Genomic DNA, 43,747 nt, shown 5'->3' with positions numbered 1-43,747 from the left:
TATTCATCAACGAGTGCCCACACAGATTGATAGGTTTAAATTGTTAAAGAGCTTTGCTTGTCGAAACTTTCTTTTTACAAAGAAACCCTTGAAAGCGGACGTGAATTCTAGCGATTTAATTTTAAGTGTCAAACACTTTTTAAAATTAATTCCTTTCGAACTTTCCGTCTTACTGATTACCGCTGAAGCCTTGTAGCGACTGCTGTGTCAGTGAGGCGGCATTATAGAGATCATCGAAAACATGGCAACCCCTTTTTTGATAAAAATTCAAAAAAATTGCTTAAGCGTCTACTTTTACGTCAAAACCCTCTTTCATAGGCCAAAGCTCATACAATCAAGAGCATATAACTTAGAATTTCGCGACTAGATCTTTCGAGAATGTCTCTATATCCAGTTCTATACTCCACTTTTCACTTAGCTCCACTATGTTATCTAGCGATTGCTGAACCGTTTTTATCGTCAATGTATTGTTATCTAGGTCGTATACCTGTTTTTGCGTAGTGTAATAGAAGTAAAGGATCGTTAATGCTTCTCGATCACCATGCTCAGCTTTTGGTTGAATACGCTTAAGCTTACGATAGATTTGATTGTGAACTTGTTTCACGTTCCACACATAAAGTGCTTCTTTAAAGTAATCATGCCCTTTCACACGGCTCGCGATAAAGGCATTCAGTGCGACTGATAAAATCACGCCAAGTACATTCAAATGGAAATTACCTGTCGCTTCCCCAGTAACGGATCCAACTGAACCAAAAAGTTCAATCAGAATGCTACCGAATACGATGGCAAACAAGGCGAGCGACCCAACCAATGAAACCAACAGTAGGTTCATCTTCTTTCTATATTCTTCTTTATTAATCTTCTGTAACTTCATCGACTACTTCCTTATGTAAGTCACCTAATAATTTGCGCATACTATCTATGTAAACCTTGGTTAGCTTCAACCTTTACCATCTTGTAATGTGGTCACTCTCTATTTAATACGTAGAGTTCTTGTGGTCAGTACTATACATAACTCCATTTGACTTCATTAATAGAAAAGAGTTACATACCGCCATAATTTTGGTTATTCATCAATTCATGTTGATAAAGTCTGTTTCGTTTTATCACATACTGACAAGGTACATCCCATGCGTTCATTTGTATTACGCGCTCGCGCAGCCCCTACAGAGAGCAAACTTATCTTAGAAGGTGTTGGGCAAGACGCTCATACTGAGATTCTGGCTCATACTCTGATGAACACGATCTTCGTTGCTCAATCTCACCGTGAGAATGTCACCGTGCACCTTGTGCTAGAGAGTACTAAAGACTTTTCTCGTACCATTACATTCGATTCAAATGAAATCACCAACATTGGTGGCTTTCATGAATCTGCACTGTTATCTGCGGTAGTAAGAGCGGTTGACGCTTCTCAAGGCATGACAAAAGAACAGACACGTCAGGTAGAACCGGGCATCACTGTTCGCACTATGAGCTTTGAAAAGTTGGTCAAAGAACTGGCCGAAGACCACCAGCTGTACATGATGGATAAGAAGGGTGACTTTATCCGTGATGCAGAGATTGCTGAAAACCCATGTTTCCTTCTTACTGATCACATCCCTATGCCGAAGAAAAGCTACAACAGCTTGAAGCGTTTAGGCACAGAGAAAATCAGCTTAGGTCCAAACATGCTGTTTGCTTCTCAGTGTGTTGTGTTGATCAACAATGAACTGGATGTACGTGGTTTTTGATATCCACAGCTCTCTCTACGATAGTTCACTCTAAAACAACAGTTCGCTATAAAAATAGCTAGCCCTAAAACAATAAATGGAGCGATATACGCTCCATTTATGGTCAAGTTAGCGTGCTAATTAAAAACGCACTTCGACGGTCATCCCTTCAATCCAATATTCTCTAGGCAAATCAGCCGTAAAGTTCAATGCTACTTTGAGATATGCTGGCTGCCCTTCAAAAGGGCTTGCTAATTGAGTCGGCAACTTACTGACGATTTCTACCGAATCTGCAATCTCAGCCTCAAAAGTACTACCATTTGGAAACCTTACCTTGGTATGAGCTCCTATTATCGCATTCTCTAAATATTTAGGGTCTAAATACGCGACCACTTGCGGGATGGTATTCTTCGCTATCGTTACAAGCTCGTCACCTTCGAACACTCTCTGCCCTTCAACGACATGGATATCGACAACGCGACCTGCATAGGGAGACTTAATCGCCAACCCTTGCTCAACAACACGTTTAAGTGCTAGATCTTTCATTAAAGCACGTCGAGCCTGACTAACCGGACCCGCTAATTCTCTTTCTTGTTCAGCTAATTTCGCATTTTGATAATCAAGTTTTTGTCCATTAAGCTGATTGTTAAGTGAGTTACTCATTCCCACTATACTTGCGTAGTCCACATCGGATACCTGACCTTTCTTCCTGTATTCTTCATAGCGCGTTTGAATTTGCTGTACCGTGTTTAAATTACTGCGCGTTTCTTCAATACCTTTCAAGTGCAGTAAGCCAATATCATCAGGAAACCTGATTTCTAAATCTAATAACTCAGCATGAAGAAATTCGATTTGCGCTTCCACTTCCATATTAGTCAACTGAATCGCTGTCTCTGATTTTAGGATTTGACTTCCATCGTCTACTGGAATTGGGCCGACTACTCCTGCAACTTTAGAGGTTAAGGTTACAGGATGCGAGGTAATGATTGCCGGAGCAATAACCAGAAAATTTGTCTTTAAGAAAAAATACGCTACGAATAATAGAGGGCTAACCACTAAGCTTAAGATTAAATACCAACGAAAGCGGTAGCCTCCTCTTTTCGCTTGTCCGTAAGCAACTTTGACACCATCATCCGATTGAGGGTTATTCTTTTTATCAAGATGAAATTTCACTTTCATTGTTAAAACCTTTTGCCTTTTTTCAATACCCACCAAGGAGCCATACTGGATTCTTCATGACTTCTTCTAAATAACTCATTCACCATAGAGAACGCCGTAATCAACCGCATAAAGAACTGATAAAACGGATACAAGATTAGCCATTTTGCCATCTTAAGATCTTCTTTCGCTCTTTCGGAAACCAACCCAATATAGACAGTAAAAAACAACAACACTGTCGACAAATAGACGCAATAGATAAGGATCAGAAGTGCAGCAACAAAATCGAAGGGGTAAGCCCAAAATATGTAAAACATGAATAGCGAAACTAGAATGGGCAGCAATACGTTTTGTAGAACGCCATAAACTAAAGTAAATATAAAGTTTCCCCAACCGAGTAATCTAGGGGTTAGACCTTCATTGTGTTTCCTTAAAAACAGAAATAATAAGTCTCCATCCCATCTTAGCCTTTGTTGTACCAACCCTTTCAGTGTATCGGGTACATCAGTATGGCCCACAGCTTTAGGTGTAAAAGCGAGTTTATTGTTTGGATGTCTTTTCTTGTACTGTTTGAGCCTCATCGTTAAGTCGAGATCTTCAGCAGTATGGGTATCCCACCCTCCAACTTGCTTCAGAGTGTTCTTTCGAAAGGCACCAAATGCTCCTGATATATTATTGAGAACACCCCAGTTGGATAGCCCCGTCTTACCAGCTTGCATTGATAACATATATTCAAGAGACTGCATTCGCGTAAGCAAATTTTCTTGCCAGTTTCTAACGCGTAAAGCACCTCCAGAAGCAATCACATTCTTATCAGTAAATTGCTTCATCATTTGTAACGCCATGTCGTTATCAAAAGAAGTATCACCATCAACATTAATAACAAAATCACCAGTAGCGTTATCTAAACCAGCATTCAACGTTGATACGCGACCTCCTCTTTGCCACTTAGGAATGACACGAACATCTCTGTTTCTTACCGTTTTATGTCTTTGCTCCCCTCGCATTGCAGCTAAGTAGGTATCTTCATTTTGAGTTGCTCCATCGACTACGGCTAAAATCTCAATCTTTCCGGGATAAAGCTGTTCAACAAGCGTGTCGATCGTTATCTCAATTGCATCTCCTTCTCCATAACAAGTAATTACAAACGAGATGCTTGGGTATTCTTTTATCTCTATGTCACTGGCCGAATAAGACCAGCGAAAGATTCCACTTAACACAAGCAGAAAGAGTGGGAGCTCCACCATAATCATCATGGGGAAAAGCATTAGCCAAAGCTCAGAGTTCTCTAAAAGCATCCCCCAGAAGTACTGTTGGAGATCAAGGCTAACTGACAGCATAGATTTCACTGACTTTACTTTCTAACCAATAACCAACATCTTCTTTCATTGTTGGATCGGGTATACCCCATGCAAAGACATTCAGCGTGAAATCGTCATCTTCGATTAGAGAACAAAGTGCTTCTATTTTCCCGCGTAATACTTCTATATGTTCCATCTTAGCTTTAGGCATAAACACAAGAAGAACATCGCTTTTAAACTGACAACAAATATCAGAATCTCTAAATAATCCGTTTAAACGCTCTGTAATTTGCTCGATCAAAGCAAACATTTTTGCGTCTCCATTTTTAGACACATACTGCGCTAAATCAGGCAGGTGTAACCCCAATAATAAGTGCTCTTCTTCGTGGCGAAGTGCAATCCTATTAACCCAGCTAAGAAGATTAGAAAAATACCCGCCGTCTACTTTCCCGCTTAAGGTCAGTTCAGGCGCCGATAGCTTCACTCCATGACGGAATATATACTCTCCCTGAACTCCAAGTTTCAGCGAATAAATCTTCCTAACAACCAACTTTGAAATATCGTTTTTTGTACCACACTCGAAACAAGAAGCTAATGTCTCCGCTTCAGAAAAAGAGTGAGAGCATGAGTTACATGTATGAGTTTCTAAAGGGCGATCATAATCCACTCCAATATGTCGAAGCTGAGTCAAACATTTCGGGCATTCTAATTTTTGGTTGCGTTTGAACAGCCCTTGTTCAGCAACATGGCCACACGTGAAACAATGGAGAGAGGTACGCTCAGTAATATCAATGTCTTTGCAAGAAGGACACGCTTCGATGTAGTTTAAGTGGGCACTGGCACATTCATGACACACTCTGACTCGATCGATTAAATCCTCAATTTCAAAAGTGTCTCGCTTAGTCTCTGATAATACAAAACGATAAGTTGAACTTAACTCCGGATAGTAAAGCTCCACTAACGGATAGGAATATATCGATTTATGAGACAAATATTTGTGAGGTGATAATCGACGTCTTTGATCCGAGCCTAACCACCCAACAAGAGGGTCTAATGTATCCGATGAGTCGATAATACTTTCTAACGTTCTGCGGTGTTGAATCACCTCTTCTTCAACACTTTCTGGATTTAAAGTGCCGTCTGATAAACACTCTGATAATGCACTATCTTCTAAAATATAAATCTTCCAAGACCAAAATTTCCTGCTACGGTGGAGTTGGCTCATCAAGTCGTCTTGCGAACTAAGATCGCCATTTAGAACTATGACGCCGCCCAATAAATCAGGGAGTTGATTAATGTCACTGACTGGCACGAGCTCAAATGATTCTCTGGTTTCAAGTGTAGGGGTTCCAAGGCAGTAAATTTTCAACTTATCTTTCATTCATTAACTCCAAGTCTTTTGACGCTGTCATCGTTGAATCAAAGCTAAAAAACGTTAATTTTGAACGATGCTATTTCATTATCCACCCTTACATAAATACTAGATATCGATATGAAAACCGTCCAATAATTAGCCGAAAAGATTAAATAGGATCACCAATTAATTAACACCTACGAAACATGAATATCGTTAATACTTGGCATCAAAGCGGTTACATTCAAGTCTAAAAGTAGGGGTTGATGAGTGTTATTTTCGATAGCAGCACTTCCGGAATAATAGCGTTCTCAAACAAATTAAGCCTAATGCCCATGATTTTTTGACCTCCTAAACACAAAAAGAGCTCAACTAAGTGAGCTCTTTTTTATTATCTATATCTTGCTATCAATGGAGTTATCTAGGAATCAGACCCGATTAACCAAAGATGAAGCTGTATAGGAAGCCTGCACCCATCGCCATGCTTAGGATAACGAATAGGAATGCCGCAATCATTTGGTTCTTGAAGATTGATTTAAGCAGGATAACTTCCGTTAAACTTGCACCTGCACTACCAATAATCAATGCCATTACCGACCCCAACGCCATGCCTTTCTGAACTAGAGCAGCACTTAATGGGATTACCGCTTCAGCACGAATGTACAGTGGAATACCAATCACGGCTGCTACTGGAATCGCATACCACATACCTTCACCAGCGTACTGTGCAATTAGGTCTGTAGGAATGAAGCCGTAGATGAATGAACCAATCGCAATACCCATCATTAGGTAAGGGAAAACTTGTTTGAAGTCTTTCCAAGTTGAGAACCAAATTCTCATCCAACGGCTAGGTTCTTTCTTCTCTACGATTTCAGCCGTTGCGCTTCCATCTGCTGAACAGCATGAAACGGTCACTTGTGGCTCTTCTTTTTTCGAATCACAGCAAGATGTTTCTTTTGCCATTACTGGTGCAGGTTCACCACATGCACTTGTACCACATGAAGATTCCGCTTTAGCCGTTGCTGCTTTCTTAGGAGTAGAGTCACCACAACTAGTGCCACAGCTTGAAGCAGAACCTGTCGATTCATACGCTTCAGGTTTGACGTAGCGTTCAAAACCTAACTTCTCAAGTGCGTAACCAGCCACTACAGATACCGTCATTGCTACAAGGAAGTAGAACACAGCGACTTGCCAGCCGAACGTAATCACGAACAAACCAATGATCACTGGGTTCAATAGTGGGCTACCGAATAGGAATACCATCATTGGACCGAAACCCGCTCTTGCACGCAGCAATCCTTTTAGGAAAGGAATGGTCGAACATGAACAGAAAGGTGTAATTGCACCCAATAGTGCAGCAACCACATACCCCTTACCATTACGTGAGCTCAGGATAGATTGAATCTTTTCTGGTGTAAGGAACTCTTGAAGAATCCCAACAATGTAGCTGATCGCTAAGAAAAGGATAATTAACTCTACTGCTAAGAAAGCGAACATATCAAGTGCGTCTTTTAGCATTGTTAACATTTCATTGCTCATAATTAACTCCAAACTGGATTGAAGGTCGGGCTCTATGAGAAAAGTAACCAACCCTTAATTTCGAATATTCTCGAATTATAGAAATAAACAGCTCCAGATCAAGCTTTATTTCGATAAAAATCGAAATGATTTTCGAAAACACGGTTTTTCAATGACTTATACAGACACCGTTTTTAAATTTGAATTCGACATACATTTCGACTAACATCGAAATTAAATCTTGAGGAGTTAATATGAACTTAGAAGTCGTAGCGAAAGCACTTAAAGAGTTGGGACACCCTATTCGCCTAACTATTTATAAGAGTGTCGTTAAAGCTGGCTACCAAGGCATTGCAGTTGGCGGCCTACAAGAAGAGCTAGGTATCCCTGGTTCCACCTTGTCTCACCACATATCAAGCTTGGCGTCTGCGGGCCTAATCAGCCAAAGACGAGAAGGGAGAACTCTATTCTGCGTGGCGGAGTATGAATGCCTAGAAGGTGTGATTGATTTCTTACAAGACGAGTGTTGCGTAAATGATCAGTGCAACTGATGCACCTTTGAACGGGGCACCTTTGAATAAGGCACCTTTAAAGCTCGAACAAGTCTGGGCCGAGTATCAGCAAGCATTAAAGTCATTCTTGCATTCAAAGGTCAACAATTCTGCGGATGTAGACGACTTGATCCAAGATATCTTGATTAAGACCTATCAGAACTTAGACAAGGTACAAGATGCGAGCAGTGTTAAGGCTTGGCTGTTCCAGTTAGCCAACAACACCATTATCGACTTCTACCGTAAGCACGCTCGACAACAACGTGATAGCCAAATTAATGCTGAAGATCTTTGGTTTACCGATTTAGACCACAATTCTGAGTTCAAGCAAAAGCTTTCATTATGTATTGAACCCTTTATTCAGGCGTTACCAGAACAAAGTTCATCATTACTGCTTGCTGTCGACATCAAAGGCCAAAGCCAGAAAGAGATCGCAGAGGCTCAAAACATCAGCTACTCAACCGTTAAGTCTCGTGTTCAGAAAAGTCGCGGGGATCTTAAGAACTTGTTTGAAGAGTGCTGTAACTTGTCACTTGATCAACAAGGCAATGTGATTGATTGTGAGCTCAAGTCGGACGCTGATTGCGGTAAGTGCCAATAGAAGTACTTATAGTAACTAGCTCAAACCCATTATTTGAATAGAACAAAGCCAGCAATTGATGCTGGCTTTGTTGTTTTCATAATCTGAAAATCACGCTTTGTTTATGCGAATCGAGTGCTTAAGCGAACCTAGTGCTTGATCGTACCGAACTACGCCGCTTCCGCTTTTACGACCGGTTGATAGCGTCCCGGTTTATGATTCATCGCCAAAATCAAGTTGGTTACTATCGCACCCAGTACAGACAGAAGAACCAGCGACACATCAACGATAAACAGTGAAAGCACAACAATCGTACAATCTAGTGCCATCTGAACCTTACCCGCACGAATCCCAAAACGTTCTTGTAAGAACAGCGCCAGAATGTTGAAGCCACCTAAGCTCATTTTATGACGGAAGATCACCAACATGCCGGTACCAATCAAGCCACCACCAAGTAAAGCTGCATACAATGCATGAATTTCGGCAATTTGAATCACGTGATACAAGTGATCCACGGCGAACGAAACAATCGAAACCGCGATAAACGTATTGATGGTGAAGCGCCAGCCCATACGAGCAACCGACAAAATATAGAAAGGTAAGTTAAGTGCGAAGAACACTTGGCCAAAGCTCAAATCTGTCACTTTGGTAATGAAGATCGCTAGACCAGCCGTGCCTCCGGTGAGCAAACCGACTTGATTGAAAAAGATAACGCCGAGTGACACTAGCGCGCTACCTAAGATCAGCGCCAGTAAGTTTTCGCGAAGGTTATGATCTTTATCCATGTGAATGACTCTCCCTGAATCTTTTAACATCGCGTTTCAGTCCCGTTGAAACGATTGAAGTACAAATTTACGATGTTTAACAGATAAGTCGAGTAATTGCGCAGTGTTACTGAGTGATTAATTTGTATACTAGTTTTTACAGGCTTTAAAATACTTCAATAAAGCAAGCAGTTATATCTAAAAAATTTAATATCCATCCTAAATTCTCCGCTTCTACCACATAATCAGCGAGCTTCGTGTTTTCCTATTTATTAACTACGTTTCATTCCAATTCCAGCGATGCTTAAATCTATGCATAAATCTATGCATAAAACGCATAGACTAAATCACAAAAGGTCATTTGATACATACCCTACTCGTCATTAGTTTGGTTATTGTGCATCACAGTCAGCCATTGATTGATCTCTTGGCTCAGCATGCCGTGAGCAGTGGATGCCACCAGCAGTCAGCGCATGAGCATTCCGGGCACGAACACCACAATAAGATGACTGACCAACACATGTCAGCGCAAGACCACTCACATCACCACCATTAATTTAAGAGTATTAGAATGAGCATTTTCCGTTTTCCTTTACTGGTATGGCTTGGGATCGGCACACTTATTATCAGTCTAGGGATCAGACAATCATTCGGCATTTTCATGATGCCAATTTCAGAGCATTTCGGCACCGGCCGTGAATTTTTCAGCTTCGCCATTGCTCTACAAAACCTGCTGTTTGGTGTGTTCCAGCCTTTTGTAGGCATGGCCGCTGACAAATGGGGAGCAAGACGCATCATTATTGCAGGTGCATGTGCTTACGGTTTGGGTTTATTTCTTACGTCAATGTCTACCGAATCAAGCATGCTTTACGTTTCACTAGGCGCATTGGTTGGCCTTGGGTTAAGTGCAACAAGCTATGTGATCGTGCTAGGCGCGGTAGCAAAAGTAGTACCTGCAAAGCACGCGGCTAAAGCATTCGGTCTAACCACAGCTGCAGGTTCATTTGGTATGTTCGCGGTAATTCCGGGTGCGCAATACATGTTGAACGAGTTTGATTGGCAAAATGCGATGCAAGTATTTGGCGTGCTTTGTTGTTTGATGATCTCATTTGCACTGTTTATGCGAGCACCGAAGTTAGCAACCAATAAACAAGTAGAAGACACCCAGACACTGAAAGAAGCACTGTCTGAAGCGTTTTCGAACAAAAGTTATTGGTTGATTCACGCGGGCTTCTTCGTGTGTGGTTTCCACGTGATGTTCATTGCGACGCACTTACCAAGTTACTTAGCAGACAAAAACTTACCTGCGAGTAGTGCAGCAATGGCACTGGCTTATGTGGGTATCTTCAACATCTTCGGATCTTACTTCTGGGGTGTGATGGGCGATAAGTTCAGCAAGCGTCATGTGATGTCTGCACTGTACTTAGTACGTACTGTGGTTATCGGTGCGTTTGTGACTCTGCCAGTGACTGAATCAACCGCGGCAATCTTCGGTGCGGCGATTGGTTTCTGTTGGTTGGGTACGGTTCCGCTAACGTCTGGTTTAGTTCGTCAGATCTTTGGTGCCCGTTACCTGTCGACGCTGTACGGCTTGGTGTTCTTTACTCACCAGGTAGGTAGTTTCTTAGGTGCTTGGGTCGGTGGTCGTATTTACGATTACTACGGATCTTATGAGTCGATCTGGTGGTCAACGGTGGTACTGGCATTTGCAGCAGCGCTTATCCATTTACCTATCAATGACAAGCCGATTGAGCGACTGAAATTGGCAATGGCTTAGCGTTTAACGCTGACTCCCCCAACAGCAAAAATCGATAAGCAATCCAATAAGAGAGTGGATATTGAAAGGAGCACATCCTGAGATATTCGCTCTCTTTTTTATTGGCCGTTGTAATCGAAATTATAACTAGCGAAACTTGCATAAACCTCACTGAATAATAAGACTATTCTTTTCGTTTTAATTTATAGTATTCACTTGCTCCTTTAAAACTAATCCGCAGGCTTATGGAATACCTAGATCAGACCGCCCTTATCGCAATGGCACTCATTTTTGCAGGCTCATTTGTGCAAACCGCAATCGGCTTTGGTTTGGCCATTGTGGCTGCCCCACTGCTGTTTTTGGTTTCACCAGACTATGTACCTGCGCCTATCTGTTTAGTTGGCCTGTTCATCTCTTTATTCAACGCCTTTAAACACCGTGCAAACATTTCTATTGGCGGATTAAAAATCGCATTACTAGGACGCATTCCAGGCTCACTAGCAGGCGGTGCCTTGTTGGTGATGGTTTCAACGAGCGTGTTGTCACTTTGGTTAGGTTTATTAGTGGTATTTGCAGTGATTGTCAGCTTGCTTCCGTTTAGGTTAGAGCCGACGCCTGCCAAAATGGGCATCGCGGGATTCTTCTCAGGATTCTTTGGCACCAGTTCAGGTATTGGTGGCCCGCCGATGGCACTGCTACTCCAACACCAAGATGCCAATCAGCTGCGTGGCAACTTGTCTGCCTTTTTTGTCTTTAGTTCAATCATTTCGTTGATTGTTCAGATCCCAATTGGCTTCTTCACTATGCACCATTTGATCATCACCATACCTTTGCTGCCTGCTGCTTGGTTGGGTTACAAAGTGGCGTTAATGACCACGCAAAGCATTCCTAAAGAGAAGATACGTATTGGTTCTTTACTGTTATGTTCTATCAGTGGCTTTACTGCCATTTGGCAAGGCTTAGCTGGTTAGTATAGAGATAACGTAAGTGCTGAAGGTTGCTTACGTTTTGTAACTATTTTAATGACAGCTCACTCATCTCGATAAGCAAGCTCATATGACTGACTAGTGACGTTATCCATTATGCTCAAATACTCTAATGCGGCGCCTTATTTAAGCTTTAAAGTCAGTACCACACTGTCGTAAACATCTCTATCTGGCGGTCACGATTCCCTCTCATTCACCATCAATAAACCATTACTGCATAAACCATTTTTTCATAAGCTTTTTGTATACAGAGCTGAGACTGTTCAAATCAGGCTGAATGTTCAATTGGTAGCGTAGTCCTATTCATAATACGTCTATATACTGCATATTCATTAAGCAGGAAAATGAACACATTCAGTATTAAGGACTTTCAAATGAAACAACTTGGGTTTAAGCAAGTTCTTTTAGTCGCCGTATCAGCAATAATTGCAATAAGTGTAGGCTCAGCCAACTATTTTTCATATCAGAGCAATAAGGAAGCACTGACTGAGAATATTTACCAGAGCACACAAGACCGTATTCGCATTGAAGGGAACAAGGTTGAGACTTACCTGGATGCTAAAACACAAGCAGTAGCAAAAGTAGCTGCTGATTATCGTCAACATAATTATCAAGATAGACACGCCGAGCGAATGCGCGTGGGCTCATTAGGTGCTGATGTCGCGAACTTAATGATAGGTTTTGACAATGGCGATGCTTATGCCTCATTCGATTACCCGGGCTGGGATAATCACAAAAGCCCATCAAGCTACGACCCTCGCAGTAAAGCTTGGTACAAAGAAGGTAAGCGTTCAGGAAGCCTTGTATATACAGACCCATATACAGACTCCACAACAGGTACCTTAATGGTGAGCATTGGTAAAGATGTTGGTAACGGTGTGGTATTGGCAGACATTCCACTCGATGTTCTAAGTGACACTGTCTCTGAAATCGACCTCAACGGTGCTATTTCGATGATGATGACCAATGACATGACGGTGCTGGCTAGCACATCCAATGTGGTTAAGGTGGGCACTAAATTAACGGATTACGCTTCTTTGAAAGACGTTGCAAAAAAAGCACAAAATTCAGAAAGCACAATCGTTAATTATAGTATCAACGGCGTTGAGAAAGTGATGTTCAGCCATGCGGTTAGCTATGGTGATAAAGAGTGGTACCTACTTGTTGGATTAGACAAAAGCGTCGTATTCGCAGCGCTAGAAGTCGCTCAGCAGCAAGCAATTATGATCACGATTGTCTACCTATTGATCAGCGTAGTTGCCACGTTATTCATTCTCAATATTCTTTACAAACCCATCCTAGCGTTGAAAGAAACCATTACAGGGCTATCAAATGGTGATGGTGATTTAACTCAGAGACTCGAAGTAAAGAAACACGATGATTTAGGGCAAATCGCATCTGGTGTAAACCAATTCATCGAGCATATACAAGACTTGATGCTAAAGATTGACGCAGCATCGTCTGAACTGAAAGAAAATGTGCAGCAACTTGAACATAAATCAGATGAAAATAACCACATTTTGAATCAGCACGTGCAAGAAACTGAACAAATTGTCACTGCCATTGAAGAAATGAGTTCAACAGCTGACGCCGTTGCCCAAAATGCAGGTGAAACGGCGCAATCAACTAAAGTCGCGTCCGATATCGGGGAGCAATCACTCAATGCTGTCGGTGATGCACAAATGAAGGTTAATGCACTAGTTTCTGAGATAGAGAACACATCATCGAACCTAGAAAGCATGAGCCAAGAAACTAAAGGGATCAGTGATATTTTGACAGTGATTGGTGAAATCGCTGAACAGACCAATCTCCTTGCGTTAAATGCAGCGATTGAAGCCGCACGAGCGGGCGAGCAAGGTCGTGGGTTTGCAGTAGTAGCTGATGAAGTGAGAGCCTTAGCGAGTCGAACACAAGCGAGTACACAACAGATTGAACAAGCGCTGACTCGTTTGCTTTCAGTGAACAAGAATGTTGAAGAGTCTATGAATAAGACGAAAGGGACTTGTGACGAAACATTTAATAACACCGAGAAAGTGGGCAGCAGCTTAAATGAGCTAACGTCACAAGTAACGGGTATCAATGACCTAAGCATTCAAATTGCAACGGCCGCAGAAGAGCAAAGCAGCGTCACTCAGGAAATTAGTCGTAACATGGTGGCTCTGAGTGACATTGTAAATGAACTCAACAAAAATGGAGATCAAGCTTTGGTGCAAACCAACAATATCTCCCAAGTAAACGAACGACTGGCATCAATGGTTGGTATGTTTAAACTGCGTTAATTCATACTAAAACAGTTATTTAAAATGAAACTTGTAGTGTGTAGCGGTTATGATTTCAAATATCGTCTATAGTTTTTCAATAGCAGTCATCGTTTAAAATAGCCGCCTTCTCCGAAGGCGGTTTTTTATTCCTCTCTCTCAAAAGCCCCACTATTGCTCTTCTAGGCAAGTTTATTACTCATTTGCTACCTCTTAGAAACATCGGTAACAAAGGTTCTATTCTTTGCGTCGGAATCAGTGGCACCAATAGGTAGATCAAACCGGCAAAGGCGATAGACGCAGCTAAGTCTTCAGGGCGGTGCATACCAAGCCAAACACGACTATAAGCAACGCCACCAGCCCAAACTAGCAAACCGCCAACTAAGTAAAAACGTTTCGCTTCTAGGAACAAGCCGCCAAAGAACGCCAGACACACGCCAACGAAAATCATGTGCCCAGATGGGAAAGAATAGTCAGTCTCACCCAACCAGTGACGCGTTCGCCACTCACTCACCTTATCTTTCACAGATGCAATCGCTGCGTTCTTTTCTACCAATGGCAGTTCGTAAAACAGCTCTGGCATGTCAACGACTTCTTGCGTCACCAAATACTCAGAATAAGGACGCGGGCTTTCTGTAGAGTGCTTTAAGAAAGTTTTTGCTGCAAAGCTGAGAACCAACAACAAGCCGAGCTGCAGACAAAGGCTGACGAGCTTAGCTTTGGAAAATTTCATCGTGAGCAATACCAAAGACAAAACAGCTAGCGTTACCAAGAATCCTTGATTACCCGCCGAGTAAGTCACAAACGTTATGAAGGCGCCTTGGAAAGGCGAAACCGCAGCCCCAAGGTCAAAATTAGATCCAAAGATCAAAAACGGTACGAGAGAAGACAAACTTAAAACGAGCAGTAATAAGCCTTTGGATTTGTTAGAGAACGGAGATGTCATGACTAAGATCTTTTGGATAAAGTGGATGGATGCTAGCGCAGCTTAGCACTGCCAATATCAATTTTATGTCAAAACGGTCATTAAGCCGTCATGGTCTAACAATGTTCGATTGATGAACCTCTTGAGTATTGATTCAGTGAACGGCCAGGCCAGCACCAATAATGTTCGACATACACTGATGTTCATAGAGCAACAAAGACCACTCAAACCAGCTGAGACAAAGGCATTATCCCACTAAAGACTGCCGGACACGTTCTGCTGATAAAGTGAACACTTACCCGATTATAAGGCTGGAATCTGAAAAACTTTGCTGTCAGTCCTTTAAATCCACTATTGAAAGGATTACCATCTGGTCTGCTTTCAAAGCAAAACAGATTATTAATTTTTATTCTCAGGGCGGGGCGAAATTCCCCACCGGCGGTATGTTTTTAGCAAAATCTAAAGATAAGCCCGCGAGCGCTCGATCCGTCGAGGTCAGCAGATCTGGTGAGATGCCAGAGCCGACGGTCATAGTCCGGATGAGAGAGAATGAAAACACACTCGTTTAAGTTGGAAAGGTGTACCTATTTATTAGGTTCATGCCTCCAACTTAGACGGGTGCATTTCGTTTTGGATAAAACCATAATGAGCTAATACCAATCACAGTAAATAAATGATCAGAGATAGCGCAGGAAAAACGCTTGAGAACAAGGCAAAATTTTTCGATAAGTAGTTATTCTACAGTCAAAAATTTTAACGCCGTTATCAAGGGTTTTAACCAGCTAGAATGACCAGTTGTTTACTACGATTGGTACAAGTCGACTTGTAATGAGTCTGCTTTGTTGTGCTCGGTTGAGATCCCTCATACAGCCCTGATTCTGGTGATATTTTAGGAGTTTAACCATGAATCAGTCTTCACTACTTGCCGAATTTGGCGAACCAATCACTCGCGTTGAAAACGCACTGCAAGCTCTACGCGAAGGTCGTGGCGTACTTTTACTTGACGATGAAGATCGCGAGAACGAAGGCGACATCATCTACTCAGTAGAACACCTAACTAATGCGCAAATGGCGCTTATGATCCGAGAATGCAGCGGTATTGTGTGCTTATGCTTAACAGACGAGCAAGCGAACCAACTTGAACTTCCACCTATGGTTGTTGATAACAACAGCGCAAACCAAACTGCGTTTACCGTCACTATCGAAGCAAAAGTCGGCGTAACAACAGGTGTTTCTGCCGCTGACCGTGTAACAACGATCAAGACAGCAGCAAACCCAACGGCTAAGCCTAGTGACCTAGCTCGCCCTGGCCACGTATTCCCACTGCGTGCGCGTAAAGGTGGTGTACTAGCTCGCCGCGGTCACACAGAAGGTACTGTGGATCTAATGCAAATGGCAGGTCTTCAATCGGCAGGTGTACTGTGTGAAGTTACCAACCCAGACGGCACGATGGCAAAAGCGCCAGAGATCGTTGCTTTCGGTAAAATGCACAACATGCCTGTACTGACCATTGAAGATATGGTGATGTACCGCACTGAGTTCGACCTAAAACTGGCTTAATGTTTAATATTTAATGCTTAGTGCTTAGTGCTTAGTGCTTAGTGCTTAGTATCCCGATATTAACTCAAGCGCATTGACCTAAACAGATCTAGGCTCACCAATGGAGCCAAGCTTATTTTAAACAGGGCATAGTGACTGTCACTCAAACAGCTTTTACAGCTGACTGATACCGTCCAATAAACCCTGTTAGAATCAGAACCGCATACAAAAATTAGAGCCTCACTGATTTCAGTGGGGCTTTTTTCATACTCACGTCCGATAAAAAACCGAGCCAATTAGCAGCTATTATCATTAACAATACGCAACTGTTATGTTATAACATAGCAAATAATTACTCATAACTAGGACAAAAGCATGAAAAAGCTTGCCGCACTGGCGCTACTTTCCATCAGTGCACTACTCATATGGATATTTTTACCATCAAACGAAACACAACCAACACAGCTAAACATTTCTGGCCCCTTCGAATTTACCGACCAAGATTTATCTAAAAACGGCTATTTATTTACACGGTTACAAGTCGTTGAAGCGCTTACTGCTATCGATAAGTCAGGCAACATCACACCTTTATTAGCGAAAGAATGGACAACTAGCGCAAACAATCTACGCTGGGAATTCACATTGCGCCCAGACGTTGTTTTCCACGATGGTTCACCGCTTACCGCGCAAGCTGTTCAAACTTCTCTTTCTCACGCTTTAAATAAACCAGGCGTATTAAAGCGAGTACCCATCAAAGAAATATCAGCTTCAGACAACCTTCTAGTCATCGAGCTATCTCAACCTTATCGACCATTGCTGGCCGTGTTAGCGCATTACACAGCAGCGATTGCAGCACCAAGTTCGTTTGATCAACAAGGGAGCGTGGCACAGCTGAGTGGTACAGGTCCTTATAAAATCCAAGAATTACAAGCTCCTCATAAAGCGCATGTTGTCAAAAATGCGGACTACTGGGGCACAAAAGCCTCGATTGAACATGTTCACTACCTTGCAGGTCATCGCTCTGAAAGCCGTGCTTTGTTAGCACAAACCGGTCAAGCCGATCTGGTTTACACACTCGATCCAGCCAGTATCGACCTACTTGAGTCTGCAAAAAATGTTGAATTAGTGATGGAGTCAATCCCAAGAACGATCCTAATTAAGTTGAATAATGAACACCCACTTTTGAATCATTCAGATGTGCGTCAAGCTATCAGTTTAGCTTTGGACCGAACGGGTATTTCAAAACAAATCGTCCGCGTTCCAGGCTCTGAAGCCTATCAACTGTTTGCCCCTTCTCTTGGCGCATGGCACATCAATAACCTTGAGCAAACTCAGCGCAATATCGACCAAGCGAAAACATTACTCGCAGGGCAAGGTTGGCAGGAAAATGAGGAAGGTCTCCTTTCGCGAGAAGGCAAACCATTCGATATTACTTTAACTACCTACTCAGATAGACCAGAACTGCCTATCGTAGCTACCGCGATTCAAGCTCAGCTTAAAGAAGTCGGCATTCAAGTGAATGTTTCTATCGATAACTCAAGTGCAATTCCATCAAAGCACAAAGACGGCACCTTAGAAATGGCGCTCGTGGCGCGTAATTTTGGCACTACGGCGGATCCCCTAGCCTTACTAATGCGCGACTTTGCTAGCCATAAAGGCAGTGACTGGGGACCAATGAACTGGTCTTCTGATGAGTTCAGCAGCTTACTTCAACGTCTATCGGTTGAACCAAACCAAGAACAATATAATCTAATGACTCAAGAAGCTTCATCCATATTAGCGGAAGAAATGCCGCTGATTCCTGTGACTTTCTACACTCAATTAGTCGCGGTGAATGAACGTGTTAACCACTTCTCATTTGACCCATTTGAAATCAACTATCGTATCTCAGAGATGACGATTAATGATTAATATCTTAATCCGAAGAGTACTCCAAGCCGGCTTTGTGGCTTGGAGTATCGGAACACTCACTTTCATTTTAATGCGCTTGTTACCCGGCGACTTTGCTTTTCGAATTGCAGCGGGTCGTTATGGGTACGATTATGTGGATGCAGATGCGGCACAAGCGGTTTACCAAGAGCTAGGGCTTGATCGTTCGGGCTTGCAGCTATACCTCGAATGGCTATGGGATCTTCTTCATTTTGATTTGGGAACATCATTGATCAGCGGTGCACCTGTGATTAATGAAATCAGCCACCAGCTCGGTCACTCGCTTTTATTGGCCGTCGTCGCGACTGTCATTTCTCTTTTCATTGCCATCCCAATCGGTATTTATTGTGGAAAACGGACCGACTCTTTTGCAGACAACTTCTCACTATTAGGTTCTATCATCCTAAGAGCTCAGCCAGTCTTTCTTATTGGTTTGGCCTTGGTGATTATCTTTGCGTTACAGCTGAATTGGCTTCCTGTGGCAGGCTTTGGTCGAGTCGAGTTTATCGTTCTGCCCGCCCTCGCCTTAGCACTATCGCTGGCTGCAATGTCTAGTCGCCTTATAAGAAATGCCACTCATGATGCCATCACAGCACCGCACTTTTTATTCGCTCGTTTAAAAGGACTCAGTGAGGCGCAAGCTTTTCAGCATCACGCTCATAAACACATCGCTTTACCTGTTATTACTTTTGTTGGTGTTCAAGCAACCGGGTTAATTGAAGGGATCATTATGATCGAGTCATTATTCTCTTGGCCGGGTATTGGTCACGCGTTAGCGCATGCGATTTTCCGTAGAGATATACCAATGATTCAAGGTTCTGCTCTGCTGATGGGGCTTCTATTTGTGGTCATCAATACCTTAGTCGATCTTGTTAACTACCAATTGGATCCAAGGCAACGCGCGAATAAACCCTCTGCTTTATTTTCAAAATTTGCACCTAATAAACAACAAGCAGAACCCGAAAAAAAGAAGGTTAAGATCGTATGAATTTAACAAAGCCGCAATGGTTAGGTCTGATTATCTTAGCCGCCTTATTATGCCTAGTCATGCTAGAACGGACTGTCTATCAAGGTGATATTGCCAAGCAAAATTTAGACCTTGCATTCACAACGCCTTCTGTCGAAGAACCTTTAGGCAGAGACCATTTTGGACGCAGTAATTTGGCAAGATTAAGCCACGCCATCAGCACCTCACTTTCCATGGCATTAATAAGTATTACTACCGCTGCGTTGTTAGGGACGTCAATGGGAGTAATCGCTGGTTGGAAACAAGGATGGTGGGATAAAATCTTTTCATTCAACGTGAACATGATACTCGCCATGCCCGGCTTAATTCTTGTTTTACTTTTTGCGGCAATGGTTCCTGGATCATTCCTCATTCTATATATCGCCATATCGCTCATGCTGTGGGTGGATTTTTTCCGCGTGTCACGCAACCGAACGTTGTCACTCATTCAGTCACCTGCAGTAGAAGCCTCTCGGCTTTATGGGTTCAACCACTGGTATATATTCAAGCGTCACTTATGGCCAGATTGCCGAAATGATTTATTCACCCTGTTCTGTTTTGGTACGGGTAATTCAATACTGGCACTCGCGTCTTTAGGCTTTCTGCATGTTGGGCTCAAGCCGCCAGAAGCTGAACTCGGCTTAATGATGGTTGAACTATTCCGTTACTACCACCAAGCCCCTTGGGTTTTGATTCAACCGGTACTGACCGTTTTTCTTCTGGTATTAAGCTTTCATTTATTAGCTCAAGGAAAACGTCACACGCAATCCTCAAAAAACCATACGCATAATGAACCGGGAGCTAAACAAGAAAAACCCCAACTAGGCAAACAAGCGGATAACGGAGTAGCAGCATGAACGCAATGTTAAAAATTGAAAACCTGTCGATTCAAACTGATACTCAAACCTTAGTCCAGAGCTTAAGTTTAGATTTATATCCGCAGCGTCCGCTCACCATTTTGGGAGAAACAGGCGCGGGGAAAAGCCTAATCGCGGCAGCTATCGCCGGCACATTACCTGATGCCTTAAAACCAGAGGGCGACATTACTTTGTTTGATGAGCTTAACCCTTTAAACCGAGAACGATTTTGGGGAAAAGAAATCGCATTATTACCTCAAGAACCTTGGTTAGCACTCAACCCGCTTCGGACTATAGGATCGCAGATAAGCGAAGTTCATAAGCTGGTTTTAAACGAAGATCGCTCCCAGAGTGACACACTCACCCATCATGCACTTCAACAAATGGATCTGGGCAAAGATGGAGATAAACACCCATTTGAACTCTCGGGCGGAATGGCGCAACGTGCTGCGTACTTATGTGCGACACAAGCTGGAGGCAAACTGTTAATTGCCGATGAACCCACAAAAGGCTTAGACGAAAGCCGACGTGATCACGTTGGGCAACTTCTCCTTTCTCACTGCCAACAACTTGAAAATGGCAAACCCGGTGGCCTGCTCACCATCACTCACGACATTAAACTGGCTAAAATGTTAGGTGGTGACATCATTGTAATGAAAGAAGGGGCAATTGTTGAAAGGGGAGACGCTAAAGCCATTTTAGATCAGCCGCAAGCGGCCTACACAAAAGCGCTAATACAAGCGCAACCTGAGTATTGGTATCTTGATCAGCCAACTTCCTCGCAACCTTCAAATGAATCAAATAGTCACGCTACTCCCTCAGAGGTTGGTATACAAAGCGGGCAGAAGCCATTGCTTGAAGTTGAAAGTTTAGCGATTTACCGCGATCAAAGAACACTCTTTTCAGATCTCACGTTCTCATTATCACAAGGTGAAATACTGGGAGTTTATGGTGACAGCGGATGCGGGAAATCTTCTCTCGCCGATACTTTACTAAGGTTGCATCACGACTTTTCCGGCAATATCGACTGGCTTCAAAAAATCGAAAAAGGACAACGCCTCAAGCTTTACCAAGATCCACCCAGTGCGCACTCCCCTCACACAACACTAAAAACGTTGCTTGATGACTTGTGTGCGCTTCACAAGCTAAATCGCTCCAAGATACCCGTACTTCTAGATAGATTGAGCCTTAACTCTGCTTTGCTTGAACGTCCATCAAGCCAAGTATCCGGAGGAGAATTGCAGAGGTTTGCGATTTTACGAGCGCTACTGATGAGCCCAAAACTGTTAATTGCAGATGAACCCTCATCACGATTAGACCCCATCACAGCAGCCCAAACGCTAAAGCTGATTGTTGAAGTATCGAAAGAAGCTAACTGCGGCCTAATTTTGATCAGCCATGATCAACTGGCTTTGAGTAAGCTATGCAATAAAGTGATCGACTTATCGCGCTATTGATTTATCTAGCTATTGATTTCTGGATCGATAGACTTATTGAGCTATTGGGCTATCGACCTAAACGAGCTTCGCGGTTATCTGTCTTCTCAGTGGTACATTCGCCGTAAATCTTTAGTCATACCTTCACTATCTACTCACTGAATGTACATCTCTGTGTAACCCAATCTGACTAACCTTGCATAAGAGGTTAGCCAGATTGTAGCTATTTATGCTTCAGCCATAGCAAAGTCTAGAAACTATAAAAACCTCTAACCTCTTCTATCGCACTCACTCGAATGGTGAGGTGATGCACCAGTATTGGTCATCCACAAGCGGGCTTAAAATATAAGTCGTTGAAATATAATGTTTATCAATTTTGGCACAAATCGTGAACTACCACTAAGTAGGTATTCAGATATTAGGAGTTGAATATGTTGGTCGTTATTTCAGTGGGTTTATCCCTATTAGTACTTGCAGCGCTGTTTCATTTCTCAAAGAAGAGACAAACAGCGCTATCACACCGGTTTGAAACCTTAGTTCTACTCAGACAGTTATTGTTGCTATCACGCAAACATCGCGCGGCAACGCATTATGCTCTGGCGTATCAATTGACGAGCGACTCAATTCGAAAAGTGAATCAGATTTACGACAACATACTTGAGGTATCTGAACTGCTTCAATCTCATGTGTCGTTTGACAGCCGTCCGATGTATCGCATTTATCACCTCAAACTCATCGCTATGCACAATGACTGGCAAAACCGTAGCTTAGTACGTAATCAATCGATTCATGGAAAAACGATTCGTCACAGCATGTTCTTGATGGATGAAGTGATGATCATCTGGCTGATTCAATCAGAACGAGAAGACATGAGCCGTGAGTACCACATGAACTGGCAACAGATCTTAGATTGTATGGAGATCCTTACCAAGTTGAGAATGGCCATCCCTGGGATAGAAAAGTCGAATACGGAAATACCTGAGGAGTATGCGAGATTCAAATTCTATGCATCTCAGACTCACCGTAAACTCAACCAATTATCAATTATCTGCCCTATTAGCAGTGGATCACCAGTTTGCACTCGAGCGATGCATGCACTCGCAGAAATCGCATCGAGCAACGAATTAACCCAACCGACAGATAGCTTATACGAATTAACCAGTGATATTTCTAGCGTCGTATCGCAAGTTTACGACCAAGTATTATCCGACATTACTAGAAACTTGTATCAGCCTTTACCTGACATCAACGATAAGGCGATAAACACCCGATTATCGGTACACAGATACGTGTAAAGACTTCGTGAGAGGAGAGCGTGTGGAACTCTGAATGATTGAGTTCAAATCCGATATCACCTTTGATATCGGATTTTTGTATTTATGTGTTTATGCCTTGTGTACTTGTGTACTTGTGTACTTAAGATATATAACCTCAAACATCCCCAGACTTGATATCGCTAGCCCAAGTTTCTGCTGCAAAATCAATAAACTGACGAACTATAGGAAGCTGGTAACTGCGAGATAAATACACCGCCCAAAGCACACTACTCGGTGAAACAAAATCATCCAAAATTCGTTTCAACTTCCCTCTTGCAATCAACGGATTGGCTAAATCACAAGGTAAGCGAACAATCCCTTTTCCATGCTGTGCGGCGCGAGTTAATACTCCAACATCATTGGCCTTTATTGTGCCAGAAACCTCAACCGAATAATGCTGGTTATCCTTAACGAAATCCCACTTAGAAACACTCAAATGGCGAAAGCAATTATGCTGTCGAAGTGCTTCGACCGTTTCAGGTTCTCCGTGTTTGTCTAGGTAGTCTTGTGAGGCACACACAACCGAATCAATTTCCATTAGCTTTCGAGCAATCAAGCTATCGTCAGGTTGATCGGTATAGCGCAGCGCAATATCGATTCTGTCGTCCACCAGCTGAGCAAAATGGTCAGAAGCAAAAAGCTCTACTGTGATACTGGGATGAAGCTCTGTGAACTGTTCAACCACATCCAACAACATGTGCTGAGTCAAGCCAATTGGGGCTGCTATTCGAATGGTTCCGGAAAGAGCATCGGTTTGATTAAGTGCAGTGACTTCTAGCTCCGCCGTTTCATGGAGTATTTTTTCGCAACGTTGTAACGCAATCTCCCCTGCTGTCGTCAAACTTACCTTACGAGTCGTTCTGTGTAATAGCCTCTGCTTTAACCACCCTTCGATCTCTTGAACATGCCTTGAAACCTGTAAACGGCTCATGTCCAAATGCTCTGCTGCTTGAGTAAAACTGGCGCAATTTGCAACTTCAACAAAGCTACGCATCGCCGTCAACCTGTCCATCACACTCTCCCTTACCGACTTAACCAAGCCTATTAGATAACTGTATAGATACAATCTACATCATTTTACGATATTTATCGCAACCTAGTGAGCTATTAGACTGCAATGGCTGTCGAGAAACAGACTCAATAAATTAGATAATTGGAGAGACATTATGAAAATTGCAGTATTAGGCGCATCAGGTTGGATTGGTAGTCACATCGCTCAAGAAGCTCAATCTCGCGGACACGAAGTTGTTGCTGTTGTAAGAGATGCAAGCCGCGTAAAAATCAGCGATGTTGAAGTTCGTTCATTTGATTTACAAGATGAAGCGGCAAGTCTAGCGACCGCTTTCTCAGGCGTTGATGCGGTAATTGCTTCGATTGGTGGACGCGCTCTAGGCAATCACGACATCGTAAAAAACACAGCAGCTAAGTTACTTGATACATTGCCAAGCATTGGCATCGAACGTCTACTTTGGGTAGGAGGTGCAGGCTCATTAGAAGTGGCGCCAAACGTACCGTTAGTTACCGTTCCTGACTTCCCTGCGGACTACAAAAACGAAGCGCTAGCACAAGGAGAAGCCCTTGAAATGTTCAAACAATCTAATGAAAAGGTTAACTGGACATTCGTTAGCCCTGCTGCGGAAATCTTCCCGGGCGATAAGCTATCAGCCTACCGCACAGGTGGTGATCAACTGCTCACTGACGAAGATGGCAACAGCAAAATATCCGTCAGCGACTACGCTATCGCGATGATTGATGAACTAGAAGCTGGCAAGTTCCCACGCCAACGTATTGGTGTCGCTTACTAGTCAGCTCATATATAAAAACTAAAAAAGCCGCTTGTTCAAAACAATGCGGCTTTCTCATCTTTATATTGAGCATTCCTTTAATCCAATGGCAGGTGACCCGTTTTCACTAGGATAACCGTCTCTTCTTCCACATAAGGGAAATGCTCGCTCATATGAGGGCTACGCATCCATGTGTGTTTTGGATACTCGCCATGTTCATCTTTAAAAGTGCCTGACAACACAAAGATCTCTTCACCACCAAAGTGACGGTGCGGCTGAAAACGTTCGCCAACAGGCCACTTCACTAAAGCGACATGCTCGTGCTCGAATTCATGCAGTGGCATCACTTGTAAGCCACCGATGCCCGGAAGCCATTCCGTTTCTAGAGTATTGATACGAACTTGAGTTAAGTCTCTCGCATCAAACTGGTTGAGCTTCACCAAGATCGTGCAGCCATCTTTGCTTGATGGAGAATGCGCACTGCCCGGGGGATTACGGATATAAGTGCCTGCAGGGAAGTCTCCAGTTTCATCAGAGAAAACACCCTCTAACACGAATATCTCTTCGCCTTGCGGATGAGGGTGCTCAGAAAACGAAGATTTAGGATCATACTTCACCACGCTAGTCGTGTGACCCGATTCCTTCTCTTCTCTTTCTAGCGGCTTGCGCCATACCCCTTTAGCAGGGCTTGCAATCCAATCTAATGTCTCGGTTTCAATAACCAGTCTCTTTGAAAAGTCCATGTTGAACATAATGGCGACCTTACTCTTGTTATCGTTTTAATTATTCTTATTATCTTTCTAGCTTTTATTCTACGCGAATACTCATCCAGGAGGCCATCTCGCTGCATTTTTCCTGCGCGACAGCCACCTTAACAGAAGCCTAATTAATTGCGGCCAGCTATCACACCGCCATCAACATCCCAGATTGCACCCGTTACCCAATCTGCACTGTCTGACAGTAAGAAAGAGATGCTATTGGCGATGTCTTTCGGCAAACCGACTCGGCCAATCGGATGGAATGCGTTGAAACCTTCTAGCGCTTGATCCACTTCTTCAGGTTTAATGAAAGATTCGTAAATCGGTGTTTTAACCACAGCCGGAGAAACCGCATTCACACGAATATTATGTTCAGCCAGTTCCATTGCCATGTGCTGTGTTAATGCGTGCAGGCCAGCTTTAGCCATTGAATAGGCAGAAGATGGCGTCGCTTTGATTGCCTGCTTACCCCACATAGAGCCAACGTTAACCACACTGCCACCGCCGTTCTTGATCATCAATTTGCTTATCGCTTGAGTGATGAAGAAGGTTGCTTTATTGAGCTGCATGTATTGCTCGTAATCAGATTCTTGATGCTCGATAAACGCTTTAGGGTTGAAGTAGCCAGCCGCATTAACAAGGTAACCAATACCCTCTTCAAGCGACTCTAGATGCGCAATGAGATTAGCTACACTCGCATCATCATAAAGGTTAGCTTGCCAACCTGAAGCGTGACCTAACGATTGCAATTCTGACACCGCTTTATCTAACTTAGTTGGGTTATTGCCGACAACCAACACATGGATGTTTTGAGCGACTAACTGCTTCGCTGTTTCAAAGCCCATACCACTTGTGCCACCGATTACTACTGCAATACCATTTTTAGTGAAGTTCATTTTGTTATCTCCTAAGTCATGTGAACGTGGTAATCTTAGGCTTTGAACTAACACTATGAATAGTAAGTACAAATCGGTTAGGTAGGTACTTATTGGTACATCTTTATGAAAAATCAGGAAAACTTTTTTTCAAGAAAATCAGCACCAGAGCGTTCCGCTCGCATGGTAGAAACCATCTACGGCTGTAAATGGTCGCTAACGGTTTACCAATTACTGGCAAATGGCATTAATCGCCCCGGTGAAATGGTGCGCTCAGTAGAAGGGCTATCTACAAAGGTATTGAATGAATGTTTGAAGCGAAATGTAGAATTCGGAATTTTAGATAAGCAAATGTTCAACGAACTGCCACCAAGAGTGGAGTACCAAGTGACACCGTTCGGTGAGAAGTTCTTGTTGATTCTAGACCAGCTGGAAAACCTTCAAAACGAAATCGACGAGATGTAAGCCCAAGCAAATCCGCTCAATACCAAATAATGGATAACACGCACTATTTAGCTCACTGGCATTTGCTCAAAGCGACCTTTGACAAAATCAATAAAGGTTCGGATTCGGCTTGGTTGATAGCGGTCTCGATGGTAGATCGCTGAAAAGTCGACCTTAGGCACTACCCATTCTTCAAACACTTGCAGTAATTGCCCGTCGTTGAGTTCTTGTAAGCAATAGATCGTTGGTACACGAATAATTCCGTTGCCCGACTTCGCGCCCTGCACCAACACTCGCCCATTTTTACATTGCAGTCTGCCCGTCACATGCACATCGACCGTTTTCTTGGTGTCGTCCAGTGCTTGAAAACTCCACTTACGCACCGATCCCGTTAAGCAGTCATGGTGGATCAGATCCTTAGGATGGCTTGGCTTTCCTTTACGAGCAAAATAATCAGGGCTCGCGAGTGTTCCCATCTCAATGTCTAAAAGCTTTCTTGCGATAAAGCCCGCGTCTTCTAAGCTTCCCATGCGAAAAGCGATATCAAACGCGTCTTCAATCAAGTCGACTCGGTTACTACTGAAATCAAGGCTAATGCTGATGTCTGGGTAGAGTTGCATGAACTCATTGACCAAATCCGCGATGATCACTTCACCAAGATAACCACCGACACAGTTTACTTTTATGTCGCCACGTACTTCTTCGACATCGTCCACAGCAGCAATCAGAGCTTGGTCTATGTTATCGAGGGCTTGCTCACATCTCGCGTACAGATCTTGCCCTGCGTGCGTCAGCCTCAAGGTTCGAGTGGTGCGGATAAACAGTGTTACACCCATCTGCTTTTCTAGGCTACTCACTTGGCGTGATACGTGGGAACGAGACACATCCAACTCCTCTGCCGCTTTGGTGAAATTACCTAAACGAGCGATAAGCACGAAGGAGCGAATATCAGACAGGTTAATTTGATTGAGCATAGTCACCAGCTTACTAATGAAGTTATGAGATAGACGCCTTTATTGTTGCACCACAGCAACAGTGTTTCAAGTAAAGCGCTATATATCAACAATGCTATTTTCCTTAATATACTTCCATCGCAACGAAGCAAGGCAACAAGCACTTGATTCGAATGCACTTAAACAACACGTCGTAGCCAACCGACGCAATTAAAGTACAGAGGAAATAAAATGAAAAAACTAATCGTAATTACAGGAGCAAGCTCTGGTATTGGTGAAGCAATCGCTCGTCGTCTAAGCGATGAAGGTCACCCTCTGCTACTTTTAGCTCGTCGTGTTGACCGCCTTGAAGCGCTGAACCTACCAAACTCACTGTCAGTAAAAGTAGACGTAACAGACAAAGCGTCTTTTGATGCAGCAATCGCACAAGGTGAAGCGAAATTTGGCCCTGTAGACGCGCTTATCAACAACGCTGGTGCAATGCTTCTTGGTCAAATCGATACTCAAGACGCTCAAGAGTGGAAGACAATGTTCGACGTGAACGTGATTGGCCTTCTAAACGGCATGCAATCTGTACTTGCTCCTATGATGGAACGCAATACAGGTACTATCATCAACATCAGCTCAATCGCGGGTAAGAAAACATTCCCAAGCCACGCTGCTTACTGTGGTACTAAATTCGCGGTACACGCTATTTCTGAGAACGTTCGTGAAGAAGTAGCAGCTTCAAATGTTCGTGTTACCACTATCGCACCGGGTGCTGTAGAAACTGAACTTCTGTCTCACACTACATCTCAAGAAATCAAAGACGGTTACGATTCTTGGAAAGAAGACATGGGCGGCGTACTGGCTGCTGACGATATTGCTCGCGCGGTATCGTACGCTTACCAACAACCACAGAATGTATGTATCCGTGAGATTGCTCTAGCACCAACTAAGCAACAGCCATAGGCCTTTGCTATCGCTACTAAATAAGCGATGAACTAAAAAACGCCACTACTTAACAAGTAGTGGCGCTTTCGTTTTGGTGGTAACGATGATTGCAATCGCCACATCAATTTTTACTCATGCATGATTTGCTTGCGTTGTTTGTGACGTTGTTGATCAAAAGAAAAAAGCGCCCAAGCTGGCTGGTGCTTGAGCGCTTTTAACAAACTAAAGATGTTGATTAGAAGTTGTAACCACCACCAATCATGAATACCCATGGATCAATATCAACGTCTGTTGAGTACTGTTTCCCACCAGCCTTGTACTTGGCTGTAGTATCGATGTCTGCGTACCAGACGGATGCGTTTAAAAACCAGTCGTCGTTGATCATGTAATCCATGCCAACATTCGCAGCCAGTCCCCACGAATCATCAAGGGACAAGTCACTTAAACCAGCATCTTTAGCCGCACCATTAAGCTCTTCGTCAAAGAATACGGTGTAGTTAATACCAGCACCTACGTAAGGACGGAACTTGCTGTTTGCTTCGCCGAAGTAGTACTGAACCATCAACGTTGGTGGTAAATGTTTTGTCTCGGCGATATCACCTAAACCACCATGGTTTGTAGAAATTGTATGGGAGAACGGCGTCGCTGCAAGAATCTCGAGACTGATGTTATCTGTAAACATGTAGCCAAATGTCAATCCAAGTTGGGTGTTTGAATCCACACCAAATTTTGAACCCGATGTCTCCAAAACATCTCCACTGCTATCGTTAGGAGACACTATTGCGGCACCAGCACGGATGATGAAATCACCTTCTTTATGAGCAAAAGCACTAGTTGACATAAGAGCCGCAACAACCGCAATACCACATACTGTTTTTTTCATTATAATTTCCTTTTGAGGGCTTAATCGTTATTGGTGAATGAGTAATCATTTCTTATTTTGCGTGCAAGGTAGCATATAATAACCCTACTTTATTGATGGAAATCAATTTGTGAAAACTTGTGAGAACTTATGTGAATTTGCATCGACTTGATCACTTTATTGCTTCATTTTATTGACAGTTCTGTAATGCAACTTTCCCGTGCGTCATTTTGTTAATTTAACCCATTCACCTTGCCCGGGTCTGTTTGGATCAAAATAGAGCAAGCCAACACCTCGTACGCATCAACTTGGTGCAATCTCGCAGAATTCATTCTCATCTCGTTTAATATTCAATGAGTTACATTTGGCTCAGCGCTTGCAAGTCTATGTTCATAATCATAAATACATTGAGGTTCTGACCATGCAAGACACTCTAACAATCGTTCTGGCCGGCGGTGTTGGCTCTCGGCTTTCTCCCCTTACCGATAACCGTGCAAAACCTGCGGTACCTTTTGGCGGTAAATATCGAATCATCGATTTCACGCTCGCGAACTGCTTACACTCTGGGCTGCGCCAAATTTTGGTGCTGACTCAGTACAAGTCTCACTCTTTACAAAAACATTTAAGAGATGGTTGGTCGGTGCTTAACCCCGAGCTCGGCGAATACATCACCAATGTCCCCCCACAAATGCGTACAGGTGATAGTTGGTATAGCGGTACTGCCGATGCGATTTATCAAAACTTGTATCTGCTTTCTCGTAGCGAAGCTAAGCATGTAGTGGTGTTATCAGGCGACCATATCTATCGCATGGATTACGCGCCAATGCTCAAGCAACATAAAAAGAACGAGGCCGATCTAACCGTAGCGTGCATGGAGGTTTCGATTGATGAAGCCAAAGAATTTGGTGTGATGGAGATAGATGAATCTCTAGAGATCAATAACTTTACCGAAAAGCCACATTACCCTGCATGTGTCCCCGGTAGGCCGACTCGAAGCATGGCTTCAATGGGTATTTACGTCTTTGATAAAGAGGTGTTAACACAAGCGCTACTGGCGGATGCCGAAGATCCGAATTCAAGCCATGATTTCGGTAAAGACATTATTCCTAAATTGGTCGGCAACAACAGTGTTTACGCGTATAAGTTTGGCGACGAAGAAGGCCGAGTGACCCAAGATGCGTACTGGAGAGATGTGGGTACCATCGACTCTTACTACCAGTCTAATATGGATCTGTTAAAGCCAGCCTCACCTATCGATTTATACCAACCAGATTGGGCGATTCGCACCTACGAGCCGCAACTGCCACCTGCACGCACCATTGCTTCTGTAGAAGGAAACCAAGGAATATTCATCAACTCAATGATCGCGAATGGGGTGGTGATCGAAGGCGGCTCTGCGCAAAACTCTATATTCTTTCCTAAAGTGAAAGTCAGTAATGCCGCGATTGTGATTGATAGTATTCTGTTTGAAGATGTTGAGATTGGGAAAAATTGCCACATACAAAACTGCATCATAGATAAGAACGTCAAAGTGCCAGATGGCACCCAAATCGGTATTGATAACCTTGCCGACGCTAAACGCTTTCACATATCGAAACAAGGCGTCATTGTGGTGCCCTCTTCTTACCAATTTGAAGAATAGCTATTGCTAAAACCAGATGGCGCTATAAAGGCAACCAAGAGTTGCCTTATTCAATAGTCGCATTCACGGAGCTTTGCTTTTTTATATAAACCATACTTTTTATATCAACTGCAGTGATTTAATAAGAAAGCAATATCGGCATCAAACTAGCAATGATTTATAAAACTTAAACTAGAATAAGTATTTGAGCTGACGTTTGGTTAAGGCGATAAAACCTAGGCTGGCAAGGTAGATTAGAGGAATGCTTCGCGAGTGAGGTATTTTTGAACATGTATTGAAAACACGAAACATAATATGCGATCAGTTCTTCGGACTTTCAAGGGAGTAAAGGGAGATTATTTGATAACACTGAAGTGAATCACACATGTGCTATTTCGCAGTTGGTTAAACTAACCGATGTTTGCTACGTTTAAATGACACAGTCATTGGAAAGGTATGATTTATGAAAATAAATGTTCAAACACATCATGTATCAATTAACGACGAGTCACGCAAAGACATCGAAGGTAAATTCGAGAAGATATCTAACCATTTCCCATCACTGATCAGCTGCGACATCATCATCACAAAAGAACATGGTCAACACCAGGTTGAAGTGTTCACCAACTACGAAGGTGTACGTGTAAACGCAAAAGCTACAGATGACGTTATGTATCCAGCTATCGCTTCAGCACTCAAGAAACTTGAAGCAGGCCTAAGTAACCGTAAGGGACAATTGAAATCAGACTTACACGAGAAACCAACGAGCACGAAGCCAGAAATTGCTTCAGACATCATCCAAGAGATGAAACTGGTATAACTCGACTAATAGTTAAAGCGCACTGACGAATAGAAGCGCACAAGAATTCCAAAGCCAGCATGAGTTGCTGGCTTTTTCGATCTACACCTCAATCAGTGGAATAGTGAGTTTTTAGATGGAACACCAACTAGGCAATAATTGGAAGCACATCGAATGGGTATTAACCGACGTCGATGACACGCTCACTTGGCAAGGCTCACTCCCTCCTGAAACCTTGATTGCGTTACAAAAGCTAAGAGACAATGGAATCAAAGTGGTCGCGGTGACTGGCGCTTGTGCGGGTTGGTGTGATCATATTGCACAACTATGGCCTGTCGATGCTGTGCTTGGAGAGAACGGCGCCTTCTTATTAGAGAAACAAGATGGTGCATTACAGCTTTCATCGGAAACACCACTAGAGCAAGTGCGCCAGAGCCAAACCAAGCTAAAACAACAAGTTGAAGCGATCTTGGCGAGTTACCCAGATCTATCCCTAACTCTGGACCAATCTTACCGCTTGTGTGAGGTCGCGATTGATATCGGCCAAAACCGTGAACCTGTTGACCCTGAAATAGTGCAAGTGGTACTTAAAAGAATACATGCTTTAGGCGCACACGCGACGGCAAGTTCGATTCATATCAATGCTTGGTATGGCGAGCACTCAAAGAAAAATGCAGTACATCGTTTTCTGGCTAATAAAGGCTTATCGCTTGAACAAATCCACAAGCAAGCGTGTTATGTCGGCGATTCAATGAATGATCAACAGATGTTCGAATCACTACAGCTCACCGTTGGCGTGGCTAACATTCGGCATTATTGGGATAAACTAGATCATCATCCAAACAAGGTGATGTCACAACCGGGTGGCTATGGGTTTGCAGAATTTGTGGATGCTCTTCTGACGCTTAAAACTGAGACAGCGAAAAGCTAACCATCCTTGTCTAAACAAGCTTTCTGCCCATTCAAACAACATAAAAAAACGACCGCTAGGTAGACCGAAGTACCTAGGGTCGTTTGAGCTTCAAAATGCTAGATAAGCTCTTAACTTTGACACATCACACAAAACACGCTGCATTGCACCATATGTTTATATGAGTTTATTACGGATATGGATCACCACCGCTTCTGCAACGATAACCACTGCGAAGATACTCACCAACACCATTGATACTTTCTGCCACTCAAAAAGGTTCTGCGCGTCGTTTAGCACCACGCCAATACCACCAGCGCCCACTAACCCCAATACCGCAGATTCACGTACATTGATGTCCCAACGGAACAGTACGATGGAATAGAACGCTGGCATCACTTGTGGCCAATAACCTTTCAGTAAAACGCTCATCCACGAAGCACCAGTCGCGCGTAAAGCTTCAATAGGCCCCATGTTCACTTCAGCAATTGCTTCCGCTAACAGCTTCCCTACAAAGCCGATACTGCGAATGGCAATCGCCATAATGCCTGCGAGAACACCGGGGCCAAACAGTGCGATGAACAGCAATGCCCAAACCAATGAGTTCACAGAACGTGAAGACACCAGAAAGAATTGAGCAATCCAGTTCAAGGCTTTATTCGGAGTGATATTTGGCGCGTTCATAAGTGCCAAAGGGATCGCAAATACCAAGGTAAACAAAGTACCTAACGTCGCGATGTGCAGTGTCTCAATCATCGCTGCGTGAATCGACTCAGGATAGAACGCGTAGTCCATTGGTACCATTCGTTCGAACATGTCAGCAAACTGGGCTGGCGCGTCATATAGAAACTCAGGAATCACTTCAACAGTTTGCCAAGACCAAACAATCGCACACACTAAGCTAAGGTAAACGGCAAATCGAGCCACGCGTTCGTTTGGTGTAAAGCGCTGCCACTCTTTATCGATAGATGCAGTTGTCATTAGAAGATTCTCCTAACAATGTTGGAAAGAAATTCACCCACAAGAATCAATGCGATAATGGTGATCAAAATAGCGGCAACGAAGTCGTAATCAAAACGTTGGAATGCTGAGAAAAGCGTACCGCCAAGACCACCCGCACCCACGATGCCAACCATGGTTGAGTTTCGTAAGTTTGAGTCCAATTGGTAGCTAGCAAAGCCAATGAAACGAGTAAATACCTGTGGCATAACCGCGTACAGAATGACGCTGACAAAGCTCGCCCCCGTTGCTTTAATCGCTTCAACCGGTTTAAAAGAGATCTCTTCAATGGCTTCAGCGAAAAGCTTGGCAATAAAACCAATCGATGCGAAGACCAAAGTCAGGATCCCAGCAAGGGCACCGAAACCCACCGCTTTCACAAATAGAATGGCAATGATCACTGGGTGGAAAGAGCGACACAGTGCGATGAAGCCACGAATAGGTGTCGATACAATCGAAGGCATCATGTTTCGTGCGGCAAGTAAGCCAAGAAACAGTGAAATGATGATCCCGAAGAAGCTCGAAATGATCGCTATCTGTAAGCTCTCCGCTAAGCCACTTAGCAGTAGATTAGTACGCGAGAAATCTGGCGGGAACATTCTTGATAGTAACCGCTCACTTTCACCAAAACCGATGATCAAACGATCAAAGGTCAGCCCTAACGTCGAGAAACTGTAAAACAGATAAGCAACTATCGCAGCGATAATGGCTCGGTTAGTCCATGAGGTTTTGAACGGGTTTTCATGCTTCGCTGGCGATGTGCTTGATGAAACGCTTGGCGACGAGTTTGGGTTTAATCCAGCCATGACTCACCCCCATAAATGATTTTTAGGTCTTCTTCTGAAATACCTTCAGGGCTGCCATCGTAATGCACCTTGCCATTACACATGCCGATGATGCGCTTGGCATAACGCTTGGCTAAGTTCACATCGTGGATGTTAACCAACACGGGAATGTTTTTCTGTTCTGCGAATGTCTCCATCAACTCCATGATCTCAACCGCTGTTTTCGGGTCGAGTGATGACGTCGGTTCATCCGCCAATAAGATATATGGGTCTTGCATAACGGCGCGAGCGATACCGACACGCTGTCTTTGGCCGCCCGATAAACTGTCGGCACGTTGGTTAGCAAAGTCTTGCAGGCCAACAAATTCAAGTAACTCGAACGCTTTGGCGAGGTCTTGCGCAGAGTAGTTACGACGCCATGCATTCCAAGCGGTCATGTAACCCAAACGGCCACTCAACACGTTCTCGATAACCGTTAAACGTTCCACGAGGTTATATTCTTGAAACACCATACCGATATGTCGACGCTGTTTACGTAGCGCTTGGCCTTTTAGTTGAGTCAGGTCTGCGCCATCAAATATGATCTCACCTTGGCTTGGATCGTTGAGTCGGTTGATACAGCGCAGAAGCGTACTTTTACCGGTACCAGATGGACCAATGATCGCGATGATACCTGGCTCATCGATATCAATATTAATGCCTTTAAGGATTGGCTTGCCCGCCACGTATTCGTGGAAAAGGTTGTTTATCTTTATTCCTTCATAGCTTGCTACGGCCATACTGCATTTCCTTGTGCGAATTTTAGAATGATCTATGCCCTACCCGCGAGGGCATAGATATTTAGTTGAAGTAGGTGTTTTTAAAGAACTAAGTCTTTCGAAAACTTAGTCTTCAAATAGAAAAAGAACTAGCCGTTGTTTGCTTGTTTTGCTAGCTCAGCGGCTTTTTTCTTCGCGCGTTTAGCCGCATCTTTTTCAGCTAACTTCTTAAGGCCAGTTTTGGTGTAAGCCGTACCTGTCGCATGAGCGATATCACGAATTACATCCCACTCTTCTTTGTAGCTGATTGGCGAGAAACGGTCGGCACCTTTAAACGATGCGCTCATTTCTGGTGTAAAGCGGTAGCTAAAGAAAGCCTCGTTGATCTTCTCAACCAGCTCTGGTTTTAGGTTATAAGCATAGCCAAACGCAGACGTTGGGAAGCGTGGGCTACGGTAGATGATCTTCAGTTCAGAATCGTCAACACGACCTGCTGCTACCATACGATCGTACACGTCCGATGCCACAGGTGCTGCGTCATAATCTCCATTGAAGACGCCTAGAATCGATTGGTCATGCTTACCTGAGTAAAGCACTTTGTAATCTTCATCTGGCACTAGGCCTTTCGCAGGGAATAACGCACGAGGAGCGAGGTTGCCAGAGTTGGAAGATGCAGAAGTGTGTGCAACCTTTTTGCCTTTCAGATCAGACATTTTGTTAATGCCGCTGTCTTTACGAACAATCGTGATTAGGTTGTAGCCTTGGAAGCCAGACTCATCGCCCTTCACCGCAATTGGAACGTAACCTGCTAAATTAACTGCGTAGCCTGTTGGGCCCGTAGAGAAACCTGCAACATGCAGTCGACCAGAACGCATCGCTTCTACTTGTGCAGAGTTTGAGTGCACCGTGTAGTAAATCACTCGCTTACCTGTAATTTTACTTAGGTGCGCTTGGAAGTCGGCAAATGCATCTTTGTATAACGCAGGATCTTCTACCGGAGTGTAAGTAAACACAAGCGTACTTGGATCGTTCCACTCATCTGGATTCTTTGGTGAATCGGCGACCAAATCTTGGTTTTCATCACAGTATCGATCGTCTAACACACCACGGCTAGAGCAGTCGCTTGCCATAGCCATTGAAGGAAGTAGTAATGAGCTAGCGATTAACAGTCCTTTAACACTGATTTTCATATTCAAACCTTACTTTTACTTATTGTTGAAAGTCACCTTCGTTATTGCAGCCTTTGTGCCACTTTTTTATACCTGTAATTTCAGTAACTTAAATAAAACCCCACACTTTCAAATTACTTTTGAGTCATAAGTGTCCAACTAAAAACTCATCATTTGGGTCATTTATGTCCCACCAATTTCGGTGGTAAAAAAGAGCCCGAAGGCCCTTTGGTTCACTGCTTTTTCTCTTATTATTCTTTGGCTAAGCGCTCTCTATACAAACGCTATAATTATCGATGTAACAGCGCGCTCTGAATCGCCTAAGCGTCGCTGTCCATACAGTTAGCGTAGTAAGTTACCGTTGCTGGCCAGTCGCTGAATACACCCATAACACCAACATCTTGCGCCAGTACATCAAGCATTTTCATCATGTCGCCATCATTGTTGATACCATCTTTCACGCTTTGGTAATACCAACCGCCGCCTTGCGTTAGCGGGCCTGAACGTTCCAGTGTCCATGCAATAATCTCAAGATCAGCATCTTTTGCCAGTTTCGCGTAGTTAGACGCAACCAATTCGTTGTTCTCACCTAGCTCAACCAAAGCAAACAGAGGTGGCGCGATGATATTCACACCCGCATCGTGCAGTTCTTTCATGTTCTCCACAGACGCAACAAAGTCCGCTTGCTCATAGACACGGTCGTCAAGGTAAACGGCTTGCTTACCGAACTTAGGCGTCTCATTAACCCAGTACTTCACATCATCCAAGTTGAATGACTGTAGGTAAGTCTCTGAAGGCTCAAAACCCGCCTCTTTCAGCTCATCCACCAGCTTCTGCGCGTACATCTCTTGGCTAAAACCATTGAAAGGCATTTCTACCGCCGCCGATTTCAGCTCAGGAGTCACCTTCACGCCGTGCTCTTTAAACAATGCCGCACTTTCTGCGTGTGTCATCAGTGTGCCACTTTGGCTGTAAAGATCGGTTCTCCAACCTGGAGTCCCGTTCATGTACTCTTCAACCGTGGTGGCTTTTGGGTTCGCACCATCCATTTTACCTTTGAGCGTCTTAAACTCAGCCAGCGTGAAATCAGAAGTACGGCACTCAACCTGAGCATCTTCGCCTGTCGCTGGATTAGCTGGTGTAAACGGGGTTGAGCACTTCTTAGCGAGATCGGGATGCGCCAAAACATCGGTCGTCGTGTGCAGATCACTTTGCGAGTGACGGCATACCAACGCCTTATCTTTGGTGAAGGTCACATCACACTCGACAACGCCTGCGCCCATTTGAATCGCCGCTAAATAAGATTCCTTAGTGTGCTCAGGAAACTGCATCGCAGCTCCGCGATGTCCAATAGAAAAATCACTACGATGAAAAGGTCCTTCACTGCAACTCAACAGCTTGGTTTTCAAAGGGCTCTCATCCATATTGTTCACTAAAAAGAGGGGACGAGGACCTAAGTCGGCTGATTCTGCTGCGGCCCATGCCGTCATCGAGCTCACACCTAGTATCAGAGCAATCGAACCTTTCAGTATTTGCTTCATGTTTGTATCTCCTTGCAACAAGCAATTATTTTTCTAACTTCCTTTATTCGATCATTCGGTGTTGGATAGCTGTCATATATAGATAGCTGTCATATAGATTTTGACTCAGCACCGAATAACCTCATGTGAACGTATGCCACAATGTAGTGATTGCACGCATTGTGCCAAATGTTAAAGCCCTTTTATTACAATTACTTGAAACGGTTAACCATTCGACTAAAAGTTAAATGGGTCATTGTTGTCTTGTGCTTTTATTAAGCGAATGAATGAACCAGTTAGGCCTTGAAGCTCTCTTTATCCAATTGGTGTTTCTTCATTTTTCGATAAAGCGTTTTACGTGGCAGGTTCAGCTTGCTTGAGACCTCATTGATGTTGCCCGCGCTCTCTATCAACGCTTCGGTCAGTACATTTCGTTCGTACTGCTCCATCTGTTTTTCAAAGGCGAAATCTTCTCCGGACGACTCGCAAATCGGCGATTGAAGATCAAAGCCATCACCGACAATACCCAACACAAAACGATCAGCGACATTACGCAGCTCACGCACGTTACCCGGCCATTCGTGTCGACATAGCTGCTGTATTTGTTCAGGGTAAATCGTTGACGGACGCGTCTTGTATTTATGACTCGCTTGAATCACAAAATGGCGGAATAACACCTGAATGTCTTCTTTGCGTTGACGCAATGCGGGAAGGTTTAAGCTAGCAATATTAAGACGATAGAAGAGATCGGCTCTGAACTCCCCCGTTTCACTCAGGCTCGCGAGATCAGCTTTGCTGGCGGCTACCACCACAATATCGACCGGGATTAACTCGTTACCACCAACGCGCTCAATCATTCTTTCTTGAATGACGCGCAACAGTTTAATTTGCACCGCAATTGGCATGCTTTCGATTTCATCAAGGAACAGAGTTCCGCCATTGGCTTGTTCTATTTTTCCAATGCGCTTCTTGTTGGCACTGGTAAACGAACCCGCTTCATGACCAAACAACTCACTTTCGATAATGCTTTCAGTCATGCCGCCACAGTTGATCGCGACAAAGGGCTTCGCCTTACGACGGCTAAATTGATGCAAGGCGCGAGCAATCACCTCTTTGCCCGTTCCTGTTTCGCCGTTGATGATGGTATCAACACCAGTATGAGACAGTGCGAGCACTTGCTTGCGTATCGTATCCATCGCTTTTGATTGGCCAATAACCACCGTTTCAATCGGTAACTCAGCTTCCTCATCGCCGCCTATAATTGCAGGGCAGTTGTGCTGAGATTGTGCCAACGCTAAATCGAGCTTCTCTACCAACTCACTAGCATTCAGTGGTTTTTCTAAAAAGTCGAAAGCTCCTAGCTTCATTGCCTCTATCGCCATGGGAATATCGCCATGGCCACTCATCAACAAGACAGGGACGTTAGCGGCTCTATGTTGAATGGAACTCAGCAGCGTAAGTCCATCCACCTGTGGCATTCGTACATCACACAATACAACCGACTGGTTGTTTGCTTTGAGTGATTTAAGGCCAAGGTTAGGGTCGGTAAAGGCAGTGACGCTAAACCCTTCTAGTTCTAACATTTCACTCACGGCTTCAACGACATCGATTTCATCATCGATAAGAACTATGTGTTTTTCTGCAGTCATGAGGCTATGCCTTTTGGTAGAGTGACGATAAAAGTAGTGCCTTGGTGTTCAACCGATTCCACGTGAATCGAGCCGCCAAAGTCTTTTATGATGTTGTATGCGATAGACAAACCGAGCCCAAGCCCCTTACCTGTTGTCTTGCGGGTATAAAATGGGTCAAACAGATGCGGAATGTCCTCTTCAGGTATCCCTAACCCGTTGTCCATCACCAAAATCTGAATGGTATTCGAATGCTCTTGAGTAGAGATGCTGAGCTCTGGTTGCTCTCTATATTCGATGGCATCCAGAGCATTGCTGATCAAATTCACCAGAACCTGTTCTAAGCGAATGCTGTTAGCTCGAACCGTCTGGCTACTTTGGGGCGAATACAGAATCGACACAGCGCTCTGTCGGGTTTCAAACAGGTCAATCGCATCACCAATCACCTTCTCCAGTTCTACGTTATCAATCTTGCCATCGCTCTTACGTGAGAAGGCCTTTAGGTGACGAGTTATCGCTGCCACTTTATCTAACAAGACCTCGATCTTTTTCAGGTTCTCTTCTGCCCTGTCAGGCCTTTGCTTGCCTAACCATAATTGAGCACTTCGAACGTGACTGTTTACTGCCGTCAGAGGTTGATTGATCTCGTGCGTGATCCCGACACTTAATTGTCCCAACGCGGCTAATTTTCCGGCTTGGATTAACTCGTCTTGAGTCACTCGTAGTTTGGCTTCGGCTAAGGTGCGTTCTTCAACCTCTGCCTCTAATTTTCGATTGGTTTGCTTAACGACTTTGGCCGTGGTCTGGAATACCTTTAGGTACTTGGCCATTTGCGTCACTTCGTCTTTGCCACGAATAGAAACTTCGGTATCCAGATGACCGGTAGAAATCGCGAACATGTTGTCTTTGAGCTGTAAAAGCCTTTCTAAAATACTCTTACGCACGTAGAACCACGAAATGGCAGCGGCAGCCAACACGCTAAACAGAGAAAGAAAAAGAGAGAGTTGTTGGTTCGATTGTAAAGACAGCTGCGCCAGCTGAATCGATTGGTCAATATTGCTATTCACCTTGCTGGTGTTGCTTTCGATCTGCACGGTTAACTGATTCAAATGTTCACGGCTGTTTTGCAGGAAATATTGCTCTTGATAGAGATGATCGAGCGCTTTGTTTTTCATCCCATACAAGCTGCTATCACTAGAGGCGAGGTTATAGATCACTGTGAGTTGATGATCTAATTCAGGAAAATCACTTCTTAAATCACCACTGACCCAGAGCTTCCACCACTCTTCCCCGACTTGCTCTAGACGGTAGCTAGTGTAATCGAGCTCATTAAAGCTTGAGTCGTTATACAGCTTCTCTACCAAGCCTAATTGGTAATAAAGCAGAGACTTCAACTGGGTATATTGGATTTGATCTTTGGCTGACTCAGGCAAACTGTCGAGTGAATCACTGGCTTGCTGCAATAGAGGATAAAAGCCCTCAAGCAAATTACGAAGTTCTTGATTGAGTTGTTCTGACTCAATCTCACTTTGATACAACAGGCTCAGACTATTATTAACTTGGGTGATAAGATCTTTAAAATAGGCGTGATAATCAGGAAACTGAACCATAACGCTATTCATCACTGAAATGGCCTCTTCAATTTTAAGCATCGCCTGCTTACGTTCTAGATTAGATTCAGCGTCACTGAGCTGAGATGAGGTCGTGATAATCACACGCACCATATCATTGAGGCGTGCAGCGTTATCTAAGGCGGGGATTTCACTCTCTTTTAATTCGACAAGGCGTTGGTTTAAATCGGCAAAGGTGAAGCTCGATACAACTGACAGGAAGATGGTGGTCATCGATAACATAGCCAATGCCAACACCAAGCGCAGTTCAATGCCTTTCCAACCAAACCACTTACGACGCGGAATTTTGATCGAAAACGGGCGTTCAAAACTGTCTTTGTTTTCTATCACCTCGGAGACATGACTACTCACTCGCTCCACCTTCTCTCATCATAAAATCAACAGGATCCGTCAATGATTCAATCAGTTAGGTGGTTTACCTATTTGATCTTACATCTAATAGCTTTAGTAAAACTATTAAACGAAGAGTAATCATTAACATTTCACATAAGATATCATAACAATTATTTTATAAAGCTTGCGTGGTCTATTTTGCGATAATAGAAAGTGACCGCACCGACAGAAACGTGATTACTTTATCAATCCCTGTCGGAGGACATTTTAGTTTGAGCACTTCCAATAACGTCTGATCATTTATCATAGAGATTGATCGTATTGGGCTTATTATTCGCAAAACGGTCTTGAATCTAAACTTTCAGACAAATTAGCAATAATGGAAAATCATTGAGTCTCGCAGTGTAGGACACTACCTATGTCGAAATAGGATGGATGTATCGATCGCAAGACAATCTTAGATGGCAAATATGCCAAGGCCTTGCACAAAGGTACTTACGAGAAACTCTCTGAAGCATACCGTTATTTACTCTTGAAATGGCTACCAGACAGTGGGTTTGAACTGCGAGACCAACCATGCTTTGAGGTGTACCTGAATCGAGACCCAAGACGAACTAAACCTGAGAATTTGAAAACCGAAATCTATATTCCGATCAAGTAACTGAGAGAGCTTCCCTTAAGTCAAATCAATCACGGCTGGCTCATTTTTGCCCCAAAATGATTTGCAAGTTGGGCCATAGCGAATGATGGAATTCTGATTATGGAATACTTAAGCTAATGGGGCAAAAAGCAAGACCTGAACCTAGTCACTGTATTAAATACCCATTTACATTAGTTGTTTTCCAAAGGCGTCAACACACTCAATATATCCACACAATAAACATACGCTTCAAATGCTTGGTACAAATTATCTTTAGGTACAGTGGCTATCCTCCCGTGAACTAAATCATTTCTGACATCCTGCCCTTTCACTTTATAAATACAAGAGTTAAGCCTTTTTCTTTGAGCACCAGTTACTGTCGATATATTACTTAGAAACTTAATCTGTGCCGATATAGAAGGCATCATATTCCCATGCGGTAGCTCTTGCAATTCAGACGCAATGAATAGTTTGCAGTCCAAACATTTAGAACGCCCTTCTAAAAATTCAGTCAATTCTGGCATCTTTTGCGACTCATTAGCCAGTTTATCTAAATAGTGTGCAATCGCTGACTCCAAAGCAGAATTCAATATATAAAAGGCTTTAACATCTTCACCTCTATCTCTCGCAATACAAGCTTGGCCATGAAGCTTTTCAAAAAGATGCAAACTTTCGCTAGTTAGAACATTATGGATTTGTTCTGGGTTTAAGACTTGCTTCGACAGAATGCTAGCGACAGATAAGCTTCCCATACTGAAATGTAACGTACTGTTTAGGCGATCATTATTATGCGTATACTGCTCAATGGACACGTTTCCGAGATCATCTTCAGCCAACTCCGCTATTCTCATAGTAGGTTCTGCAATTTTGATCTTTAATATTAATTCATTGACAAAATTTAAGCAGAAGTCTGTATGAACTTCCATTTTCCCATCAATACATGGTCCACACCAATGCCTATCAGTAACAGTATACCCAGTCATCTTTAGTGATATCTCTGAGAAAAATCTGTCACCGACTTTTGAGACTACCGTGGAGTCTGAAAATGATTTAACCGTGAATGTTTGCAAGTTTTGAGTGTTAACCTCGTACTCACCATCAGGTATTGGGAGAGAGAATGCGAACTTAAACTTAATTATGTAGTAAGGGGACAGACCTTTCAGAGCCTCTCTAGATAACCGTATGTATTTACGTACTTGGTCGTCAAACTCGTCATTTGTCTTTACTTTTGATGCCCAGAGCTCGAGCTGAACGACAGCATTATGGAGATCCAACTTAGTACAATCGCCTAAGTAATACTGAATTAAAGTAGCTCTTAAATTACTGTAAACATAACAGACTTGATTATGATCTGCTCCAGTAAGACTGGACACCGCATTAAGCGACATATTGTTTTTCAAAG

General features: G+C 43.5%; 41 protein-coding genes and 1 riboswitch. Of the genes, 20 read left to right on the top strand and 21 right to left on the bottom strand.

Translation table 11 applies throughout. The features are described 5' to 3' along the window. Positions 1–196, top strand: a 196-nt coding sequence (locus tag ACED59_RS19925; RefSeq protein WP_371694364.1) for a hypothetical protein, incomplete at its 5' end; no start/stop codon positions are given. A 153-nt stretch (positions 197–349) separates the two neighbouring features. On the opposite strand, the gene ACED59_RS19920 is transcribed toward ACED59_RS19925, so the two are convergent. Continuing rightward, on the bottom strand, positions 350–874 hold the full coding sequence (locus ACED59_RS19920; protein WP_017097972.1) for a DUF3087 family protein: 525 nt from the start codon (positions 872–874) through the stop codon (positions 350–352). Between the two features lie 256 nt (positions 875–1,130). Here ACED59_RS19920 and trmY point away from each other — a divergent pair, with 256 nt between their 5' ends. Further along, positions 1,131–1,730, top strand: coding sequence for a tRNA (pseudouridine(54)-N(1))-methyltransferase TrmY (trmY, locus tag ACED59_RS19915; protein WP_017097973.1), 600 nt, complete (start codon positions 1,131–1,133; stop codon positions 1,728–1,730). Between the two features lie 120 nt (positions 1,731–1,850). Here the strand turns inward: trmY and ACED59_RS19910 are convergent, their stop codons facing one another. From ACED59_RS19910 to ACED59_RS19895, 4 genes are all read right to left on the bottom strand, one after another. Then, positions 1,851–2,924: an HlyD family secretion protein gene (locus ACED59_RS19910; protein ID WP_017097974.1), complete on the bottom strand. Its 1,074-nt coding sequence runs from the start codon at positions 2,922–2,924 to the stop codon at positions 1,851–1,853. Next, positions 2,891–4,207: a glycosyltransferase gene (locus ACED59_RS19905; RefSeq protein ID WP_029223012.1), complete on the bottom strand. Its 1,317-nt coding sequence runs from the start codon at positions 4,205–4,207 to the stop codon at positions 2,891–2,893. The genes ACED59_RS19910 and ACED59_RS19905 overlap by 34 nt, the downstream gene beginning before the upstream one ends. Further along, entirely contained in the window at positions 4,194–5,549 is a 1,356-nt protein-coding gene (locus ACED59_RS19900) for a hypothetical protein (protein ID WP_017097975.1), read from the bottom strand. The genes ACED59_RS19905 and ACED59_RS19900 overlap by 14 nt, the downstream gene beginning before the upstream one ends. A gap of 411 nt (positions 5,550–5,960) precedes the next feature. Continuing rightward, positions 5,961–7,061 carry a permease gene (locus ACED59_RS19895; protein ID WP_029223953.1) on the bottom strand — a complete coding sequence of 367 codons (1,101 nt, stop codon included), beginning with the start codon at positions 7,059–7,061 and terminating at the stop codon, positions 5,961–5,963. A gap of 233 nt (positions 7,062–7,294) precedes the next feature. On the opposite strand from ACED59_RS19895, the gene ACED59_RS19890 reads away from it, so the two are divergent. Together ACED59_RS19890 and sigZ are read left to right on the top strand one after the other, a co-directional pair. Then, the gene (locus ACED59_RS19890; protein ID WP_017097976.1) at positions 7,295–7,591 is read left to right on the top strand and encodes a helix-turn-helix transcriptional regulator; all 297 of its coding nucleotides are present in this window, start codon (positions 7,295–7,297) and stop codon (positions 7,589–7,591) included. Continuing rightward, a complete protein-coding gene (gene sigZ / locus ACED59_RS19885; RefSeq protein WP_017097977.1) occupies positions 7,575–8,192 on the top strand; it encodes an RNA polymerase sigma factor SigZ in 618 nt (205 codons plus the stop codon). Before ACED59_RS19890 ends, sigZ begins: the two co-directional genes overlap by 17 nt. A gap of 149 nt (positions 8,193–8,341) precedes the next feature. Here sigZ and ACED59_RS19880 read toward each other — a convergent pair whose 3' ends face one another. Continuing rightward, positions 8,342–8,956 (bottom strand): YitT family protein, encoded by a 615-nt coding sequence (locus tag ACED59_RS19880; RefSeq protein ID WP_017065874.1) that lies wholly within the window; start codon positions 8,954–8,956, stop codon positions 8,342–8,344. A gap of 371 nt (positions 8,957–9,327) precedes the next feature. Next, the gene (locus tag ACED59_RS19875) at positions 9,328–9,477 is read right to left on the bottom strand and encodes a hypothetical protein (RefSeq protein ID WP_198928804.1); all 150 of its coding nucleotides are present in this window, start codon (positions 9,475–9,477) and stop codon (positions 9,328–9,330) included. 29 nt (positions 9,478–9,506) lie between these two features. On the opposite strand from ACED59_RS19875, the gene ACED59_RS19870 reads away from it, so the two are divergent. The 3 genes from ACED59_RS19870 (at position 9,507) to ACED59_RS19860 (ending at position 13,956) form a co-directional block, all read left to right on the top strand. Beyond that, positions 9,507–10,712 (top strand): MFS transporter, encoded by a 1,206-nt coding sequence (locus tag ACED59_RS19870; protein ID WP_017097978.1) that lies wholly within the window; start codon positions 9,507–9,509, stop codon positions 10,710–10,712. Between the two features lie 224 nt (positions 10,713–10,936). After that, positions 10,937–11,662, top strand: a complete 726-nt coding sequence (locus tag ACED59_RS19865; protein ID WP_009846277.1) for a sulfite exporter TauE/SafE family protein — start codon at positions 10,937–10,939, stop codon at positions 11,660–11,662. Positions 11,663–12,051: 389 nt separating this feature from the next. Continuing rightward, positions 12,052–13,956: a methyl-accepting chemotaxis protein gene (locus tag ACED59_RS19860; RefSeq protein WP_017097979.1), complete on the top strand. Its 1,905-nt coding sequence runs from the start codon at positions 12,052–12,054 to the stop codon at positions 13,954–13,956. Between the two features lie 178 nt (positions 13,957–14,134). Here the strand turns inward: ACED59_RS19860 and ACED59_RS19855 are convergent, their stop codons facing one another. Further along, a complete protein-coding gene (locus ACED59_RS19855) occupies positions 14,135–14,881 on the bottom strand; it encodes a phosphatase PAP2 family protein (RefSeq protein WP_009846275.1) in 747 nt (248 codons plus the stop codon). 383 nt (positions 14,882–15,264) lie between these two features. Beyond that, positions 15,265–15,415: riboswitch (FMN riboswitch) on the top strand. A gap of 348 nt (positions 15,416–15,763) precedes the next feature. On the opposite strand from ACED59_RS19855, the gene ribB reads away from it, so the two are divergent. The 6 genes from ribB to ACED59_RS19825 all read left to right on the top strand — a co-directional run bounded on the left by ribB (position 15,764) and on the right by ACED59_RS19825 (position 22,922). Beyond that, the gene (gene ribB, locus ACED59_RS19850) at positions 15,764–16,420 is read left to right on the top strand and encodes a 3,4-dihydroxy-2-butanone-4-phosphate synthase (RefSeq protein WP_017097981.1); all 657 of its coding nucleotides are present in this window, start codon (positions 15,764–15,766) and stop codon (positions 16,418–16,420) included. 354 nt (positions 16,421–16,774) lie between these two features. Next, positions 16,775–18,310, top strand: coding sequence for an ABC transporter substrate-binding protein (locus tag ACED59_RS19845; RefSeq protein ID WP_017097982.1), 1,536 nt, complete (start codon positions 16,775–16,777; stop codon positions 18,308–18,310). Beyond that, on the top strand, positions 18,303–19,316 hold the full coding sequence (locus ACED59_RS19840; RefSeq protein ID WP_017097983.1) for an ABC transporter permease: 1,014 nt from the start codon (positions 18,303–18,305) through the stop codon (positions 19,314–19,316). The genes ACED59_RS19845 and ACED59_RS19840 overlap by 8 nt, the downstream gene beginning before the upstream one ends. Then, positions 19,313–20,191, top strand: coding sequence for an ABC transporter permease (locus tag ACED59_RS19835; RefSeq protein WP_017097984.1), 879 nt, complete (start codon positions 19,313–19,315; stop codon positions 20,189–20,191). The genes ACED59_RS19840 and ACED59_RS19835 overlap by 4 nt, the downstream gene beginning before the upstream one ends. Beyond that, positions 20,188–21,648 (top strand): ABC transporter ATP-binding protein, encoded by a 1,461-nt coding sequence (locus ACED59_RS19830; protein ID WP_017097985.1) that lies wholly within the window; start codon positions 20,188–20,190, stop codon positions 21,646–21,648. Before ACED59_RS19835 ends, ACED59_RS19830 begins: the two co-directional genes overlap by 4 nt. Before the next feature lie 410 nt (positions 21,649–22,058). Next, a complete protein-coding gene (locus ACED59_RS19825) occupies positions 22,059–22,922 on the top strand; it encodes a hypothetical protein (RefSeq protein WP_017097986.1) in 864 nt (287 codons plus the stop codon). Positions 22,923–23,058: 136 nt separating this feature from the next. Here ACED59_RS19825 and ACED59_RS19820 read toward each other — a convergent pair whose 3' ends face one another. Then, on the bottom strand, positions 23,059–23,955 hold the full coding sequence (locus ACED59_RS19820) for a LysR family transcriptional regulator (protein WP_029223954.1): 897 nt from the start codon (positions 23,953–23,955) through the stop codon (positions 23,059–23,061). A gap of 154 nt (positions 23,956–24,109) precedes the next feature. Between ACED59_RS19820 and ACED59_RS19815 the strand changes: the two genes are divergently transcribed. Then, on the top strand, positions 24,110–24,748 hold the full coding sequence (locus tag ACED59_RS19815) for an NAD(P)-dependent oxidoreductase (RefSeq protein ID WP_017097988.1): 639 nt from the start codon (positions 24,110–24,112) through the stop codon (positions 24,746–24,748). 77 nt (positions 24,749–24,825) lie between these two features. On the opposite strand, the gene ACED59_RS19810 is transcribed toward ACED59_RS19815, so the two are convergent. After that, positions 24,826–25,479, bottom strand: a complete 654-nt coding sequence (locus ACED59_RS19810) for a cupin domain-containing protein (protein ID WP_229648542.1) — start codon at positions 25,477–25,479, stop codon at positions 24,826–24,828. Between the two features lie 134 nt (positions 25,480–25,613). Beyond that, on the bottom strand, positions 25,614–26,381 hold the full coding sequence (locus tag ACED59_RS19805; RefSeq protein WP_029222233.1) for an SDR family NAD(P)-dependent oxidoreductase: 768 nt from the start codon (positions 26,379–26,381) through the stop codon (positions 25,614–25,616). Between the two features lie 105 nt (positions 26,382–26,486). Between ACED59_RS19805 and ACED59_RS19800 the strand changes: the two genes are divergently transcribed. Next, complete coding sequence (locus tag ACED59_RS19800; RefSeq protein WP_004733017.1) at positions 26,487–26,825, top strand: helix-turn-helix domain-containing protein; 339 nt, start codon at positions 26,487–26,489, stop codon at positions 26,823–26,825. A 47-nt stretch (positions 26,826–26,872) separates the two neighbouring features. On the opposite strand, the gene ACED59_RS19795 is transcribed toward ACED59_RS19800, so the two are convergent. Continuing rightward, a complete protein-coding gene (locus ACED59_RS19795; RefSeq protein ID WP_009846264.1) occupies positions 26,873–27,778 on the bottom strand; it encodes a LysR family transcriptional regulator in 906 nt (301 codons plus the stop codon). Between the two features lie 210 nt (positions 27,779–27,988). Between ACED59_RS19795 and ACED59_RS19790 the strand changes: the two genes are divergently transcribed. Continuing rightward, the gene (locus ACED59_RS19790; protein WP_009846263.1) at positions 27,989–28,708 is read left to right on the top strand and encodes an SDR family oxidoreductase; all 720 of its coding nucleotides are present in this window, start codon (positions 27,989–27,991) and stop codon (positions 28,706–28,708) included. Positions 28,709–28,925: 217 nt separating this feature from the next. On the opposite strand, the gene ompW is transcribed toward ACED59_RS19790, so the two are convergent. Continuing rightward, positions 28,926–29,573, bottom strand: coding sequence for an outer membrane protein OmpW (gene ompW, locus ACED59_RS19785; RefSeq protein WP_012601085.1), 648 nt, complete (start codon positions 29,571–29,573; stop codon positions 28,926–28,928). A gap of 400 nt (positions 29,574–29,973) precedes the next feature. On the opposite strand from ompW, the gene glgC reads away from it, so the two are divergent. From glgC to ACED59_RS19770, 3 genes are all read left to right on the top strand, one after another. Beyond that, the gene (gene glgC / locus ACED59_RS19780) at positions 29,974–31,194 is read left to right on the top strand and encodes a glucose-1-phosphate adenylyltransferase (RefSeq protein ID WP_029223955.1); all 1,221 of its coding nucleotides are present in this window, start codon (positions 29,974–29,976) and stop codon (positions 31,192–31,194) included. Between the two features lie 442 nt (positions 31,195–31,636). After that, on the top strand, positions 31,637–31,993 hold the full coding sequence (gene hpf, locus ACED59_RS19775; protein WP_009846260.1) for a ribosome hibernation-promoting factor, HPF/YfiA family: 357 nt from the start codon (positions 31,637–31,639) through the stop codon (positions 31,991–31,993). A 115-nt stretch (positions 31,994–32,108) separates the two neighbouring features. After that, a complete protein-coding gene (locus ACED59_RS19770) occupies positions 32,109–32,903 on the top strand; it encodes an HAD-IIB family hydrolase (protein ID WP_017097991.1) in 795 nt (264 codons plus the stop codon). 156 nt (positions 32,904–33,059) lie between these two features. Here ACED59_RS19770 and phnE (ACED59_RS19765) read toward each other — a convergent pair whose 3' ends face one another. From phnE (ACED59_RS19765) to ACED59_RS19735, 7 genes are all read right to left on the bottom strand, one after another. After that, on the bottom strand, positions 33,060–33,863 hold the full coding sequence (gene phnE, locus ACED59_RS19765) for a phosphonate ABC transporter, permease protein PhnE (RefSeq protein WP_017097992.1): 804 nt from the start codon (positions 33,861–33,863) through the stop codon (positions 33,060–33,062). Beyond that, entirely contained in the window at positions 33,863–34,687 is an 825-nt protein-coding gene (gene phnE, locus ACED59_RS19760) for a phosphonate ABC transporter, permease protein PhnE (RefSeq protein ID WP_017097993.1), read from the bottom strand. The genes phnE (ACED59_RS19765) and phnE (ACED59_RS19760) overlap by 1 nt, the downstream gene beginning before the upstream one ends. After that, positions 34,675–35,445: a phosphonate ABC transporter ATP-binding protein gene (gene phnC / locus ACED59_RS19755; RefSeq protein WP_004732991.1), complete on the bottom strand. Its 771-nt coding sequence runs from the start codon at positions 35,443–35,445 to the stop codon at positions 34,675–34,677. The genes phnE (ACED59_RS19760) and phnC overlap by 13 nt, the downstream gene beginning before the upstream one ends. 128 nt (positions 35,446–35,573) lie before the next feature. Beyond that, positions 35,574–36,614: a phosphate/phosphite/phosphonate ABC transporter substrate-binding protein gene (phnD, locus tag ACED59_RS19750; protein ID WP_004732989.1), complete on the bottom strand. Its 1,041-nt coding sequence runs from the start codon at positions 36,612–36,614 to the stop codon at positions 35,574–35,576. Positions 36,615–36,913: 299 nt separating this feature from the next. Then, entirely contained in the window at positions 36,914–38,134 is a 1,221-nt protein-coding gene (locus tag ACED59_RS19745) for a glycerophosphodiester phosphodiesterase family protein (protein ID WP_029223956.1), read from the bottom strand. 275 nt (positions 38,135–38,409) lie between these two features. Beyond that, complete coding sequence (locus tag ACED59_RS19740) at positions 38,410–39,762, bottom strand: sigma-54 dependent transcriptional regulator (protein WP_069595562.1); 1,353 nt, start codon at positions 39,760–39,762, stop codon at positions 38,410–38,412. Beyond that, positions 39,759–41,732 (bottom strand): ATP-binding protein, encoded by a 1,974-nt coding sequence (locus ACED59_RS19735; RefSeq protein ID WP_371705087.1) that lies wholly within the window; start codon positions 41,730–41,732, stop codon positions 39,759–39,761. Before ACED59_RS19735 ends, ACED59_RS19740 begins: the two co-directional genes overlap by 4 nt. A 412-nt stretch (positions 41,733–42,144) precedes the next feature. Here ACED59_RS19735 and ACED59_RS19730 point away from each other — a divergent pair, with 412 nt between their 5' ends. Next, entirely contained in the window at positions 42,145–42,366 is a 222-nt protein-coding gene (locus tag ACED59_RS19730) for a GyrI-like domain-containing protein (protein WP_081326749.1), read from the top strand. Between the two features lie 170 nt (positions 42,367–42,536). Here ACED59_RS19730 and ACED59_RS19725 read toward each other — a convergent pair. Next, the coding region (locus tag ACED59_RS19725) for a hypothetical protein (RefSeq protein ID WP_371705088.1) at positions 42,537–43,747 on the bottom strand (1,211 nt) is incomplete at its 5' end.

This window comes from Vibrio sp. FF266, from assembly GCF_041439695.1.
In the GTDB taxonomy this organism is placed as follows: domain Bacteria; phylum Pseudomonadota; class Gammaproteobacteria; order Enterobacterales; family Vibrionaceae; genus Vibrio; species Vibrio tasmaniensis_A.
The sequence above is the reverse complement of the archived record's forward strand: the minus strand, read 5'-3'. Positions and strand labels throughout refer to the sequence as shown.

What these genes read in the sequence shown, in the direction of transcription:
- ACED59_RS19805 (WP_029222233.1), bottom strand. Translation starts at nt 26,381, where the DNA reads ATGAACTTCACTAAAAATGGTATTGCAGTAGTAATCGGTGGCACAAGT.
- ACED59_RS19865 (WP_009846277.1), top strand. Translation starts at nt 10,937, where the DNA reads ATGGAATACCTAGATCAGACCGCCCTTATCGCAATGGCACTCATTTTT.
- phnE (WP_017097993.1), bottom strand. Translation starts at nt 34,687, where the DNA reads ATGGCTGGATTAAACCCAAACTCGTCGCCAAGCGTTTCATCAAGCACA.
- phnD (WP_004732989.1), bottom strand. Translation starts at nt 36,614, where the DNA reads ATGAAAATCAGTGTTAAAGGACTGTTAATCGCTAGCTCATTACTACTT.
- ACED59_RS19890 (WP_017097976.1), top strand. Translation starts at nt 7,295, where the DNA reads ATGAACTTAGAAGTCGTAGCGAAAGCACTTAAAGAGTTGGGACACCCT.
- hpf (WP_009846260.1), top strand. Translation starts at nt 31,637, where the DNA reads ATGAAAATAAATGTTCAAACACATCATGTATCAATTAACGACGAGTCA.
- ACED59_RS19870 (WP_017097978.1), top strand. Translation starts at nt 9,507, where the DNA reads ATGAGCATTTTCCGTTTTCCTTTACTGGTATGGCTTGGGATCGGCACA.
- ACED59_RS19835 (WP_017097984.1), top strand. Translation starts at nt 19,313, where the DNA reads ATGAATTTAACAAAGCCGCAATGGTTAGGTCTGATTATCTTAGCCGCC.
- ACED59_RS19740 (WP_069595562.1), bottom strand. Translation starts at nt 39,762, where the DNA reads ATGACTGCAGAAAAACACATAGTTCTTATCGATGATGAAATCGATGTC.
- ACED59_RS19855 (WP_009846275.1), bottom strand. Translation starts at nt 14,881, where the DNA reads ATGACATCTCCGTTCTCTAACAAATCCAAAGGCTTATTACTGCTCGTT.
- ACED59_RS19845 (WP_017097982.1), top strand. Translation starts at nt 16,775, where the DNA reads ATGAAAAAGCTTGCCGCACTGGCGCTACTTTCCATCAGTGCACTACTC.
- phnC (WP_004732991.1), bottom strand. Translation starts at nt 35,445, where the DNA reads ATGGCCGTAGCAAGCTATGAAGGAATAAAGATAAACAACCTTTTCCAC.
- trmY (WP_017097973.1), top strand. Translation starts at nt 1,131, where the DNA reads ATGCGTTCATTTGTATTACGCGCTCGCGCAGCCCCTACAGAGAGCAAA.
- ACED59_RS19825 (WP_017097986.1), top strand. Translation starts at nt 22,059, where the DNA reads ATGTTGGTCGTTATTTCAGTGGGTTTATCCCTATTAGTACTTGCAGCG.
- ACED59_RS19745 (WP_029223956.1), bottom strand. Translation starts at nt 38,134, where the DNA reads ATGAAGCAAATACTGAAAGGTTCGATTGCTCTGATACTAGGTGTGAGC.
- ompW (WP_012601085.1), bottom strand. Translation starts at nt 29,573, where the DNA reads ATGAAAAAAACAGTATGTGGTATTGCGGTTGTTGCGGCTCTTATGTCA.
- sigZ (WP_017097977.1), top strand. Translation starts at nt 7,575, where the DNA reads ATGATCAGTGCAACTGATGCACCTTTGAACGGGGCACCTTTGAATAAG.
- ACED59_RS19790 (WP_009846263.1), top strand. Translation starts at nt 27,989, where the DNA reads ATGAAAAAACTAATCGTAATTACAGGAGCAAGCTCTGGTATTGGTGAA.
- ACED59_RS19880 (WP_017065874.1), bottom strand. Translation starts at nt 8,956, where the DNA reads ATGGATAAAGATCATAACCTTCGCGAAAACTTACTGGCGCTGATCTTA.
- ACED59_RS19800 (WP_004733017.1), top strand. Translation starts at nt 26,487, where the DNA reads ATGAAAAATCAGGAAAACTTTTTTTCAAGAAAATCAGCACCAGAGCGT.
- phnE (WP_017097992.1), bottom strand. Translation starts at nt 33,863, where the DNA reads ATGACAACTGCATCTATCGATAAAGAGTGGCAGCGCTTTACACCAAAC.
- ACED59_RS19920 (WP_017097972.1), bottom strand. Translation starts at nt 874, where the DNA reads ATGAAGTTACAGAAGATTAATAAAGAAGAATATAGAAAGAAGATGAAC.
- ACED59_RS19900 (WP_017097975.1), bottom strand. Translation starts at nt 5,549, where the DNA reads ATGAAAGATAAGTTGAAAATTTACTGCCTTGGAACCCCTACACTTGAA.
- ACED59_RS19860 (WP_017097979.1), top strand. Translation starts at nt 12,052, where the DNA reads ATGAAACAACTTGGGTTTAAGCAAGTTCTTTTAGTCGCCGTATCAGCA.
- ACED59_RS19770 (WP_017097991.1), top strand. Translation starts at nt 32,109, where the DNA reads ATGGAACACCAACTAGGCAATAATTGGAAGCACATCGAATGGGTATTA.
- ACED59_RS19830 (WP_017097985.1), top strand. Translation starts at nt 20,188, where the DNA reads ATGAACGCAATGTTAAAAATTGAAAACCTGTCGATTCAAACTGATACT.
- ACED59_RS19795 (WP_009846264.1), bottom strand. Translation starts at nt 27,778, where the DNA reads ATGCTCAATCAAATTAACCTGTCTGATATTCGCTCCTTCGTGCTTATC.
- ACED59_RS19820 (WP_029223954.1), bottom strand. Translation starts at nt 23,955, where the DNA reads ATGGACAGGTTGACGGCGATGCGTAGCTTTGTTGAAGTTGCAAATTGC.
- ACED59_RS19905 (WP_029223012.1), bottom strand. Translation starts at nt 4,207, where the DNA reads ATGCTGTCAGTTAGCCTTGATCTCCAACAGTACTTCTGGGGGATGCTT.
- ACED59_RS19815 (WP_017097988.1), top strand. Translation starts at nt 24,110, where the DNA reads ATGAAAATTGCAGTATTAGGCGCATCAGGTTGGATTGGTAGTCACATC.
- ACED59_RS19810 (WP_229648542.1), bottom strand. Translation starts at nt 25,479, where the DNA reads ATGTTCAACATGGACTTTTCAAAGAGACTGGTTATTGAAACCGAGACA.
- ribB (WP_017097981.1), top strand. Translation starts at nt 15,764, where the DNA reads ATGAATCAGTCTTCACTACTTGCCGAATTTGGCGAACCAATCACTCGC.
- glgC (WP_029223955.1), top strand. Translation starts at nt 29,974, where the DNA reads ATGCAAGACACTCTAACAATCGTTCTGGCCGGCGGTGTTGGCTCTCGG.
- ACED59_RS19895 (WP_029223953.1), bottom strand. Translation starts at nt 7,061, where the DNA reads ATGAGCAATGAAATGTTAACAATGCTAAAAGACGCACTTGATATGTTC.
- ACED59_RS19840 (WP_017097983.1), top strand. Translation starts at nt 18,303, where the DNA reads ATGATTAATATCTTAATCCGAAGAGTACTCCAAGCCGGCTTTGTGGCT.